The organism is Pseudaestuariivita sp. (assembly GCF_052825805.1).
In genome coordinates, this window is the sequence record NZ_JBRBVB010000009.1 from 1 (window position 1) to 55874 (window position 55874).

General features: G+C 65.4%; 52 protein-coding genes and 2 tRNA genes (1 of these 54 running past the window's edge). 22 read left to right on the plus strand and 32 right to left on the minus strand.

Features of this window, described 5'->3' with window-relative positions; all coding sequences use genetic code 11:
• Positions 1-96 precede the first annotated feature (96 nt).
• Positions 97-699, plus strand: coding sequence for a hypothetical protein (locus tag ACU0B3_RS10530; RefSeq protein WP_446260815.1), 603 nt, complete (start codon positions 97-99; stop codon positions 697-699).
• A 173-nt stretch (positions 700-872) separates the two neighbouring features.
• On the opposite strand, the gene ACU0B3_RS10535 is transcribed toward ACU0B3_RS10530, so the two are convergent.
• The 4 genes from ACU0B3_RS10535 to ACU0B3_RS10550 form a co-directional block, all read right to left on the minus strand.
• A tRNA-Ser gene (locus tag ACU0B3_RS10535) sits at positions 873-962 on the minus strand.
• 51 nt (positions 963-1013) lie between these two features.
• Positions 1014-2306 (minus strand): cytochrome P450, encoded by a 1293-nt coding sequence (locus ACU0B3_RS10540; RefSeq protein WP_446260990.1) that lies wholly within the window; start codon positions 2304-2306, stop codon positions 1014-1016.
• A gap of 59 nt (positions 2307-2365) precedes the next feature.
• Positions 2366-3574, minus strand: coding sequence for a hypothetical protein (locus ACU0B3_RS10545; RefSeq protein WP_446260816.1), 1209 nt, complete (start codon positions 3572-3574; stop codon positions 2366-2368).
• Between the two features lie 101 nt (positions 3575-3675).
• Complete coding sequence (locus tag ACU0B3_RS10550) at positions 3676-4428, minus strand: cytochrome c biogenesis CcdA family protein (RefSeq protein WP_446260817.1); 753 nt, start codon at positions 4426-4428, stop codon at positions 3676-3678.
• 93 nt (positions 4429-4521) lie between these two features.
• Between ACU0B3_RS10550 and ACU0B3_RS10555 the strand changes: the two genes are divergently transcribed.
• Complete coding sequence (locus ACU0B3_RS10555; protein WP_446260818.1) at positions 4522-4743, plus strand: sulfurtransferase TusA family protein; 222 nt, start codon at positions 4522-4524, stop codon at positions 4741-4743.
• A gap of 244 nt (positions 4744-4987) precedes the next feature.
• Here the strand turns inward: ACU0B3_RS10555 and ACU0B3_RS10560 are convergent, their stop codons facing one another.
• The 4 genes from ACU0B3_RS10560 to ACU0B3_RS10575 are packed head-to-tail and all read right to left on the minus strand — an operon-like array spanning position 4988 to position 8949.
• The gene (locus ACU0B3_RS10560; protein ID WP_446260819.1) at positions 4988-5749 is read right to left on the minus strand and encodes a peptidase; all 762 of its coding nucleotides are present in this window, start codon (positions 5747-5749) and stop codon (positions 4988-4990) included.
• A 21-nt stretch (positions 5750-5770) separates the two neighbouring features.
• Positions 5771-6574, minus strand: coding sequence for a transglutaminase family protein (locus ACU0B3_RS10565; RefSeq protein WP_446260820.1), 804 nt, complete (start codon positions 6572-6574; stop codon positions 5771-5773).
• Positions 6575-6578: 4 nt separating this feature from the next.
• Positions 6579-7520 (minus strand): alpha-E domain-containing protein, encoded by a 942-nt coding sequence (locus tag ACU0B3_RS10570; RefSeq protein ID WP_446260821.1) that lies wholly within the window; start codon positions 7518-7520, stop codon positions 6579-6581.
• Between the two features lie 4 nt (positions 7521-7524).
• A complete protein-coding gene (locus ACU0B3_RS10575; protein WP_446260822.1) occupies positions 7525-8949 on the minus strand; it encodes a circularly permuted type 2 ATP-grasp protein in 1425 nt (474 codons plus the stop codon).
• Positions 8950-9454: 505 nt separating this feature from the next.
• Here ACU0B3_RS10575 and ACU0B3_RS10580 point away from each other — a divergent pair.
• Entirely contained in the window at positions 9455-10855 is a 1401-nt protein-coding gene (locus ACU0B3_RS10580) for a cytochrome ubiquinol oxidase subunit I (protein ID WP_446260823.1), read from the plus strand.
• Positions 10856-10932: 77 nt separating this feature from the next.
• A complete protein-coding gene (locus ACU0B3_RS10585) occupies positions 10933-11943 on the plus strand; it encodes a cytochrome d ubiquinol oxidase subunit II (RefSeq protein ID WP_446260824.1) in 1011 nt (336 codons plus the stop codon).
• 87 nt (positions 11944-12030) lie between these two features.
• Here ACU0B3_RS10585 and ACU0B3_RS10590 read toward each other — a convergent pair.
• Positions 12031-12117, minus strand: a tRNA-Leu gene (locus ACU0B3_RS10590).
• Between the two features lie 54 nt (positions 12118-12171).
• The gene (locus ACU0B3_RS10595) at positions 12172-13530 is read right to left on the minus strand and encodes an MBL fold metallo-hydrolase (RefSeq protein WP_446260825.1); all 1359 of its coding nucleotides are present in this window, start codon (positions 13528-13530) and stop codon (positions 12172-12174) included.
• An 89-nt stretch (positions 13531-13619) separates the two neighbouring features.
• Between ACU0B3_RS10595 and lipB the strand changes: the two genes are divergently transcribed.
• Complete coding sequence (gene lipB / locus ACU0B3_RS10600) at positions 13620-14273, plus strand: lipoyl(octanoyl) transferase LipB (protein ID WP_446260826.1); 654 nt, start codon at positions 13620-13622, stop codon at positions 14271-14273.
• On the opposite strand, the gene ACU0B3_RS10605 is transcribed toward lipB, so the two are convergent.
• Positions 14274-14510 carry a hypothetical protein gene (locus ACU0B3_RS10605; protein WP_446260827.1) on the minus strand — a complete coding sequence of 79 codons (237 nt, stop codon included), beginning with the start codon at positions 14508-14510 and terminating at the stop codon, positions 14274-14276.
• A 353-nt stretch (positions 14511-14863) separates the two neighbouring features.
• On the opposite strand from ACU0B3_RS10605, the gene ctaD reads away from it, so the two are divergent.
• From ctaD to ACU0B3_RS10620, 3 genes are all read left to right on the plus strand, one after another.
• Complete coding sequence (ctaD, locus tag ACU0B3_RS10610; RefSeq protein ID WP_446260828.1) at positions 14864-16534, plus strand: cytochrome c oxidase subunit I; 1671 nt, start codon at positions 14864-14866, stop codon at positions 16532-16534.
• 137 nt (positions 16535-16671) lie between these two features.
• Positions 16672-17169, plus strand: a complete 498-nt coding sequence (locus ACU0B3_RS10615; protein WP_446260829.1) for a DUF2244 domain-containing protein — start codon at positions 16672-16674, stop codon at positions 17167-17169.
• A 1-nt stretch (position 17170) separates the two neighbouring features.
• A complete protein-coding gene (locus ACU0B3_RS10620; protein ID WP_446260830.1) occupies positions 17171-18082 on the plus strand; it encodes a hypothetical protein in 912 nt (303 codons plus the stop codon).
• Positions 18083-18691: 609 nt separating this feature from the next.
• Here the strand turns inward: ACU0B3_RS10620 and ACU0B3_RS10625 are convergent.
• On the minus strand, positions 18692-19156 hold the full coding sequence (locus ACU0B3_RS10625) for a GatB/YqeY domain-containing protein (RefSeq protein WP_446260831.1): 465 nt from the start codon (positions 19154-19156) through the stop codon (positions 18692-18694).
• Between the two features lie 151 nt (positions 19157-19307).
• Between ACU0B3_RS10625 and carA the strand changes: the two genes are divergently transcribed.
• Both carA and ACU0B3_RS10635 read left to right on the plus strand, forming a co-directional pair.
• Positions 19308-20456 (plus strand): glutamine-hydrolyzing carbamoyl-phosphate synthase small subunit, encoded by a 1149-nt coding sequence (gene carA / locus ACU0B3_RS10630; RefSeq protein ID WP_446260832.1) that lies wholly within the window; start codon positions 19308-19310, stop codon positions 20454-20456.
• Between the two features lie 97 nt (positions 20457-20553).
• Entirely contained in the window at positions 20554-22413 is a 1860-nt protein-coding gene (locus ACU0B3_RS10635; RefSeq protein WP_446260833.1) for a glycosyltransferase family 2 protein, read from the plus strand.
• Between the two features lie 226 nt (positions 22414-22639).
• Here the strand turns inward: ACU0B3_RS10635 and ACU0B3_RS10640 are convergent, their stop codons facing one another.
• On the minus strand, positions 22640-23263 hold the full coding sequence (locus ACU0B3_RS10640; RefSeq protein ID WP_446260834.1) for a GntR family transcriptional regulator: 624 nt from the start codon (positions 23261-23263) through the stop codon (positions 22640-22642).
• A gap of 124 nt (positions 23264-23387) precedes the next feature.
• Here ACU0B3_RS10640 and ACU0B3_RS10645 point away from each other — a divergent pair, with 124 nt between their 5' ends.
• Both ACU0B3_RS10645 and ACU0B3_RS10650 read left to right on the plus strand, forming a co-directional pair.
• Positions 23388-24062, plus strand: a complete 675-nt coding sequence (locus ACU0B3_RS10645; RefSeq protein WP_446260835.1) for a pyrimidine 5'-nucleotidase — start codon at positions 23388-23390, stop codon at positions 24060-24062.
• 35 nt (positions 24063-24097) lie between these two features.
• Entirely contained in the window at positions 24098-25294 is a 1197-nt protein-coding gene (locus tag ACU0B3_RS10650) for an FAD-dependent monooxygenase (RefSeq protein WP_446260836.1), read from the plus strand.
• Positions 25295-25475: 181 nt separating this feature from the next.
• Here ACU0B3_RS10650 and ACU0B3_RS10655 read toward each other — a convergent pair whose 3' ends face one another.
• Positions 25476-26600, minus strand: a complete 1125-nt coding sequence (locus tag ACU0B3_RS10655) for an aminotransferase class V-fold PLP-dependent enzyme (protein WP_446260837.1) — start codon at positions 26598-26600, stop codon at positions 25476-25478.
• 152 nt (positions 26601-26752) lie between these two features.
• Here ACU0B3_RS10655 and ACU0B3_RS10660 point away from each other — a divergent pair, with 152 nt between their 5' ends.
• Positions 26753-27868 carry a hypothetical protein gene (locus tag ACU0B3_RS10660; protein ID WP_446260838.1) on the plus strand — a complete coding sequence of 372 codons (1116 nt, stop codon included), beginning with the start codon at positions 26753-26755 and terminating at the stop codon, positions 27866-27868.
• Here ACU0B3_RS10660 and ACU0B3_RS10665 read toward each other — a convergent pair whose 3' ends face one another.
• Entirely contained in the window at positions 27869-28327 is a 459-nt protein-coding gene (locus ACU0B3_RS10665) for an Lrp/AsnC family transcriptional regulator (protein ID WP_446260839.1), read from the minus strand. It abuts the gene before it with no gap.
• The gene (locus ACU0B3_RS10670) at positions 28324-28779 is read right to left on the minus strand and encodes an Lrp/AsnC family transcriptional regulator (RefSeq protein WP_446260991.1); all 456 of its coding nucleotides are present in this window, start codon (positions 28777-28779) and stop codon (positions 28324-28326) included. The genes ACU0B3_RS10665 and ACU0B3_RS10670 overlap by 4 nt, the downstream gene beginning before the upstream one ends.
• A 128-nt stretch (positions 28780-28907) precedes the next feature.
• On the opposite strand from ACU0B3_RS10670, the gene ilvC reads away from it, so the two are divergent.
• The gene (gene ilvC / locus ACU0B3_RS10675; protein ID WP_446260840.1) at positions 28908-29930 is read left to right on the plus strand and encodes a ketol-acid reductoisomerase; all 1023 of its coding nucleotides are present in this window, start codon (positions 28908-28910) and stop codon (positions 29928-29930) included.
• 45 nt (positions 29931-29975) lie between these two features.
• On the opposite strand, the gene ACU0B3_RS10680 is transcribed toward ilvC, so the two are convergent.
• On the minus strand, positions 29976-30146 hold the full coding sequence (locus tag ACU0B3_RS10680; protein ID WP_446260841.1) for a hypothetical protein: 171 nt from the start codon (positions 30144-30146) through the stop codon (positions 29976-29978).
• 72 nt (positions 30147-30218) lie between these two features.
• Between ACU0B3_RS10680 and ACU0B3_RS10685 the strand changes: the two genes are divergently transcribed.
• Positions 30219-31148 carry a DMT family transporter gene (locus ACU0B3_RS10685; RefSeq protein ID WP_446260842.1) on the plus strand — a complete coding sequence of 310 codons (930 nt, stop codon included), beginning with the start codon at positions 30219-30221 and terminating at the stop codon, positions 31146-31148.
• A gap of 169 nt (positions 31149-31317) precedes the next feature.
• Here ACU0B3_RS10685 and glmM read toward each other — a convergent pair whose 3' ends face one another.
• The 9 genes from glmM to ACU0B3_RS10730 form a co-directional block, all read right to left on the minus strand.
• Positions 31318-32661 (minus strand): phosphoglucosamine mutase, encoded by a 1344-nt coding sequence (gene glmM, locus ACU0B3_RS10690; protein ID WP_446260843.1) that lies wholly within the window; start codon positions 32659-32661, stop codon positions 31318-31320.
• On the minus strand, positions 32651-33694 hold the full coding sequence (folP, locus tag ACU0B3_RS10695; RefSeq protein ID WP_446260844.1) for a dihydropteroate synthase: 1044 nt from the start codon (positions 33692-33694) through the stop codon (positions 32651-32653). Before folP ends, glmM begins: the two co-directional genes overlap by 11 nt.
• Before the next feature lie 5 nt (positions 33695-33699).
• A complete protein-coding gene (locus tag ACU0B3_RS10700; protein ID WP_446260845.1) occupies positions 33700-34623 on the minus strand; it encodes a dihydroneopterin aldolase in 924 nt (307 codons plus the stop codon).
• Positions 34624-34724: 101 nt separating this feature from the next.
• The gene (locus ACU0B3_RS10705) at positions 34725-35363 is read right to left on the minus strand and encodes a cell wall hydrolase (protein WP_446260846.1); all 639 of its coding nucleotides are present in this window, start codon (positions 35361-35363) and stop codon (positions 34725-34727) included.
• Between the two features lie 147 nt (positions 35364-35510).
• The gene (locus ACU0B3_RS10710) at positions 35511-38045 is read right to left on the minus strand and encodes a putative PEP-binding protein (protein ID WP_446260847.1); all 2535 of its coding nucleotides are present in this window, start codon (positions 38043-38045) and stop codon (positions 35511-35513) included.
• Between the two features lie 62 nt (positions 38046-38107).
• On the minus strand, positions 38108-40162 hold the full coding sequence (glyS, locus tag ACU0B3_RS10715) for a glycine--tRNA ligase subunit beta (protein ID WP_446260848.1): 2055 nt from the start codon (positions 40160-40162) through the stop codon (positions 38108-38110).
• Positions 40162-40683 (minus strand): DUF6446 family protein, encoded by a 522-nt coding sequence (locus ACU0B3_RS10720; RefSeq protein ID WP_446260849.1) that lies wholly within the window; start codon positions 40681-40683, stop codon positions 40162-40164. Before ACU0B3_RS10720 ends, glyS begins: the two co-directional genes overlap by 1 nt.
• On the minus strand, positions 40680-41570 hold the full coding sequence (locus tag ACU0B3_RS10725; protein ID WP_446260850.1) for an FkbM family methyltransferase: 891 nt from the start codon (positions 41568-41570) through the stop codon (positions 40680-40682). Before ACU0B3_RS10725 ends, ACU0B3_RS10720 begins: the two co-directional genes overlap by 4 nt.
• A gap of 4 nt (positions 41571-41574) precedes the next feature.
• A complete protein-coding gene (locus ACU0B3_RS10730; protein WP_446260851.1) occupies positions 41575-42522 on the minus strand; it encodes a glycine--tRNA ligase subunit alpha in 948 nt (315 codons plus the stop codon).
• A gap of 224 nt (positions 42523-42746) precedes the next feature.
• Here ACU0B3_RS10730 and ACU0B3_RS10735 point away from each other — a divergent pair, with 224 nt between their 5' ends.
• Complete coding sequence (locus ACU0B3_RS10735) at positions 42747-44513, plus strand: serine protease (RefSeq protein WP_446260852.1); 1767 nt, start codon at positions 42747-42749, stop codon at positions 44511-44513.
• Between the two features lie 6 nt (positions 44514-44519).
• On the opposite strand, the gene ACU0B3_RS10740 is transcribed toward ACU0B3_RS10735, so the two are convergent.
• Positions 44520-45581 carry an ornithine cyclodeaminase gene (locus ACU0B3_RS10740; protein ID WP_446260853.1) on the minus strand — a complete coding sequence of 354 codons (1062 nt, stop codon included), beginning with the start codon at positions 45579-45581 and terminating at the stop codon, positions 44520-44522.
• Positions 45578-46516 carry an arginase gene (gene rocF, locus ACU0B3_RS10745; RefSeq protein WP_446260854.1) on the minus strand — a complete coding sequence of 313 codons (939 nt, stop codon included), beginning with the start codon at positions 46514-46516 and terminating at the stop codon, positions 45578-45580. The genes ACU0B3_RS10740 and rocF overlap by 4 nt, the downstream gene beginning before the upstream one ends.
• Before the next feature lie 116 nt (positions 46517-46632).
• Here rocF and ACU0B3_RS10750 point away from each other — a divergent pair, with 116 nt between their 5' ends.
• Entirely contained in the window at positions 46633-47046 is a 414-nt protein-coding gene (locus ACU0B3_RS10750) for an Lrp/AsnC family transcriptional regulator (protein ID WP_446260855.1), read from the plus strand.
• The gene (locus tag ACU0B3_RS10755; protein ID WP_446260856.1) at positions 47043-47936 is read left to right on the plus strand and encodes a fatty acid desaturase; all 894 of its coding nucleotides are present in this window, start codon (positions 47043-47045) and stop codon (positions 47934-47936) included. The genes ACU0B3_RS10750 and ACU0B3_RS10755 overlap by 4 nt, the downstream gene beginning before the upstream one ends.
• Here ACU0B3_RS10755 and ACU0B3_RS10760 read toward each other — a convergent pair.
• Positions 47929-48996 (minus strand): anhydro-N-acetylmuramic acid kinase, encoded by a 1068-nt coding sequence (locus ACU0B3_RS10760; RefSeq protein WP_446260992.1) that lies wholly within the window; start codon positions 48994-48996, stop codon positions 47929-47931. The two genes, ACU0B3_RS10755 and ACU0B3_RS10760, sit on opposite strands and share 8 nt — an antisense overlap.
• Before the next feature lie 94 nt (positions 48997-49090).
• On the opposite strand from ACU0B3_RS10760, the gene tyrS reads away from it, so the two are divergent.
• On the plus strand, positions 49091-50332 hold the full coding sequence (tyrS, locus tag ACU0B3_RS10765; protein WP_446260857.1) for a tyrosine--tRNA ligase: 1242 nt from the start codon (positions 49091-49093) through the stop codon (positions 50330-50332).
• A gap of 194 nt (positions 50333-50526) precedes the next feature.
• Positions 50527-51234, plus strand: coding sequence for a GNAT family N-acetyltransferase (locus ACU0B3_RS10770; RefSeq protein WP_446260858.1), 708 nt, complete (start codon positions 50527-50529; stop codon positions 51232-51234).
• Positions 51235-51265: 31 nt separating this feature from the next.
• Here ACU0B3_RS10770 and ACU0B3_RS10775 read toward each other — a convergent pair whose 3' ends face one another.
• The 3 genes from ACU0B3_RS10775 to ACU0B3_RS10785 form a co-directional block, all read right to left on the minus strand.
• A complete protein-coding gene (locus ACU0B3_RS10775) occupies positions 51266-52231 on the minus strand; it encodes a DUF3179 domain-containing protein (RefSeq protein WP_446260859.1) in 966 nt (321 codons plus the stop codon).
• A 418-nt stretch (positions 52232-52649) separates the two neighbouring features.
• Positions 52650-53210 (minus strand): peptidylprolyl isomerase, encoded by a 561-nt coding sequence (locus ACU0B3_RS10780; protein WP_446260860.1) that lies wholly within the window; start codon positions 53208-53210, stop codon positions 52650-52652.
• Positions 53200-53709, minus strand: coding sequence for a peptidylprolyl isomerase (locus ACU0B3_RS10785; RefSeq protein WP_446260861.1), 510 nt, complete (start codon positions 53707-53709; stop codon positions 53200-53202). The genes ACU0B3_RS10780 and ACU0B3_RS10785 overlap by 11 nt, the downstream gene beginning before the upstream one ends.
• 133 nt (positions 53710-53842) lie before the next feature.
• Here ACU0B3_RS10785 and ACU0B3_RS10790 point away from each other — a divergent pair, with 133 nt between their 5' ends.
• Positions 53843-55030 (plus strand): phosphoglycerate kinase, encoded by a 1188-nt coding sequence (locus ACU0B3_RS10790; RefSeq protein WP_446260862.1) that lies wholly within the window; start codon positions 53843-53845, stop codon positions 55028-55030.
• Positions 55031-55100: 70 nt separating this feature from the next.
• Positions 55101-55874 carry the 5' portion of a hypothetical protein gene (locus ACU0B3_RS10795; protein ID WP_446260863.1) on the plus strand. 777 nt of this gene lie beyond the right edge of the window, so only the first 774 of its 1551 coding nucleotides appear in the window; its start codon is at positions 55101-55103; its stop codon lies off the right edge, out of view.

Consider the following 55874-nt stretch of genomic DNA (forward strand, 5'->3'; position numbering starts at 1 on the left):
CAACAAAGAGCGCCTGCCTGAGCCGCTCGGCTACATCACACCAATCGAAGCAGAGGAGAAATACGAACAAGCCTTGCAGTCAGATAAAATCGTAGCTTGAAAAACGAACTCAACAGTCTCCGGCAAAACCGGGGCGGTTCAACTGCGGCGAAGCTGCCCAGCTCTCCAAGCACCGCAAAGATCGCGTCGATCACTCCGAAGCTAGTTCGCCTGGCAGGCTCGATCGAAGTGCAACTGCTTGGTCTTGTTGATCGCGTGCAGATAAGCCCTGGCTCAATGAAGGTTTGCCTAAGTGGCGCAGAGCTGGCCTCGCAGCTGAACATCGAAGCGACTGAAATCGATCCCGAAGCGCTCAGCTTCTCCCGCCCATTCCAGCTCCGCAAACGCGGGGTGGAAACCAAACTGACCTTGGAAGAAGCAACAAATGCAATCGATCAGACACTGATCCAGAACATCGCCAAAGCACAGAACTGGTACGCTCAACTAAAAGATGGAACAGCTCTGGCCGAGATCGCGAGGGCCGAGAAGACATCGCCCTCGCGCATCGCGACGCTCCTGCCATTAGCGTTCCTCGCGCCAGACCTTTTGAGAACAGTCATCGAAGGCGCGGGGCCTATCGCCTTCACCAGCGAATGGCTCAAAACACATTCCCTCCCCACCGATTGGACCGACCAGCGCGAACTCGTCGCCGCGCTCTAGAGCCGTCCAAAGGGGAAACCCACCCGCCTAAATCAAGACTTGAGACTCACGCCTTCTCCCGGCGCTATTCACTAGGCAAAGACGCGTCTCAACGGAAGCTTCGTGCAGCAACGCTTTACGAACATTGAGTTTTATGCGACCAATCGAAAACCGCAAACCGCCCTAAGACTGGGTGGCGGAGCGGAAGGGATTCGAACCCTCGAGACGGTTTCCCGCCTACACACTTTCCAGGCGTGCGCCTTCGACCACTCGGCCACCGCTCCGCCGCAGGGTCTAGCGCAAGGCGGCGCAGAAGAGCAAGCGGGAAACGGCGGCTAGCGCGGGGTCAGCATAAGGTGGATGCCGGAGCGCGAGCGCACCGTCAGGTGGGCGACGGGGACGGGCTCGGCGCCGACGGCAGTGACTTTGAAATCACGCAGGATGCGCGAGAGAAGGAGGACGCCCTCGACCATGGCAAAGCCTGCGCCGGTGCAGACGCGGGCGCCAGTTGAGAACGGGATGTAGGCGTCGCGCATGCAGGCTTTGCCGTTCTCGGTGGCGAAGCGTGCGGGGTCAAAGCTGTCAGGATCGTCCCAGAGACGGTTGTGGCGGTGGAGGTGCCACGGGCTCAGCACCATCTGCGCGCCTTTGGGGATTTTGCGGTCGCGGAAGGCTTCGGGACAGGTCGCCTCGCGCACCATCATCGGCACGGGCGGGTAGAGGCGCAGGGTCTCGCGGAAGACGTCGCGGCTGATCTTGAGCTTGGAGACCTTGGCAAAGTCCGGGCTGTCGAGGGCTTGCGCCTCTTCGGCGACCTTGTCCTGCCAGTCGGGATAACGGGCCATGAGGTAGAGCGCCCAAGCGAGGGCCGAGGCGCTCGTCTCGTGGCCTGCGAGAAAAAAGATCGCAACCTGGTCGACCATCTCGGAGGTCGTGAAAAGCTCGCCCGTCTGCGGGTCGCGGGTCGTCATGATCTTGGTCGCCAGATCGTCGGGCGCCGTGCCGGCAGCGATCTCCGCCTGACGCTGGTCGCAAAGCTGGGTGATGAGATCGCGGATGATCCGGGCCGAGGCGCGCGTGTCCTTGCCGAAAAAGCGCGGCATCCAGCGCGGCAGCGGCACGAAGGCGGCGAGGTTCAGGATCGGTTGCGACCGCTGGTAGGTGCGGAACTCGGTAAAGACGGCGCGGGCGATCTCGTGCTCGATGGGGATCGAGAAGAGCGTGCGAAAGATGACGTCGGCGGCGGCGTGGCTGGTCTCCGCTTCGATCTCGATCGGGGTGCCGGTCTGTGTGGCAAGGCGCTCGACGGCGGCATCGGCGGCCTGCCACATGGCGGGATAGGTGTCGCGCAGACGTCCACCCTCGAAGGCCGGATCGATAATGCGGCGCTGACGCTTCCACGTCTCGCCATTGGTCAGAAAAACCGAGTTGCCGAGGAGCGGGCGCAGCCCCTCTCCAATGCGATCCGACTTGGGAAAATCATCGGGCCGTTTCTTGAGCACTTCGGCCACGAGTTGCGGCTGGTTCAAAAGGTACGAGCGAAAGAACGGCGTTTTGAATTCCGCCATCCACGCGCGATAAAGCCGCGCAGGCTGGGCGCTGAGGATGTCCTGACGGAACAGCTTCATGTACCGCCAGAGCGAGACCCGGTCGGGGCGCGCGGGCGGTTTAGGCGGCAGGTCGGCGTTCACGCGGCGAGGCTCGTGTATTTCGAGACGGAGTTGTCGATGCGCGACTTGGAGGGTTTCTTGCCGCCATACCGCTCCCAAAGGCGCAGAGGGCCGGCGGTGATCTGGAAATAATCGTAGGATTTCGGGCGGTCGAAGGCGCAAAGGTACTGAAAGTGCCGCCGGAAGAAGGCCCATTTGAGGTCCGCCTGCCTTTCGGGGCTGAGGGTGTGGCTGTAGGCGGCCGAGACCACCAGCGGCCATTTCTTGTCCGGGGTGGCGGCGCCGGAGACGGCGACGGGATCACACAGCGCAAAGGCCGCGCCGTCGCCGGGGGCGGTGACGTCGACCCACGGGATGAGGCCCTGCGCGCCCATGATGGCAAGATCGCTGCGCAGCCGGTCCGCCTTGCGCAGGAAGGACACCATTGGCACCACCTGGCCGAGACTGAGGAAGGACACGCGGCCTTCGTCGATTCGGCCCGCGCGCACCAGATCGGCCAGCACCGTCACGCCCATATGCGCGCCCGACGAATGGCCGACGACCAGCACCTCGTCCACGTCCGTTTCGGCAGCGGCGGCGATGCGGTTCCCGAATTCCGCGAGGCGTTCCTCGAGCTCGGGGGCGTAGGCGCCCTCGGTTTTGGCCGAATAGGCGTAGTCGTGCATGAGGTAGTAGGCAAAGAACTTGGCGTCCTTCTTCTTGAACCAGGCCAGCACCGGCCAGACGACGGCAAGGCCCAAAGGCGCCGCCCAAGGGTGGGCAAAGGAGAGACCCCAGCCGACGAGGGCCGCCAGCGCGAGCGCCAGCATGAGCTGCACCAAGAGAAAGACGATGGGGTAAAGGGCTGCGATCACCGGACCGCGGCGCAGCTTCATCAAGCGCCAAAGCACGCCGGGCACGATGTAGGTCCAGGCAGTGCGGACAAGCTGGCCATAGGTCTGCAGGATGCCCTGCTCCATCGAGCCCTTCACGATGTCGGACCAGACGAGGACCTCGAACTCGGTCTCGGTCTCGGCGCCGTCGATGACCGAGTGGGCGCGCCAGCCGTAGCCGCCCTTGATCGACTTGGGTTTGAGCGTGACTTCGTAGCCGGAAATCTCGGCCTGCGCGGCGCTCTCCTTGCGGAATAGCTCCCGGTACCGACGCGGATGGATCGGATCATAGCCGGGGATGTAGAACACCCGGCGCGTGCGCACGGTTTGGTTAGACGCGGCCTGCTCTGCCATATCGTCACCTATAGCCTGTTTTTCATGAGGCTAGCGGGGAGATTTGGCAAAAGTGAGGCAGGTGTTTCGCGATCAGGGTTAACCGATCACCCGATCAGGTCTCAGCCGATCAAACCTAGCGCCGGGAACCGCTCGAGCAGCCAAAAGGAAAACGCCGAGAAGGCGCCCGTCAGCAGCATCACTCCGACAAAGACCAGCAGCGCCCCCATGATCTTTTCAATGAGCGGCAGGTGCGGCTTGATCCGGTTCATCAGGCCCATGGCGCGGGTGAGGAACATCGCCGCCAAGAGGAACGGCACGCCAAGGCCGAGGGCGTAGATGCCGAGGAGGACAGTGCCGCGGGTGACGGAGGCCTCTGACGCGGCAAGCGACAGGATCGCGCCCAGCTGCGGTCCGATGCAGGGTGTCCAGCCGAAGGCGAAGGCGAGGCCAAGCACGTAGGCGCCAAACGCGTTCCCGCCGGTGTCTCCGGCGTCGATGCGCGCCTCGCGGTTCAGGAAGGGGATGGTAAAGACGCCGAGGAAATGCAGGCCAAAGGCGATCACCACAACGCCGGAGGCTTGCGCGAAAAGCGTCTGATTTTGCAGGAAAAACGCGCCAAAGGCAGAGGCGGTGAAGCCAAGGATCAGGAACACCGTCGACAGGCCCAGCACAAAGCTGAGCGCGGCGCCTATGGCCTTGCGGCGCGCGGCGCGGTCGCCCTCGATCTCGGAAATGCCCACCCCGGACATGTAGGCCAGATAGGGCGGCACGATCGGCAGCACGCAGGGGCTGAGGAACGACACGATGCCTGCCGCCAAAGCGACCAGCATGGCGGGCAGCAAACCTGCGTCGATGATGTCGATCCCGAACATGCCCCTGCCCTACGCCAGATGCGGCGCCGCGTCACCCCAACGTGTTGTCACATCCTTGTGGACAGCCTGTAACAGAGCGGTAGTCTGCGCGGCATGGATCACCTCGACGCGACTGGCCTGCTTTGCCCCCTGCCCGTGCTCAAGCTGCGCAAGCGCATGCAGCCGATGGCGGCGGGCGGTCTGATCGAAGTGCTGGCCGATGACCCGGCAGCGCGGATCGACGTGCCGCACTTTTGCAACGAAGCCGGGCATGCGCTGGTCGAGAGCGGCGAGGACGGGGACGTCTTGCGGTTCGTGGTGCGCAAGGGTGGTTGAACGAGCGTTGGGGTTCAACGACGTCAGTTTTCATGCGCTGACCCAGATACTGTGAGAGAACGGCGGTAGTTCACGCGCCGTCCCGCGGGGTGGCGCAAACGCGCCGCCCGTTTTGCCGAAAGCAAACCTACGGTTTGACGGGGGCGGGTCGGCGCGGCCTGACAGTGCCTGTCAGGCGGGCGCTTTGATTTAGGCACGGCGTTCAAGAGGTCCCGGGTCAGGCCCGGGACGGGAGCGCAAGCTTTCAGATTTTCGGCGCGGGCGTTTCCGCGACGTTGTCGATGTCGAAATCGGGGAGCGCGGCGAAGGCTTGCTTGAGCGCCTCCCCCCATCCATCTGAAATCAAACGGAAATACGGGTCGTCCGCTGCCACACGCCAGGACTTGCCGAGCCGGAGCGTGTCGTTTGCGAGGATCTGAACGTCTAGCGGCGCGTCGACCGACAGGTTTGCCTTGATCGTCGAATCAAAGCTGACGAGCATCAGCTTGACCGCGTCGGCGAAGCTCATGTCCGGCTCGAGCGCGCGCACCAATATGGGGCGGCCGTACTTGGTCTCCCCGATCTGGAAAAACGGCGTATCCTCGCCGGCCTCGATGAAATTGCCCTCGGGGTAGACCATGAAAAGCCGCATCGGCCCGCCGGCGATCTGACCGGCGAGGATCAGCGTCGCGCCAAAGGCGTCGGCGTCCGGGCCGGCGGGGCTTTGCGAGGCGATGACCTCCTTGAGCGTGTTGCCGATGATGGTCGCGACCTGGAACATCGAGGGCGCCTTGAGGATCGAGGGGTCGCGGTCCTCGGGCGCCTTCATCCGTTCTTCGAGCAGCGACACGACGGCCTGCGTCGTGGCGAGATTGCCGGCGGTCATCAGCACCAGCGCACGCTCGCCGGGGACCTCCCAGGTGTGCATCTTGCGGTAGGTCGAGATGTTGTCGACGCCCGCGTTCGTGCGCGTGTCGGACATGGCGACAATTCCAGCATCCAGTGCCAAGGCCACGCAATACGTCATAGGGTGTTTGCTTCCGTGAAATTATTGCTGTTCGACTTGCAGCTGCACATCGAGCGTTTCCGCGCCTGTGCCATACCGCAGGCCGGACACCGGCGCGGCGTCGGAATAGTCGAATCCCGTCGCGACCCTGACATAGCGTGCATCTGGCGAAATACCATTGGAGACATCGAATCCGACCCAGCCAAGCCCTTCGGTCCAGGCTTCGGCCCAGGCGTGGGACGCCTCCTGGTCGACGCGGTCGTCCATCATCAGATAGCCCGAGACGTAGCGGGCGGGATGGCCCATGGCGCGGGCGGCGGAGACAAAGACATGCGCGTGGTCCTGGCAGACGCCCTCCCCCGCGGCGAGCACGTCCTCGGCGGTCATCGACACTTCGGTGGTGCCCTTGGCATACGTCACGGCCTCGGCCACGGCGGACGACAGCGCGTGCAGGCGCGGCAGCTCGTCGAGCGCGCCATCGACCTCCTTGACCAGCGCGCGCACCCCCGCGCCCGGGCGCGTGAGCGGCGTTGTCCGTCGAAAGAGCCACATGGGCAGGTAGCCGCCGTGCTTGCCGATCACGCCGTTTGTCTCGGTCGTCTCGACATGGCCCTCGCAGGTGATGGTGACCTCGGTCGTGTCCTGCTCGAACGAGATCAATTGCACGGTGTTCATATGCGCGTCCTGATAGGACAGCTCCTCGCGCGCGCCGCTGAGGCGGATGGACCAGTCCTGCACGTCCTGCTGTTGGCTGTGCGTCTTGGGCGACTTGCGCAGCTGCTGCAGGCCATAGGCCATGGGCGTGTCGAAACGGTAGGTGGTCTGGTGGGAGATTTTCAGGCGCATGGCATCACGTGATAAAGCGGTAGTCGTTTTCGATCTGGCGCCCGAGCGCAGAGAGGTCGCGCAAAAAGCAAGCGACCTCTTCGTGCAGGCCGGATTCGAAGACCTCCTGGATCGACTGCGCGGCCAGCTTGGCGGTCATCGCGTCCGCGGCGGACTGGCTTTGCGTCGCCTGGCCATAGGTCGATGCGATGTGGCCAAGGTTCTCGCTGAGCTTGCGCACGCAGAACGTGAGCGAGCGCGGCATCCGCCCATCAAAGATCAAAAAGTCGGCGATGTCTCGGGGCTGCGTGTCGCCGCCGTAGGCCATGCGGAAGGCGCCTTCGGCCGAGACCGAGCGCAAGATCGTCTCCCACTGAACGTTGTCGATTGTGCTGCCGACATGGCTCGCCGAGGGCAGGAGCACGTAGTATTTGACGTCGAGGAGCCGCGCGGTGTTGTCGGCCCGCTCGATAAAGGTGCCGATCCGCGCAAAGTTGTAGATGTCGTTGCGCATCATCGTGCCGTGCAGCGCGCCGCGCACAAAGGCGGAGCGCTGACGGATGGTGCCGAGCACTTCGGGCAGGTCCCGCTCGGGCACGCGGCGCGCCAGCACGTCCTTGAGCGTCAGGTAGCACTCGTTGGTGGCCTCCCAGACCTCGCGCGTGAGCGCGGTGCGCACGGTGCGGGCGTTGTCGCGCGCCATGTTGATCATCGCGCGGACCGAGCTGGGATTGTCGTGATCGCGCAAAAGGTAATCGACAACCGATTGCGCGTCGGGCCTGTCGTACTTGGCGTCGAACCCCTGCTTGCAGCCGAGCGCGGCGAGGATGGAGGCCCATTCCGCCGCCGCCGAGGAGGAGCGCGTCAGCGCGATGCGCTGCCCGGCTTCGATCATGCGCGCGGTGTTCTCCGAGCGTTCGAGGTAGCGGAACATCCAGTAGAGGCCGCCGGCGGTTTTCCCTAGCATCGGCTCAGTCCTCCAGCACCCAAGTGTCTTTCGTGCCACCGCCCTGGGACGAGTTCACCACCAGCGAGCCTTTCTTGAGCGCCACGCGCGTCAGGCCGCCGGGCGTGATGGTGATCTTGTCGGGCGAGACCAGCACGAAAGGCCGCAGGTCGACGTGGCGCGGGGCGAGCCCGGCGCGCGAAAAGATCGGCACCGTCGAGAGCGACAGCGTCGGCTGCGCGATGTAGTTGCCCGGCTTGGACATCAGCTTGGCACGGAAGGCAGCAAGCTCTTTTTTCGAGGCGGCAGGCCCGACAAGCATGCCGTAGCCGCCCGAGCCGTGCACCTCCTTGACCACCAGATCGGCAAGGTTGTCGAGCACGTAGGCCAGCGAGTCAGCATCCGAACAGCGCCATGTCGGCACGTTCTCGAGGATCGCCTTCTCGCCGGTATAGAACTCGACGATGTCGGGCATGTAGCTGTAGATCGCCTTGTCGTCCGCGATGCCTGTGCCAGGCGCGTTGGCAATCGTGATGCCGCCCGCGCGGTAGACGTCCATGATCCCCGGCACTCCGAGCATCGAGTCGGGGTTGAAGTTGAGCGGGTCGAGAAAATCGTCGTCCACGCGCCGGTAAAGCACGTCGATGGGCGTGAAACCCTGCGTGGTGCGCATCACGATGCGCCCGCCCACGACGCGCAGGTCGTGGCCCTCGACCAGCTCGACCCCCATCTGGTCGGCGAGGAACGAGTGCTCGTAGTACGCCGAGTTGTGGATGCCGGGCGTGAGCACCGCGACCGTCGGCTTGCCGGAGCAGGCAGCAGGCGCGCAGGCGGCGAGCGACTTGCGCAGCGATTGGGGGTAGTTCGAGACGGGCCGCACGTTGTTCTTGGAGAAGAGCTCGGGGAACATGCGCAGCATCGTCTCCCGGTTCTCCAGCATGTAGCTGACGCCCGACGGCGTGCGCGCGTTGTCCTCGAGCACGTAGAACTGGTCCTCGCCCGTGCGCACCAGGTCCACACCCACGATATGCGTCCAGACGTTGCCCGGCGGCGTGGTGCCGACCATCTGCGGCAGGAACGCCTCGTTCTGCGCGATCATCTCGACCGGCACGCGCCCCGCTTTGAGGATCTCCTGACGGTGGTAGATGTCGTGCAGAAAGGCGTTGATCGCGCGCACGCGCTGCTCGATCCCCTTTTCGAGCCGCGTCCACTCGCGCGCCGAGATGATGCGCGGGACGATGTCAAAGGGGATGAGCCGCTCCGCCGCCTCTTCCCGTCCGTAGACGTTGAAGGTGATGCCGGTGAGGCGGAACACCTCTTCGGCATCGCGCGCCTTCTTGCGGAGGCGGGCCATGTCCTGATCGGAAAACCAGCCCTGATACGCCTCATAGGGTGCGCGCACGGCCTCGCCGGCGGTCTGCATCTCGTCAAAGTGCGGTGTGTCAGTCATGTCGCCAGAGTAGCGAGCCCACGCGCAGGTTCAACCGGATGATGCGTCCTCACGGGTGCGACGGCGCTTTGTGCGTGGTATTGTGGCAGGTGGTCCTGGCTTCGATATGCCCACTCGCCTCATAAAAAGCACCCGCCTGACAGGCACTGTCAGGCCGCGCCGACCCGCCCCACTGGGGCGGCGCGATTGCGCCCCCCCTCGGGTCGGCGCGTGAATTTCTGTTTGACCGAATCCAAGACATCGCCTGCTTTCGTCGACGACATGGACTGCCTCTATGATGTGCAGGCAACATGTTTGCGCAGTGCACGCCCAATATGCCGAACACTTCGAAAAATCTTGTTACGACACAATGTGTTGCGCCGCCTCCTCTACGTCACGCTGCGCCGCAGAAAACCTGCCGCGCCAAGGCGTCGCAGCGCATTGCCTGGGCAGGGCTCGCACCTACCTATGAAGCAACCGCGGGAGAGCTACGTCTTCCGACATTTGAGCTGAGGAGACAGGCACCATGGACACGTTGCTGCTTTCGCGCATCCAGTTCGGGGCAAACATCTCGTTTCACATCCTCTTCCCGACGATCACGATCGCACTGGGATGGGTCCTTTTGTTCTTCAAACTGCGCTTCAACGCCACCGGCGACATGAAGTGGATGGAAGCCTACCGGTTCTGGGTCAAGGTCTTTGCCCTCTCGTTCGCGCTGGGGGTCGTGTCGGGCATCACCATGTCCTTCCAGTTCGGCACCAACTGGCCGGGCTTCATGGAGAGCGTGGGCAACATCGCCGGACCGCTCCTCGCCTATGAGGTGCTGACGGCCTTCTTCCTCGAGGCGGCGTTCCTCGGCATCATGCTCTTTGGCTTCAGCCGGGTGCCGGGCTGGCTGCACACGCTCGCGACCTTCCTCGTCGCCTTCGGCACGACGCTCTCGGCGTTCTGGATCCTCGTGCTCAACAGCTGGATGCACACGCCGGCGGGCTATGAAATCCGCGACGGGGTGATCTTTGCCTCCAACTGGTGGGACGTGATCTTCAACCCCTCGATGCCGTACCGCCTGATCCACGTGCTGTTGTCGTCGGGCCTGACGGTGGCCTTCCTGATCGCCGGTCTCTGCGCGTTCCGCTGGCTCATGGGCGAGCGCGGCGAGGCGGTGCGCGCGCAGCTCAAGACGGGCCTCGTGCTCGGCGCGCTCCTGATCCCGGCGCAGATCGTGGCGGGCGACTTCCACGGGCTCAACACGCTCGAGCATCAGCCCGCGAAGGTGGCGGCGATGGAGGGCAACTGGGAGACCAAGAGCAACGTGCCGCTGATCCTCTTTGCCGTGCCGGACGAGGAGCAGCGCACGAACCACTACGAGGTGAGCATTCCGAACCTCGCCTCGCTCATCCTGACGCACAAGGTGGATGGCGTGGTGCCGGGGCTCAACGACTTTGTCGCCGAGGACGGGACCGAGCTGCACCCGCCGGTCACGCCTGTCTTTTGGAGTTTTCGCGTGATGGTCGGTACAGGCATGGCGATGCTGCTGCTCAGCTGGACCGCGGTTGCGATGATGGCGTGGAAGCGCCGGGGCGTGGACGCCCTGCCGAAGCCGCTCTTGTGGGTGCTGGTGCCGATGGCGGGCTCGGGCTGGCTTGCGACACTGGCGGGCTGGTACACCACCGAGATCGGGCGGCAGCCGTGGCTGGTGACGGGCCTTCTGAGCACCGAGCAGGCCGTGGCCGACGTGCCAGCGCCGATGGTGCTGACGACGCTGATCGCGTACCTGTCGATCTACGCGGTGCTGCTGGCGGCCTACATCGGCGTACTTTTTTACCTCAGCCTGCGGTCGGTGCGCGGCCAGCTCGGCACCCGCCCCGAGCCGCGGGACCCGGTGCCCGCAACGCGCGGCGGGCCACGGGAAATCCCGGCGGAGTGAGCGGCCGCGTCGTAATGTAAAGACCCGGGCCCGCCCCAACACTGGCGGGCCCGTTCAAGAAGACTGGAGACGACCCGATGGACCTCTTTGGCGATCCCGCCGTCTGGCTGCCGCTGACTTTTGCCGGGCTGATGGGCCTGTCGATCCTGATCTACGTGGTTCTGGACGGGTTCGACCTCGGCGTGGGGCTGCTCTTCCCCTTTGCCGATGAGGCCGAGAAGGACCGCATGATCGCCTCCATCGGGCCATTCTGGGATGCCAACGAGACGTGGCTCGTGATGGCAGTGGGACTGCTCTTGGTCGCCTTTCCGGTGGCACACGGGATGATCCTGACGGCGCTTTACCTGCCGGTGGCGGTGATGCTGGTCGGGCTGATCCTGCGGGGCGTGGCGTTCGAATTCCGGGCCAAGGCGCCTCCGGCACACAAATCGGCGTGGAACTGGACCTTTTTCACCGGCTCGCTCATGGCCTCGCTGGCACAGGGCTGGATGCTGGGCGTCTACATCATGGGGCTCGACGCGTCGTGGATCACTGCGGGCTTTGCGCTGGTGTGCGCCGTCTTCCTGACGGTCGGCTACAGCTTTATCGGCGCGGCCTGGGTCGTGCTCAAGACGGACGGAGAGCTGCAGGCCAAGGCTGTGCACTGGGCGCGGGGCGGCATCTATGGCGTTCTGTTGGGGATTGGAGCGATCTCGATCGCGTCGCCTTTTGCGAGCCCGCGCATCTTTGACAAGTGGTTCTCGTTTCCCGAGGCTCTCTTTCTCGCGCCGCTGCCGATCATGTCGGCGCTGGTGCTGGGTGCGCTCTGGTTCGCGCTGCAGCGCCTGCCGGCGCGCGACGACAGCTTTGCCTGGGTGCCGTTTGTGGCCGGGGTGATCCTCTTTTCGCTGGCGTTTGCCGGGCTGGCCTACAGCTTTTATCCTTACGTGGTGCCCGATCAGATCACGATCTACGAGGCGGCGGCGGCGCCCGAGGCGCTCTTCATCATCTTTGTGGGGGTCTGCATCGTGCTGCCGGTGATCATCCTCTACTCTGCGCTCGCCTACACCGTGTTCCGCGGCAAGGCGACCGAGCTGCGCTACGATTGAGGGGAACGTAAAATCCTCGTACGAAGATTTTGGCTCAAGCAGAAACAGAAAAGGCCCGGCAAATGCCGGGCCTTTTCTGTTTCTGCATGGTGCGGTCGAGAAGACTCGAACTTCCACGGGAGTTACCCCACAGCGACCTCAACGCTGCGCGTCTACCAATTCCGCCACGACCGCACTGTCTGGCAGTGGCGTGCATTTAGCTCAGCGGGCCTGCGTTGAAAAGCGGTTTTAGGCGGCCTTTGCCAACTTTTTGCTGGCCGCAAAAAGGCGCGAAAGGGTGACGGCGATGAGGCGCGGCTCGAAAACGAGGCCGGGGCCGAAGCGAAACCCGAGGTTGTTGAGCGTCTCGATGCCAAGCGCCTTGGCCGCGCGAGAAAACCCGCCGGGTTGCGCCTCCTCGAGGCAGCCGTTCACGGTGAGCGTGTCGAACCCGAACGAGTTTTGGAAGAGGAACCAGAGCGATTCGGAGTGCATCGTCAGGTGCGGTGCCTCGTGCGACGGGGTGAGCGTGCCTTGCGCCATGTCGATGCGGAACCGAGCGTCCAGATCGTCGCACTCCACGACGACGGGCTGGAAGAGGCGGACGGGCGAGACCTTTTGCGCCAGCTTCATCGCCCAGACGCTGTTGGCGCCGCGCACGCGGGCCATGCAGGCGTCGAAGGCGGCTCGGATCTCGTCTGGCGTCTTGGTGTCGAAGGTCATGGGCGGCGCTTCGGCGGCGGTGGTGGCGGCGGCGCGCCAGTAGGCCAGCGCGGCCTCGGTGCGCGCGGCATCGGCGGTGCCGTTCCAGATGTCGCCGGGCTGCATGACCGCAATGTCGAAAGGCGCGTCCGGGAAACGGTCCAGCACGTCCTGCGGCGTGTTGGCGGCGTCGTTGAGGTAGGCGTTACGCGCGTTGGCAAAGCGCACGTAGCTGGCAAAGGGGATGACCGTCTTCGGCTGCAAAAGCTCGGCCTGCACGGCCATGTTGCCCAGCTTGGCGGCGGCGGCCTCTTCGCGCCACGCCTTGTTCTCCGGCCCGCCTTTCCACGCGGCATAGGAGAACTGCGTCAGGAGGACGTCGCAGGGCCCGGCGCGCGTCAGGATCTCCTTGGCGCGCGCCTCCGTGTCCACGTGGCAGTCGTTGAGGTTGAGGATGTGCATGTCCGCGGACTTGATCGACACGAGGCTGTCGTACCAGTCGTCCTTGTAGCAGGTCAGCTCGAGCGCGCCGACGGGGACCTTTTGGCCAAACGGCATCTCGATGAGCGTGATGCCCTCGCCGCGCAGGAAGGCGGCGACGCGCTGGTCCTTGATCTGCTGAAAAAGGACGGGAATGCCGTGGGCGATGAGTTTGGGGCCGAAGGTCTTAAAGAACTTGATCGAGAAGTGATCGGGGTGCTCGTGGCTGAGCCAGATGTGCGTGACACGGTCGAGGAGCGCGTCGACCTCGGCGTCGGGGGTTTCGACGAGGAGCCGCCAGCCCTTGTGAAAGGCGGGGCCGGAATACCAGGGGTCGGTGAGGATCGCGGTTGTGCCGTCGCCGATCAGCACGGAGGCGTGGTTGATGAACTCGATCTGCATGGGCGTCTCCGGCGGTTTGATCACAAGATGCGCGCTGCCAATGCGGTGTCAATCACGCCCGCTTGCAGCGCGCGGCGCAAAACGCCACATCTGAGCCACGACGTGGAGGCACTATGCCGGAGTGGAAGATTTCAGACGGGCTGACCCCCTACCCCGCGGCGCTTGCCGAGATGGAGGCGCGCGCGGATGCAATTGCAGCCGGCACGGCGGACGAACTGATCTGGCTGGTCGAGCATCCGCCGCTTTATACCGCCGGGACGTCGGCCAAGCGCGCGGACCTTGTAGACCCGGACCGCTTTGACGTGTTCGAGGCGCGGCGGGGCGGGCAGTACACATACCATGGGCCGGGGCAGCGGGTGGTCTACGTGATGCTCGACGTGGGCAAACGCGGACGCGACGTGCGGGCGTTTGTGCAGCAGCTGGAGACTTGGGTCATCGCGACGCTCGCCACGTTCAATGTCACGGGTGAGCTTCGCGAAGGGCGGGTCGGCGTCTGGGTGACACGACCGGAGAAGGCGCCGAATGCGGACGGGTCAATGCGTGAAGACAAGATCGCCGCGATAGGCATTCGTCTGCGCAAGTGGGTGAGCTTTCACGGGTTCTCGATCAATGTCGAGCCGGACTTGAGCCATTTTGACGGGATCGTGCCGTGCGGGATCACCCAGCATGGCGTGACCTCTTTGGTGGACCTTGGCTTTCCGGTCACGATGGAAGATGTCGACGCGGCGCTGGCGCGCACCTACGGCGACATCTTTGGAGAGACTTGATCAGGCGCGGCCTTCGAACACGGCAGCGGTGATCTCGCTGCGGCGCAGGCCGCGGGCGGCGAGAGCCGCGTCGTCGAGCAGGCGCAGGGTTTCGATGCGGCGCACGCGTTTCTCCAGGCGGCGCTTGCTCGGCGTCTGCAGCAGGCGTTCGAGCAGGGTCAACACCTTGTGCGCAGGGCCAAAACGGAACGTGCGGCGCGGCGCGGCAGCGCCAAAGTTGGTGGTGATCATGGTCATGGCAGCGTCTTCCAGGGGATGTTGCAGTCTGAGATGTAACTTAGGTGATGGCATCGAGGTTCCCTAGGTCTGGAAATCCCGACGTCCCTCACGGTCCATCAAGCCCCGGTGAAGACGCTCGTGCGGCGATTTCGCGGTATCTCGCGCGGGTTGCACGCAGCGCGTGTAGTGCAAGGCCCGCCAACTCGCATTGGCTGTATCGTGCGACACGCAGGCGGCTGTGGTTTCCGGCGCATTTTCCGGCACCTGCGTCAAAGTCGTGCATTGCCGCGCACAATTGCACACAGTAGACAGCCGTTATCGCCACATAGGTGAGTCTTCTTCACCTGTCGCCAAAAACGAGGGAGCTCCAAATGGCAGACGCCGCCATTCAAGGACACGGGCACGAGGACGAGCGCGGATTTTTCACCCGCTGGTTCATGTCCACCAACCACAAAGACATCGGGATCCTGTACCTGATCGTCTCCGCCCTGATGGGCTTTATCGCGGTGGCCTTCACCGTCTACATGCGCCTCGAGCTGATGGAGCCGGGCGTCCAGTACATGTGCATGGAGGGCTTTGCCGCCGATCCCTGCTCGCCCAACGGGCACCTTTGGAACGTGATGGTGACCGGCCACGGTATCCTGATGATGTTCTTCGTGGTGATCCCGGCACTCTTCGGCGGATTTGGCAACTATTTCATGCCGTTGCAGATCGGCGCGCCTGATATGGCGTTCCCGCGGATGAACAACCTGTCGTTCTGGCTCTACGTCGCCGGCTCGACGCTGGCGGTCTGTTCGGTCTTTGCGCCGGGTACGACGAGCGGTCAGCTTGGCGTCGGCGCTGGCTGGGTGCTGTACCCGCCGTTGTCGACAAACAGTGCGGACACGGGCGGCATGGCGATGGACCTTGCGATCTTCGCGGTGCACGTCTCGGGTGCCTCGTCGATCCTGGGTGCGATCAACATGATCACGACGTTCCTGAACATGCGCGCGCCGGGCATGACGCTCTTCAAGGTGCCGCTGTTCTCGTGGTCGATCTTTGTCACCGCGTGGCTGATCCTGCTGGCGCTGCCGGTTCTGGCGGGCGCGATCACCATGCTGCTGACGGACCGCAACTTTGGCACGACCTTCTTTGACCCCGCAGGTGGCGGTGACCCGGTGCTTTACCAGCACATCCTGTGGTTCTTCGGTCACCCCGAGGTCTACATCATCATCCTGCCGGGCTTTGGCATCATCAGCCACGTGATCGCCACGTTCAGCCGCAAGCCGGTGTTTGGCTACCTGCCGATGGTCTGGGCGATCATCGCGATCGGCGCGCTGGGCTTTGTCGTGTGGGCGCACCACATGTACACGGTCGGCATGTCTTTGACCCAGCAGAGCTACTTCATGCTGGCGACGATGGTCATCGCGGTGCCGACGGGTGTGAAGGTGTTCAGCTGGATCGCCACGATGTGGGGCGGCTCGGTCGAGTTCAAGACGCCAATGCTCTGGGCGCTGGGCTTTCTCTTCCTCTTCACGCTTGGCGGTGTGACGGGGATCGTGCTCAGCCAGGCGGGCATCGACCGCGTCTATCATGACACCTACTACGTGGTGGCGCACTTCCACTACGTGATGTCGCTCGGTGCCGTGTTCGCCATCTTTGCGGGGATCTACTTCTATTTCCCCAAGATGACGGGCCGCATGTACTCGGAGTTCTGGGGTAAGATCCACTTCTGGATGATGTTCATTGGCGCCAACCTGACGTTCTTCCCGCAGCACTTCCTAGGCCGTCAGGGCATGCCGCGCCGCTACATCGACTATCCCGAGCAGTTCGCTCTGTGGAACTACGTGTCGAGCTGGGGTGCGTTCATCTCCTTTGCCTCGTTCCTGCTGTTCTTCGGCATCATGGCGGCGGCAATGCTGCGCGGCCCGCGTGTGACCGAAGCGAACCCGTGGAACGAGTACGCGGACACGCTGGAGTGGACGCTGCCCTCGCCCCCGCCCGAACACACCTTCGAGCAGCTGCCGAAGCGTGAGGATTGGGACAAGGGCCACGCGCACTGACGCGCGCCTTCTGAACAGCGGACGGCCACCTTGCGGGGTGGCCGTTTGCGTTTGTGCCGCTGCCCCCCGCCTTGGGTGGCTCTGCCTGCGGCAGTCCGGCCCTTTTCCGATGCCACGTAACCGCATAAGCTGCTGATATGCCCTATCAATGGACCGATCCGACGACACCTGACGCGCCCTGGCAGCTGACGCTGTGGCCGCACCGTTCCCTGCCGCGCGCGGGCTTTGCCGCGGTGATCCTGGGGTGCTTTACTGCGATCACGTTGCCGCTCTATGGCCTTCTCGGGACGGCGGTCCTGTGGGGCATGCTGCCGTTTGTACTGATCGCCGTGGCGGCGCTCTGGTGGGGGCTGCAGGCGAGCTACAAGTCGGGCGAGATCGAGGAGCGGCTGACGCTCGCCGCAGACGCCACACACTTGACGCGCCGCAATCCCAACGGCGACACGCAGGAGTGGGCCTGCAACACCTACTGGGCGCGTGCGACGCTGCACACGGCGGGCGGGCCGGTGCCGAACTATGTGACGCTGTCCGGCAATGGTCGTGAGGTGGAGATCGGCGCTTTCCTGTCGGAGGACGAGCGCAAGGCGCTTTATGACGACCTCGAGCGCCGCCTCTCCGACGCCGCGCCGCGCTAGGATGACGCGCACCGCCCAGGCGCCAGCGCCGCCCAAATGGCACCGCCGCATGATGCAGCTGGCGCCGGGTTTGGCGTCGCGCGTGCTCACTCCCGTGCCTTCTGAGCAGGCCGCGTTGGCTCTGCGCCGCGCGCGCAATGCACCACGCCCCGCCGAAGAGGTGCTGTTCCTGATCCCGCTCGTCGGCCGGCATCACGTGACCGACTGGGAGGGTGTCTGCGCCCGGCTGCGGGCGACGTTGGACCAGTTCATGGCACAGACCGACGGTCGCTGGCGCGCAGTGATCTGCGGCCAGGACCGCCCTGCCCTGCCGGACGATCCGCGCATCACCTTCCTGCCGTTCACCGCGGCGGTGGAGGGCAACGACAAATGGGCCAAGCTGGCCGCACTGACCGCGCCTGAGGCCGCGCATTTCGCCCGTCCGGCCTACGTGATGACCTTTGACGCCGATGACCTCGCCACGCCGGACCTCGTGGCCGAGATGCTCGCGCGCCAGGCGCCCGGCGGCTACCTCGTCACCCACGGATACGTCTGGAATGCCGGCACGGGCGCGCTCGGCGCCGCCCGCCCGCAAAGCCTGACCCAGCCTGGCGCCAAGGCGTTCTGGAAGCTCTGCGGCTCCTGCGCCGCCTTGCACGTCGACCCTTCCTCCGGCCCTGAGACGCACGCCCTGCTGCACGCGATGAGCGCGCATGAGCACCGGATGTTTCCCTACCTCGCCACGCTCGCCGGCACGCGGCTCGCTGCACTCGAGACGGCGCGCGTCGTCTACGTGTTGAACCACGGAGAGAATTTCGGCGCCCGGCGCGGACGCGTGTCCTTCAAGGCGCGGTATGTCGAGCGGTTCCCGGCGACGCAGGAGCAGCGGGCCACGCTGGCGTCTCAAATCCCGGCTCTTGGCGCAGAGGATTGAGGAGCCTCACCGTTTTCGGCGGTGCCCACCTTACTGGTAAGGTGGGCACTGCCGTTTGGTAGTTGAGAAAAGGCAGCGCTTGTTGGTTGAATAGACGCTTGTGTGGAGACTCTGCGCGGAGCGGGCTTTTCCTTTGCAAGAGGTGGTGTTTCTCAAGCAGCCAATGGATTGCGGCATTCGCTTCAAACGCGCCGAAAGTGAAACGGCACGACTTGTTTCACCCGCCCAACTGGAAACGTCCTTGCGACATCTTCGGCACTGCCCACCATACTGCAGGGTGGGCAGTGCCGTTTACTGGCGAAAAAACGCTAGGGTTTTGGCATCCGTAAGTGGGGGTGTGAAGAAAGCTGAGAGCCGCGCCGACCAATGGAGAGGTTTCACATTGCTTGAGTATCCAACCGGTCGTGAGCACACTCTTCACACGAACTAAAGCAATGTAGCATCCCACACTTCGCGCGCCATACGAAGCGAACCGCAGCTTGGCTTTCGGCAGTGCCTACCTTCCCAGTAAGGTGGGCACTGCCGATTGTGGTTAACGGAAAACCTGTCTTAACTCAGAGCATGCAGCAATGACGGCTCGACAACAGCCCAAACGTCACCCGCCCGCACTCACGCCGAAAGCCGCGTCTTCACCATCGGGCCAACCACGCCAAAGTCCATTTGGCCGGTGTACTTGCCCTTGAGCACGCCCATCACGCGGCCCATGTCACGGATCGAGCTGGCCTCGACCTCGGCAATCGCCGCCGAGACCGCCGTTTCGACCTCTGCGTCCGAGAGCTTGCGCGGCAGGAACTCCTCGACCACCGTGATCTCGCTCAGCTCCTGCTCGGCCAGATCGAGCCGGCCGCCCTCCTCGTAGGCGCGCGCGCTTTCCTGGCGTTGCTTGACCATCTTGCCGAGGATCGCGAGGATTTCGTCATCGGCGATGCCCGCCTCGCGCCCCTCGCCGCGCGCGGCGATCTCGCGGTCCTTGATGGCCGCCATGATCAGACGCAGCGTGCCGAGCCGGCCCGCGTCCTTGTCCTTCATCGCCTGTTTCAGCGCCTTGCTCAGCCGCGTCCTCAAATCGCTCATGTCGCGTCCCCACGCTTGGATCAGGCGCCCGTTCTACTGGCGCGATGCCGGGGGATCAAGCGAGCCGCGCGCCCTTGACCCCGCCCCGCGCGCGGCCTATCCCGCACCCGTTTGCCCCGCCCAGCCCGCGCCCAGCCAGAGGAGCCTGCCCATGGCCTTGCACCGCCCGACCCGCCCGACCGCGTGCCTGGCGCTCGCCGATGGACAGCTGTTCTACGGCCAGGGGTTCGGGGCGACCGGGCTGCGCACGGCAGAGCTCTGTTTTAACACCGCGATGACCGGCTATCAGGAGATCATGACCGATCCGTCCTACGCCGGGCAGATCGTGACGTTTACCTTTCCGCATATCGGCAACGTGGGCGTGAACCCCGAGGATGACGAGACCGCCGACCCGGTCGCCGAGGGCATGGTCGTCAAGTGGTCCCCGACCGAGCCGTCGAACTGGCGCGCCGCCGAAGAGCTCTCCGCCTGGCTCGCCCGCCGGAACCGGGTCGCCATCGGCGGCGTCGACACCCGCCGGCTCACGCGCGCGATCCGCCAGCAGGGGGCGCCGCATGTCGCGCTCGAGCACAATCCCGAAGGCACGTTCGACGTCGAGGCGCTGATCGCCAAGGCCCGCGCCTTTGCCGGGCTCGAAGGGATGGATCTCGCGAAGGACGTCACCTGCGCACAGAGCTACCGCTGGAACGAGACCCGCTGGGCCTGGCCGGACGGGTTCGGCACGCAGGAGGCTCCCAAGCACAAGGTCGTCGCCATCGACTACGGCGCAAAACGCAACATCCTGCGCTGCCTCTCCTCGGCGGGCTGCGACGTGACCGTGCTGCCCGCAAGCGCGACGGCCGAGGACGTTCTGAGCCACAAGCCCGACGGCGTCTTTTTGTCGAACGGACCCGGCGATCCGGCCGCCACAGGTGCCTACGCCGTGCCGATGATCCAGGGCGTTCTGGACGCGGACCTGCCGGTCTTTGGCATCTGCCTTGGACACCAGATGCTCGCGCTCGCGCTTGGCGCGCAGACGGTCAAGATGAACCACGGCCACCACGGCGCCAACCACCCGGTCAAGGACCTGGAGACCGGCAAGGTCGAGATCACCTCGATGAACCATGGCTTCGCGGTCGATGCGCAGAGCCTGCCAAAGGGGGTCGAGGAGACACACCGCTCGCTCTTTGACGGCTCGAACTGCGGGATTCGCGTCGCCGGCAAGCCGGTCTTTTCCGTGCAGCATCACCCCGAGGCCAGCCCCGGCCCGCAGGACAGTTTTTACCTTTTCGAAAGGTTTGCGGCCTCGATGGCCGATTAAACCGGTAAATTTGTGCTTTTTTAACGGCGCTCTTTACCTCACATTAAGCCCTGCGGCGCGAAAAAGACCTTAACCCTTTGTTGGAAGGTCTTTGAAAATGAGCACGGCCCAGCTGACGCTGGCCAAGGCGCAGGCAGTGCGCGCCGGTCAGCATGTTGATCAACCAGTCGGACGTATCCTGATGGATGTTGCCGCGCTCGATGCGGCGGACCTCAGCGCGGCGTTGATCGAGCATGCGTCGCACGGCGCGCCGGTTGCGGATACACTCACCGCGAGTGGCGTCATTTCCCGCCCCCAGGTCGTGCATGCGCTCGCCCGGCGCCATGCCGCGCTGCACCTCGACAGCACGGCGACGCCGCCCGATCCGGCGCTGGCCTGCGCCCTGCCCGTCGACTTTTGCCTCGCACATGGCGCGATGCCCTGGGCAAAGATCGGTGACGCGACCCTGATCGCCACCGCCTATCCCGAAAAGTTCGCCGAGCTGCGCGCAGAGCTGCCGGATCACCTGCACCCGGTCATCATGGGGGTCGCGTCAGAGGAGGACATCCAGACGACGCTTGCGACCTGGCACCGCGATGTGCTTGTGGCCGCGGCCGAGACCGAGATGCCCGAGGCGCTGAGCTGCCGCACGCTGGGGCAAGGCTACGGCCTTCGGCTGGCGCCGCTGCTGTTTTGTGCGGCCTTCGTCGCGACTTTGCTTTACGACGCACGACTCCTCTTTGGGGCTCTGGCGATCTGGGCGGTCGGCTCACTGATGCTGGCAGCGTTTCTTAAGATCTCGGCCTTTACCGCGCATTTCTTTGCGCGCCGCGCCGAGGGGCTGCCGGTCTTCTTCCACCGCCCCAAGGTCTCCATGCTGGTGCCGCTCTTTCGTGAGACCGGCATTGCGCTGGACCTCATCGAACGGCTGAAGCGGCTGGCTTACCCCAAGGCGCTGCTCGATGTCGTGCTGGTGCTCGAGGAGGAGGACACGCAGACCCATGACCTGATCGCGGGCGAGGAGTTGCCGCCCTGGATGCGCGTGATCACCGTGCCGAAGGGTGAGGTCACCACCAAGCCGCGCGCGCTGAACTACGCGCTCAAGTTCTGCCGGGGCAAAATCGTCGGCATCTGGGACGCCGAGGATGCGCCCGAGCCGCACCAGATCGACAAGGTCGTCGCCCGCTTTGCCGGAGCGCCGCGCGAGGTCGCCTGCCTGCAGGGCATCCTCGATTTCTACAACCCGCACGCCAACTGGCTCTCGCGCTGCTTTGCCATCGAATACGCCACGTGGTTCCGGGTGATCCTGCCCGGCCTCGAGCGGCTGGGCTTTGCCATACCGCTGGGCGGGACAACCGTGTTCTTTCGCCGCGACGCGCTGGAGGAGGTGCATGGCTGGGACGCGCACAACGTGACCGAAGACGCCGACCTCGGCATGCGGCTCGCGCGCTACGGCTACCGGACCGAGATGATCGCAACCCACACCGACGAGGAGGCATGCAACCACTTCTGGCCCTGGATCAAGCAGCGCTCGCGCTGGCTCAAAGGGTACATGGTCACCTATCTCGTGCACATGCGCGCGCCCGTGCGGCTGCTGCGCGAGCTCGGCGCTTGGAAGTTCCTTGGCTTCCAGGTCTTTTTCCTGACGTCGCTGTCGCAGTTCCTGCTGGCGCCGGTGCTGTGGTCGTTCTGGCTGGTGCTGCTGGGTTTCGCGCACCCGCTCGAGCACTGGATCAGCACCCAGACGATCTGGCACATCGGACTTGCGTTCCTTTTGTCCGAGATCACCTCGATCCTGATCGGGATGTTCGCGGTCTCGCGCACGCGGCATACGGGGCTGGCGCCGTGGGTGCCGACGCTCATGTTCTATTTCCCGCTGGGCTGCGCCGCGGCCTACAAGGGCCTGTTCGAGCTGATCCAGAAGCCGTTTTACTGGGATAAGACCACGCATGGCACGCATGTGACGCCTGCGGAGTAACCTCGCACACGAGCTAACAATTTCGATAACGGAAGTTTACGCGCCGACCCGAGGGGTGGCGCAATCGCGCCGCCCGTTTTGCCAAAGGCAAACCTTCGGTTTGATGGGGGCGGGTCATGCCGGAGGCATGCCTTGGGCATGACGCGGCCTGACGGTACCCGTAATGCGGGCGCTTCGGATCAAAGCGGGTAATAAATCGGCGAAAGTGTCTGCGACCCTAAGCCCGTCAACCGCTTTCCTGCTCTTGCCGCAGGCGCGTCGTAAACGCGATGGAGATATGATCACGCAGCGCCCGGTACGCGGCCGCCTCGTCCTTCTCCGCAATCGCCGCCACAATCGCTTCGTGCTCGGCCAGCGCAGCCGGCCCCCGCCCCTCAGCCGCAAGCGACGTCGTGGCAATCAACGCCATCGAGCGGTGCACGAGGTCGAGCTGCCGCACCAGAAACCGGTTGTGCGACGCCAGGTGGATCTGCTTGTGAAACCGCCGGTTCGAGCGCGAGAGCGCTTCGGGGTCATCGACCAGCGCGCGGTCCTCGGCCACCATGTCCTGCAGGAGGCGCACCTCCTCGTCGGTTGCGTGTTTGGCCGCTAATCGCGCCGCCAGCCCCTCGAGCTCGGAACGCACGACATAAAGCTCGGAGAGCTGGTTGTGGTCAAGCGAGGCGACGATCAGGCTGCGCCCGTCCCGCGACAAAAGCGATTGCGTTTCAAGCCGTTGCAGCGCCTCGCGGATGGGCGTGCGCGACACGCCGAACCTGTCGGCCAGATCGCTCTCCACCAGACGGTCGCCGGGACGATACTCCCCATCATCGATCGCCTTGAGAATCAGTTCATAAGCATCACGCGGCATGGGCCTGGACCTGGCACTGTTGGAGGGCTTGGCAAATGTGTCAACTAAACCTGACATCTTGCGACACTAGCCGAGCAATGCAATGTCAATCAAGCGCGCAATTGAGCGGGAGACGCGATTAACTATGACATACCAGCTTAAACCGCCCTTTGATCGTGTGACAACCTGGGTGTTCGACCTCGACAACACGCTTTACCCGCCCCGGATGCGCCTCTTTGACCAGATCGAGCGGCGCATGACGGACTTCATCATGCGCGAGCTGGGGATCGCGGAGGCGGCGGCCTCCGAGTTGCGGCAGATGTACTGGGACAAGCACGGCACGACGCTGGCGGGGCTGATGGCCGAGCATGGCACCGATGCGATGACCTTTCTGCACGACGTGCACGACATCGACTTTTCCGTGCTTGAGCCTGACCCGCTCCTCACTGCGCAGATCACCGCGCTGCCCGGGCGCAAGATCGTCTACACGAACGGCGATGCAAAATATGCAGACCGCGTTCTTGCCGCGCGCGGGCTGGAGGGTGTGATGAACGCCGTTTACGGCGTGGAGCATGCGGGCTTTATCCCCAAACCCGCCCGCGCGGCGTTCGACACGGTCTTTGGCCTCGATGGTTTCGATCCAAGCGCAGCGGTGATGTTCGAGGACGAGGCGCGCAACCTCAAGGCGCCGCACGAGATGGGGCTGGTGACGGTGCACATCGCGCCCGCGCCGGTGGAAGCGTCCTACATCGACCTGCACGCCGCCGACCTTTCCGAATGTCTCACCAGCCTCAAAGCTGCGACACCGGGTCCCGCGTGATGGTCAACGTCGCCCCCGCGCCATAGGTAAGGGCCATGAGACAGACCACCGACATCCTCGTATCCGGCGGCGGGATCGCCGGGCTCGCGGCCGCCATCACCCTGGCCAAGGCCGGGTTCGACGTCCTCTGCGTCGACCCCGTGGCCCCGATCACCAACGCAGACGAGACCGGCGCCGACATGCGCTCCACCGCGTTCCTGCAACCGGCGCGCGCGCTCCTCGAGGACGCCGGCATCTGGGCGCATGTGGACGCCGAGGCGACGCCGCTCGAGGTGATGCGCCTGATGGATGCAGGCTCCGAGCCTGCCAAGACGCGCGACTTCGTGGCCTCCGACGTCTCGGAGGCGCCTTTTGGCTGGAACGTGCCGAATTGGCTGATGCGCAAGGCTTTGGTGGCGGAGGTGGAGAACACGCCCCGCCTCACCTTCGAGCCGGGTGTCGGGGTCGCCTCGATGCTCGCCCGCTCCGCCGAGGCCCTAGTGCAGCTGACGGATGGACGGCAAGTCCTGGCCAAGCTGGTGGTCGGCGCCGACGGGCGCAACTCTCCAGTGCGGAACGCCGTGGGCATCGGCGCCAAGACGCACCGCTTCGGTCAAAAGGCGCTCGCGTTTGCCGTCACCCACCCGATCCCGCACGAGAATGTCTCGACCGAGATCCACCAGGCGGGCGGTCCCTTCACGCTGGTCCCCCTGCCCGACCGCGACGGACGGCCTGCCTCCGCAATTGTCTGGATGGACCATGGGCCCGCCGCGCAAGAGCATTATGCGCTGGACCTCGAGGCGTTCGAGGCGCGGATGTCCGCGCGGTCTCATTACGTGCAGGGCCCTTTGAAGCTGGCCTCGCAGCGCTCGATCTGGCCGATCATCGCGCAGCTGGCTGACCGCCTAGACGGTCCCCGCACCGCGCTTGTGGCCGAAGCCGCGCATGTGGTCCCGCCGATCGGGGCGCAGGGCCTCAACATGTCGCTGACGGATATTGCGATGCTGCGCGACCTGGCGGGCGAGGCAGCGGACCTGGGCGGCGCCGACATGCTCACGCGCTACCACAAGGCGCGCTACACGGACATTGCGGCGCGTGTGGCCGGGATCATCGCGCTCAACCGCGCGTCGATGGCCGGTCAGCCCACGGTCCAGCAGCTTCGCGCCGGCGCCATGACCGCGCTGCACGACGTCGCGCCGGTGCGTAAGACGGTCATGCAGCTGGGTTTGGGGACGAAGAAGCTGAGTGCTTAGAGCGGGCGCCCACCACTTTATGGTGTAAAAACAGCTGTTCACGCGCCGTACCGCGGGGTGGCGCAATCGCGCCGCCCGTTTTGCCGGAGGCAAACCTACGGTTTGACGGGGGCGGGTCGGCGCGGCCTGACAGTAGCCTGTCAGGCGGGCGCTCTGTTTTGAGCGGTGGTTCTCATTTCCCTTAGAGCACCTTATCGAGCACCCGCGTCAGCCGCGCGAGCGTGACATCGGTGTCATAAAGCTTGTCGAGGCCAAAGAGCCCCAAGCGGAACGTCTTGAAGTCCTCCGGCTCACCACACTGCAACGGCACACCCGCGGCGATCTGCATCCCCTCGGCGGCAAAAGCCCGCCCCGACTGGATCTCCGCATCCGCCGTGTAGCTCACCACCACGCCAGGCGCGCCAAAGCCATCGGCGGCAACCGACCGCACGCCGTGTTCCTTGAGCCAGGCGCGCACCGCGTCGCCCAGCCGCCACTGCGCCTCGCGCAGCCGCTCGAACCCGTATTCGCGCGTCTCCAGCATCGTGTCGCGGAAGGCGCGCAGCGCGTCCGTCGGCATCGTCGCATGGTAGGCGTGGCCGCCCTTCTCGTAAGTCTTCATGATGTCGTGCCACTTGCGCAGATCGACGGCAAAGCTGTCCGATTGCGTCGTCTCGAGCACGTCCACAGCGCGCTGCGACATCATCACCAGACCCGCCGACGGCGAGGCCGACCACCCCTTTTGCGGGGCGGAGATGAGCACGTCGACGCCGGTCGCCTTCATGTCGACCCAGGCGCAGCCCGACGCGATACAGTCGAGCACCATCAGCGCGCCGACCTCATGCGCCGCCTCGGCGAGTGCCGTCACATAGGCGTCCGGCAGGATCACCCCCGCAGAGGTCTCCACATGCGGGGCAAAGACGACGTCCGGCTTCTCGGCACGGATGCGCGCGACCACTGCGTCGATGTCCGCAGGCGCAAAGGGCGCACGCGTGTCGTTGCCGGTCTGGCGCGCCTTCATCACAATCGCCTCGGCGGTCAAACCGCCGGTCTCGATGATCTGCGACCAGCGGTAGGAGAACCAGCCGTTGCGCACCACGAGCACGCGCTTGCCGCGCGCAAACTGCCGCGCGACCGCCTCCATCCCGTAGGTCCCGCCACCCGGCACCAGTGCGACGGCATCGGCGGCATAGACCTCCTTCAACATCGACGAGATGTCGTTCATCACGCCCTGAAAGACCTGCGACATGTGGTTGAGCGAGCGGTCGGTGAACACCACCGAGAACTCCTCCAGCCCCTCGGGGTCGACCGAAACGATATCCTTCATGTTTTGTCCTCCATCTGCCGGGCGCATCTGCCCGCTCCCATCAAGGTCCAAGGGCGTACCCGCCACGCGCCCGCCTCGCAAGTGCAACGGCGCTTGCACCGCGCGCCCCGCTCGGCCAAAACGTCGCAAAGAGATCGCGCGCGAGCAGCATGATGAAAAAAGTTTACTCCATCGGCCTTCACAAGACCGGATCGACCTCGCTCCAGTGGTTCTTGATGCACAACCAGTGGGCGCTCGCCGAGGCCGGGATCCTCTACCCGCCGGTCGAGCCGAAAGGCGTTGCGCGCATGCTCGCCGCCGGCACAGGCCGTCTCGCGGACCCGTCCAAGGCCGAGCTGAACGAGTACATGGCGCACAACGCGCTCGCCTACCGGATCCTCTCGGAATCCCGTCAGGACTTTGAATTTCCATCCGTACACGGCCCGATGCCCGCCGGGTTTGTCGCGCTCGAGCTGGTCACGCAGATGATCCGCACGCTCTCGCCCGACGCACTGGTCTTCGCCTCCGAAGACCTCGCGCGGCTGTCGCTTTTTGCGCCCAACTCGCTCGAGCGGTTCCGCACGCGGTTCGGTCCCAAGAACACCACCGTCCTCTGCACGATCCGCCGGCCCGACCAGGCGATCACCGCCTGGCAAACGCAGATGTTGCGGTTCGGGATCGAGGTCCCGCGCCTCTGGGACACCGATATGGAGGATTACGTCCACTCGGTGCATTTCAACTACGCCGCGGCGCTCGCGCCCTGGATCGAGACCTTTCCCGAACTGACGCTAGATGTGCGCCCCTATTCCGAGGTCGTCGCCATGGGCGGCGCGATCGAGTACTTCGGCTGGGCCTCCGGTCTCGACTTTCCAGACACGCTCGAGCCGACCGAGAACCGCAACATCGGCCTTCATCCGGCGGTGTTCGAGATCGCCCGGCTCGCCAACAACAGCCTGAAGAAAAGCGACGGCGCGCAACTGCGCAATTGGCTCGAGCAGGCGCAAAGCCGCATCAACCTGCCCGATGCCGCCTCGGTGGAAATGCTGGGAGACGTCGCGCGCCAACACCTCGCCGCGCAGTTCCACGAGATCCACAACTACCTGTCGTTCGTCTCCGGGCGCGAGGCGTTTTTCGAGGACCTCGACGAGATGCTTGAGACCGCTCCGCTGTCGTTCGTCGAGGCCGCGCAAGAGGCGCTGCCGGACCTCATAGCAGACGCGCAGGAGACCCTGCACGAAGGCGCGCCGCGTGACTTCCTGATGTCGCTGCAGACCGCCGATTGGGGCTGATCAGCCCAGCGGCCCCGGCCGCCGCTCCTCGCTGAGCAAGACATTCGCCTCCACCGAACCGACCCCCGGCAGCGTCATGATCCGCCGGCGCAGCACCCGCTCGAAATCGCTCAGGTCTCGCGCCACCACGCGCAGCCGGTAGTCGTACAGCCCTAGAACGTGCTCGACCGTCTGCACTTCGGGGATCGCCGTCACGGCGCGCTCGAAATCCTCAAGGCTCACGCGGCCCTTGGTGCCCAGCTTGACGCCCAGAAAAACGGTCACGCCGAACCCCAACCGCTCGGCATCGAGCTCCAACCGCCGCCCCGCGATCACGCCGGCCTCCTCGAGCCGCCGGATCCGCTTCCACATCGCCGGCTGGCTCAGGCCGAACCTGCGGCCCAGCGCGCTGGCCGACTGCGTCGCATCCTCGCTCAGCGCGCGCAGCACCTTGCGATCCAGATCATCGAGCGCGATCACAGCGGCAACGCCTCCTCGTGGTAAAGCCGCTTGACTAGCATCAACGCCTCGATGTCCGCGATATGCGGCAGCGCGAGGATCCGGTCGCGGTAAATCGCCTCGTAATGCGCCATGTCCCGCGCCAGCACCGAGAGCCGCACGTCGACGCGCCCCAGGAACGTCTGCAGTTCGATGACCTCAGGGATGCCGCGGGCGGCGGCCAGGAAGGCGTCGAATGCCCGCACCTCGCCCTTGTCGAGCGTGATCCTGAGGCTGACCTCGACCGCATAGCCCAGCGCGGCCCAGTCGATGACCGCGCGCACGCCGCGCACGACACCCGCCTCCCGCATCCGCTCGAGCCTGCGCCAGCCCGCAGCGCCCGACAGGCCCGCGCGCTCCGCCAGCTCCGCCGCTGACGCCGCCGGGTCCGACTGGTAATAGCGCAAGAGCCGCCGATCCATGTCGTCAAGAATGATTTCCTCAGCCATTCCGAAAACCACGAATAACTCTTCTTCGGTTTCCCAAATACCTAAAATCCCTGCAAAGACAATCCACGCCGCGCCGACGATAAAGCGCCCAGCATTCAGTAGGAGAGACAGAGATGCGCGTTTACTACGACCGCGATTGCGACGTGAACCTGATCAAGGACATGAAGGTCGCGATCCTCGGCTACGGCTCCCAAGGCCACGCCCACGCCCTCAACCTGCGCGACAGCGGCGCCAAGAACGTCGTCGTCGCCCTGCGCGAAGGTTCGGCCTCCATCGCGAAAGCCGAGGGCGAAGGGCTCAAGACGATGGGCATCGCGGAAGCGGCTGCCTGGGCCGACCTGATCATGTTCACCATGCCCGACGAGCTGCAGGCCGAGACGTACAAGAAATACGTGCACGACAACCTCAGGGACGGCGCGGCCATCGCCTTTGCCCACGGCCTCAACGTGCACTTCGGCCTCATTGAGCCCAAACCCGGCGTCGACGTCATCATGATGGCCCCCAAAGGCCCCGGCCACACCGTGCGCGGCGAATACACCAAAGGCGGCGGCGTGCCCTGCCTTGTGGCGGTCAACAACAACGCCTCAGGCCGCGCGCTCGAGATCGGCCTCAGCTACTGCTCGGCCATCGGTGGCGGCCGCTCCGGCATCATCGAGACGAACTTCCGCGAAGAGTGCGAAACCGACCTCTTTGGCGAGCAGGCTGTGCTCTGCGGCGGCCTCGTCGAGTTGATCCGCATGGGCTTTGAAACGCTGGTCGAGGCAGGCTACGCGCCCGAGATGGCCTATTTCGAGTGCCTGCACGAGGTGAAGCTGATCGTGGACCTGATCTACGAGGGCGGCATCGCCAACATGAACTACTCGATCTCGAACACGGCCGAGTATGGCGAATACGTCTCCGGCCCGCGGGTCCTGCCCTACGACCAGACCAAGGCCGAGATGAAGGCGATCCTGCGCGACATCCAGACCGGCAAGTTCGTGCGTGACTTCATGGCCGAAAATCAGGTGGGTCAGCCGTCCTTCAAAGGCACGCGCCGCATGAACGACGCCCACCAGATCGAAGAGGTCGGCGAAAAGCTCCGTGCCATGATGCCGTGGATCTCCGACGGCAAGATGGTCGACAAGGCCCGCAACTAAGCGCGGGATGCGTAGGGTGGGCAACTTGCCCACCCTACCTCAAACTCAGACGTCTGCCGGGGTCCCGGAGGACGATTTGTCCTTGGCCAGCGTCGATTTGGGCGCGCTTGCATCGTCTTTGCGCGCGGCGACGTCGGACTTGCCCTTGAGGGCAAAGATCAGAAAGCCGAGAATGGTGATGAGCGCCAGGATTGGCACAATGAATGGAACATCCATGGGTCGTCTCCTTATGCGTGAACTTGGCCGCCCAACGGCTCCGGCCTGCGTTCCGTTCCGACGCCATCCCGCATGAGACCCTCCGCCGCAGTGCAAGCCCCGCAGATCACCGCGACCTCCTTTGCCCTCATCGGCGTGCTCAGCCTCACTTGGGGCGGCGCTTTTCTGGCGATGGAGATGGGGCTCGAGGGTGTGCCGCCCTTTTGGCTGGCCGCGAGCCGCATCCTCCTGGGCTCGCTCGTGATGGGGCTGATCATCCTCTGGCGCCGCGCGCCGCTCTTTCTCGATGACAGCCCCCGTCCATGGGGGGCGCTCTGGACCGTCGGTCTGCTCAGCTCGGCGATCCCCTTTGGCCTTCTTTGCTGGGGGCAACAATACACGACCTCCGGTTTTGCCGGCGTGAGCATGGCCGCCGTCGCGCTCTTTGTGCTGCCGCTTGCGCATGTGCTGGTCGCGTCCGAGCGGATGACGGCGGGCAAGACGCTGGGCTTCGTGATCGGCTTTGTCGGGGTCTGCATCCTGATCGGCGCGCAGGCGTTCGACACCACCGGTGCCGCGCTCGAGCCCTATGGCCGCCTCGCCTGTCTCGGTGCTGCGGGTTGTTATGCGCTCAGCTCGGTGCTGATGCGCCGCCTGCCGCCCGTGGACCCGGTGGTTCTGGCGGGCGTTTTGTTGATGATCGGAGCCACGGTCTCGGTCCCGCTCGCCTATATGATGGAGGGCACCCCGCCGATGCCGCAGGGCGCCTCGCTCTGGTGGGTGCTCTACCTCGGCCTCGTGCCGACGGCCTTTGCCAACGTGTTGCGCGTGGTGCTGGTGCGCAGCGCCGGGCCGGTCTTCATGTCGCTGGTCAATTACCTCGTGCCGCTCTGGTCGGTGCTGCTCGGCTGGGCGGTGCTGAGCGAGCCTTTGCCCTCATCGTTGCTGCTGGCGCTGCTGTTGATCCTTGCGGGCATGGCGCTGAGCCAGCGGGAGACGTTGGCGAAGTTGGTGGGGCGGTAGGGCCAGCACCTTCAGCTAAGTCGCAATCGCTTAAATCAAAGCACCCGCCTGACGGGAACCGTCAGGCCGCGCCGACCCGCCCCCGTCAAACCGAAGGTTTGCCTTCGGCAAAACGGGCGGCGCGATTGCGCCACCCCCGTGACGGCGCGTGCACATCCGTTTCGTTTACCTAAACCGCCGCCTCTACCGCATCCACCACACGGTCAACAGCCTCTTCAAGCGTCTGGCTGTTCTCGCACTCCGCCATCACGCGGATCAAAGGCTCGGTCCCCGACTTGCGGATCAAAAGACGCCCCTGCCCTGCCAGCTGCGCCTCCGAGGCGGCGATGGCGTTCTGCACGCCAGATGTCTCGAGCGGCGTCTGACCCACGCCGTAGCGCACGTTCTTCAAAAGCTGCGGCACCGCCTCGAACTGCTGCACCAGCTCCGAGGCCGGTTTGCCCGTGCGCCCCATCTCCGCCAGCACCTGCAGCCCGGCCATCAGCCCATCACCGGTCGTGGCGTGGTCGGTCATCACGATATGGCCCGACTGCTCGCCGCCGAGGTTGAAGCCGTGCTCCCGCATCGCCGCGACGACATACCTGTCGCCGACGCCGGTGCGATGCAAGGCCAACCCGCGCGCGGCCATGAACCGCTCGAGCCCGAGGTTCGACATCACCGTGGCAACCAGAGTGCCGTGACGCAGCCGATCTTCCTCCGCCCAGCGGGCGGCAAGCAGCGCCATGATCTGATCGCCATCGGCTACCTGCCCCTGCGCGTCGAGGATCAGCACCCGGTCCGCGTCGCCGTCGAGGCAAATCCCGACATCCGCGCCATGAGCGACCACGGCCTCGGCAGCGCGCTGAGGCTTGGTCGAGCCGCAATTGGCGTTGATGTTGACGCCATCTGGAGACACCCCCACCGGGATGACCTCCGCGCCCAGCTCCCACAGCACTTCGGGCGCCGCCTTGTAGGCCGCGCCGTTGGCGCAGTCGATCACCACCTTGATCCCGTCGAGGCGCTGGCCGTAGGGGAACGTGCCCTTGACCCGCTCGATGTAACGGAAAAGCCCGTCGTCGATCCGCCGTGCGCGGCCGATCGCGCCGGCGTCCACGGGCGAGACGCCTTCGGCGATCAGCGCCTCGATCTCGGCCTCGGCTTCGTCCGAGAGCTTGAACCCGTCGGGGCCAAAGAACTTGATGCCATTGTCTTCGGCGGGGTTGTGGCTGGCAGAGATCATGATCCCCAGATCAGCCCGCATCGAGGTCGTCAAAAGCCCCACCGCCGGGGTCGGCACGGGCCCCAGCAGCAGCACGTTCATGCCGGTCGAGGTCAGGCCCGCGGTCAGCGCGTTCTCGAACATGTAGCCCGACAGGCGTGTGTCCTTGCCGATCACCACCCGGTGCGCGACGCTGGTGTCGCGGCGAAAGTAGCGCCCGACCGCCGCGCCGATGCGCAGCGCCATCTCGGCGGTCATCGGGTGCTGGTTGGCGGTGCCGCGCACGCCGTCGGTGCCAAAAAGTTCACGCGCCATGGTCTGCCTCGCCTGTCTTGTTGGTGTCGCCTTCCGCGCCCATCGTCACCGCTTGCCACAACTTGAGCGCCTGGGCGGTGTCCTTGACGTCGTGTACACGCAGCAGCTGCGCGCCCTGCGCCGCCGCGGCAAGCGCCACCGCGACCGAGCCTCCCAGCCGCTGGGACGCCTCTGGCGTGCCGCTGATCCGCCCGATGAACCCCTTGCGCGAGGCGCCGACCAGAACGCAGCACCCCAGCGCGTGAAAGAGCGCGAGCCCCTCGAGCAGCGCGAGGTTGTGCGCCTGCGTCTTGCCGAATCCGATGCCGGGATCGACGACGATGTCGCCGCGCGTCAGGCCAAGCCCTTCGAGGTATGCGATCTGCACTTCGAGGAAGTCGTAGACGTCGAGCAGAACATCGTCATAGCGCGGGTTCTCTTGCATGGTCTGCGGATCGCCTTGCGCGTGCATCACGCAGACCTGCACGCCGCGCGCGACCGCAAGCGGCGCGAGGGCTGCATCGAAGGTAAAGCCCGACACGTCGTTGATCATGCCCGCGCCAAGGGTGGTGGCCACTTCGGCCACGCTGGCCTTGCGCGTGTCGATGGAGACGGGGATGTCGCTGCGGTGCCGGAGGGCGCGCAGGACCGGCTCGATCCGGGCGATCTCCGCCTCGAACGGCACGGGCGCGGCGCCGGGACGCGTGGATTCGCCGCCGATGTCCAGAAGGTCAGCGCCTTCGGTTGCCATCTTGACCGCCGCGGCAGCCGCGCGGGCGGGGGCGGAGTGCAGACCGCCGTCGGAAAAGCTGTCCGGCGTGACGTTGAGGATACCCATGACGTTTGGTCGGGACATGTCGAGCCCCATGATCGGCACCCGCGCCGTCGTCAGGCGCGCCCGCTGCGGTTGGGGTATATTCTCGGCGGCGATGCGCCGGGGCGGCTCCGTCCGGCTCAGCACCAGCGCCTCGGTAAACCACTGACGTCCGCCGGCAAGCGTCAGGGCCTCCGGGGGCCGGTGCGGGCCCGATTGCACAAGAGGGCGGACGTACATCGCCGTCAGCCCAGGTCCGCGAGCCGGGAGACATACGCCGGCTTGCCCGCGGGCTGCGCCTCGGCAGGCAGCGCGCCGTCTGTCGCCACAAAGCTGACCCGCGCATCGCCAAGCGTTTCGGCAAGCCAAAGCGCGAGGACTTCGGGCGCGTGGCTGACCGGGCCGTCCACGGCGTCGAGCACCATCTTGGAGGGCGCCCAGACGCAGATCTGGCCGTTCTTCATCGCCCAGTCGAGCTCGGTCCGGGTCCCGACCACAACGCAGCGGTCGTCATGGGCGGCGAGCATCCAGGCATTCTGCTCGATCGCGAGGAGGTTGATCCGCCGCTGAACCATCTTGTGATCCGTGGTGGGCGGCGGCGCTTCGGGCGCCCCAACACAAAGCACCAGCGGCGTCACTTCGGGATCGACCGTGTCGAGCCAGTCCACCACCCCGGACCCGAACCCGGTATTGCCGAGGAAGACGACATGGGGCGCAACCGGGTCTGGCTCCACCGCGACGGGGGTGACTTGCGCCGCAGCGCGCACGATCTCGACCCCGAGCGCGCCGGGACCCCGGTCGAGCTTTTCGATCCGCACAAAGACGCGCAGCGCCTGCGGCTCGATCAGGATGCGCTCGGCCACACGCTCGGCCAGGGTTTCGAGGAGGTTCAGCCGCTCGGCGGCCAGCTCGGCGGCAATCGCCTCGGTCACGCGGTCATAGCTGAGGATGGTGTCCACATCGTCCGTCTCGGTCACGTCGCGCGCGGCGACCTCGACGACGACGTTGAAGCAGATGCGCTGGGTGGTGCCACGCTCGGCCTGAAAGGCGCCGATCTCGACCTCGACAGTGTGATCGCGCAGCGAGATGCGGTCCGGCATCGCCGCGCCCGTCGTCGCCCGCGCCCGCGCCACCGGATGATCGAAGGCGTGCGTGATGTCCTGGCTCATGCCGCTATGCCCCTATCCCACTTGCACTTGGCTCACGGGTTAGGCCGAACGGAGGCGAAACGCACGCAAAAACCGCCGGCGCGCGGAAAGGTCAGCGGGGATCAGCCGCGGCGGTAAAAGACGTGCACGCCGATCCGGGTGGTCCGGTCAAAGACGCGCGACCAGCTGGGGCGCACGGCGGTGGTGTGGTAGAACGTGGCACCCTCGGTGAGCGGGCGCCTCGCGCCGTCGAGGATCGCGCGCGCCACCTTGCCGACGCGTTGGTAGGCGCGCGGCTCGGCGATCGTCTCGGGCAGGCCGTCGCAGGTGTAGGTGAACTGGCAGGCGTACTTGCGCCCGGTGCCCTGGTTGATCACGCCGCAAAAGCTGTCGGGGAACCGGCCGCTGTCGACGCGGTTGGCGATCACTTCGGCCACGGCGAACTGCCCCTTGAGCGTCTCGCCACGCGCCTCGAAGTAGAGCGCTTCCGTCAGGCACTTCCACTCGGCGCCGCCCGTGGCGCGCGGCTGCGCGGCCAGCCAGTCGGCCGTGTAGCGCACCGATGTGCGTCCGGTGTCGGCCAAAAGGCCCTCGGGCCGCTTGCGCGGCTTGATCAACGCCTTGAGCACCCGGTCGGGCTGAGCGGCCAGAGCGGCAGCCTCCAGCGAGACAAGCGCCTCGATCTGGCGCAGCGCGTCCTGCGCCATGGCCCCGGTGGCCAGCAAAGACCCGACGATCAACCCAAATATCTGACGGCGCATGACAGCACGCTCCCTCAACGTTCAGCAGTTCCGGCGCTGGCCTTACCTCAAATGACAAGCCTGAGTCCACGCAGGCGGTGGGCGCATATCCGCCACCTTAGCGCAAGCGCGAAAAAACGCAAAATGTCGCGGCGGAGCTGTGGATAACTACCGAATGTTGGGGGTAACAGCCAACTGCGCCGCGGCCAGTCGCGCGACCGGCACCCGGAAGGGCGAACAGGAGACGTAGTGGAACCCCGCGTCCCGCGCGAAGGCAATCGATTCGGGCGAGCCGCCGTGCTCTCCGCAGATCGAGAGCGTGATGTCCGGCGCCGCCCGGCGCCCGCGCTCGGCGGCCATCGTCAAGAGCTCTCCGACCCCGTCGCGGTCGAGCGTGTGGAAGGGATCCTCCGGGAACACACCCTGCTGCACGTAGGCTGACATGAACCGCCCCGCGTCGTCGCGGCTGAGCCCGTAGGTCATCTGCGTCAGGTCATTCGTGCCGAAGGACAGGAACGCGCAGTGCTGCGCGATCTCCTCGGCGCGGAGCGCGGCGCGGGGCGTTTCGACCATCACGCCGAGGCTGTAGTCGAAATCGACGCCCATCCGCGTGCGCACCTCCGCGGCCACCGCGTCGATGCGCGTCTTGACGAGCTCCACCTCGCGCTTGGCCGTCACGAGTGGGATCATGATCTCAGGCACAACCGCCGCGCCCACGTTGGCCGCCGCCGTCGCCTCGAAAATGGCGCGCGCCTGCATCTCGTAGATCTCGGGCACCGCGATCCCGAGCCGCACACCCCGCATCCCCAACATCGGGTTGTACTCGGTGAGCGCCTCCACGCGCCGGGTGATGTCCGACAGCGGCAGATCCAGCGCCTCGGCCAGCGCCTGGTGCCCGGCGCGGTCGCTCGGCAGGAACTCGTGCAGCGGCGGGTCGAGCAGACGGATGCAGACCGGCTTGCCCGCCATGATTTTGAAAAGGCGCGTAAAATCCTCACGCTGCATCGGCAGCAGCCGCTCGAGCGAGGCACGCCGGTCCTCGGAGGACCCGGCAAAGATCATCTCGCGCATGACCGTCAGACGGTCGTCCTCAAAGAACATATGCTCGGTCCGGCAGAGGCCAATCCCGTCCGCCTTGAAGGCGCGGGCCGTCTTGGCGTCCTCCGGCGTGTCGGCGTTGGCGCGCACCGCCACGTCGCGAACGTCGTCCGCCCAGCCGAGCAGCGTCTGGAACGCGTCATCGAGCGCCGGCTCGATCAGCCTAGGCGCGCCTGCCAGCACGTCCCCGGTCGAGCCGTCGAGCGTCACCGTGTCGCCCTCGCGGATCACCCGCCCGTCGGGCGCAATCAGCTGCCGGCGCCGGGTCTGGAACCGGATGCTCGAGGCGCCCACCACGCACGGCAACCCAAGCCCGCGCCCGATGACGGCGGCGTGTGAGGACATCCCGCCCCGCTCGGTCAACACCGCGCTCGCCGCGTGCATGCCGCGGATGTCCTCGGGCGACGTCTCCCGCCGCACCAGGATACAGGGCTCGCCCTGCGCCGCACGCGCCTGCGCCGCCGCCGCGGTAAAGACGATGACGCCAGAGGCCGCGCCCGGGCTTGCCGCGACCCCGCGCCCCAGCACATCACGCGGCGCATTCGGCGCAACCTGCCGGTGCAACAGCTCGCTCAGCGCGCGCGGCTCGACGCGGCAGATCGCCTCCTCGCGCGCGATCACGCCATCCTCGGCCAACTGCACCGCGATGCGCACCGCTGCCCGGTTCGACCGCTGCACCCGCACGCCATCGAGGATCGCGACCCGCCCGTTTTCGATGGCGAACTCGCACTGCATCTCCTCGCGCAGGCGCTGGCGCATCAGCACCGAATAGCGCTTGAGCGCGTCAAAGGCGTCCGGCAGCTGCTCTGCGAGCGAGGGACCGCGCGGGTCCTTCTCGAGATAGAGCACGTCCGCCCCCGCATTGAGCGCCTCGCGCCCCTGCGCCCGGCCCGCATAGCGCCCGGTGATCTGCGGCAGGCCGGTGTCGGAATTCACGAGCTGCATCACCCCCGCGCCGCTGTCGCCCGGCCCGGCCGACTGCGCCATGTGCTGCACGATCAGGCCCAGCCCCGCGTCCGCCGGCGCGCCCTTGGCCTGCCGCAAAAGCCGCGCCGTCGTGCCCTGCCAGGCCCGCGCCATCGACCGCAACACGCCGATCAGCTGCGTGCCGGGGTCCTGCGGAAAAGGCTCCTCGTACTCGTCCTCGTATGCGCGGAGCGCATCATAGAGCGCCTCGGCCGGCGGGCTTTCGGCGTCCTCGAACATGTCCGGGTCGAGCCGCGCGACGTGCACCGCGTAGGTTTGCACAAATCGCAGGTACATGCGCGCCGCGGTCTCGGCGCCAAACGTCTCTGCCAGCTGCGCGTGCTTTTCCTCGGTCATACCGACGTTGAGGATCGCGCCCGGACCGCCCCAATCGGGATCTTCGGACGACGGACGCACGCACAAAAGCGCGCCCGGCTCAAACTGCGACAGGATCACCGAAGGGTCCGGCATCACCCCGTTTGCGATCCCAAGCACCGTGTCAAAGCTGAGCGCAACCGTCGTCGGCACCGGCAACTCGAGCCGCACCAGCCGCTGCAGACACTTGGCCCGCCCGCCATGCGTCGCCGTCGCAATCGGGGCGGTCGGGGTCACCAGCGTGATAGACGGGGCCTGAGGCATCAGCGCATCCTTTCGCAGCCGCAGCATAGACAGGTGGACTTGTCAGGCAAGCCTTTCAGATGTCAGCCTTCGATGCGCGTGAGATCGACCACACCGGAACAGAGTTTGCGTATGTCGCCCAAGAGGTTGAGGCGGTTTCTTCGCGTAATGTCCGCCTCTGCGTTGACCTGCACCGCCTCGAAAAACGCGTCAATCGGCCCGCGCAGCGCGGCCATCTCGGCCATGGCCATGGTAAAGTCCTGCGCCTGCATCGCCGCCGCGACCTTTGGCCCCTGCGCATCGAGAGCGGCAAACAGCGCCTTCTCCTCAGCCGCTTCGGCGTATTTCACATCCGCACCGTATTCGTAAGCCACGCCGTCCTTGGCCTCGGCTTGGCTCAGGATGTTATTGGCCCGCTTGAAACCCTGCACGAGGTTCTCACCATCGTCGGTCTTGAGCGTCTCGGCCAGCGCCTCCGCCCGCTTCACGAGCAGCGCCAGATCGTCCGAACCGGGCATCGCAATGCAGGCGTCGATCACATCGTGCCGCAGCCCCTGATCGCGGAGGTAGACCTTGAGCCGATCGTGGAAGAACGACACAAGATCAGCAACATCCGCGTTTGTCTTCATGTTCTGGATGAAGGTGGCAACCGGCAGTGTTGCCCCCGTCTCGAGCACAATCCGAATGACCCCAAGCGCCGCGCGGCGAAGGGCAAATGGGTCGCCCGAGCCGGTCGGCTTTTCGCCAATCGCCCACATCGAGGTCAGCAGGTCCAGCTTGTCCGCGAGCGCCACCGCCTGGCTGACCGGCCCCGTCGGGACCGCGTCCGAAGGGCCAAGGGGTTGGTAATGCGCAGCGCACGCCTCGGCCACCGCGGCATCTTCACCTGCGGCGGCACAGTAATATCCACCCATAACCCCTTGAAGTTCCGGGAATTCATAGACCATCTCGGAGCTGAGGTCGGCCTTGGCCAGCTCCGCCGCGCGCGCGGCGAGGTCGGGATCAGCGCCCACGACAGGCGCAAGTTCGCGCGCGAGAGCCGTGATCCGGGCGATACGCTCGGCTTGGCTGCCGATCCTGCGATGGAACGTCACGTTTTCAAGGGATTGCAGCCAGACGTTCATGTCGTCTTTGGCCACACGCAGGTCGTTCTCCCAAAAGAACTTGGCATCCGCGAGCCGGGCCGAGAGGACCTTTTGATTGCCGGCGAGGATCGTCGCACCGTCGTCCGCCGTTTCGCGGTTGGCGACGGTCACAAAACGCACGATCTTCCCCGCCTTGTCCCGCACGGAGAAGAACTTTTGGTGCTCCTTCATCGAGGTTTGTAGCACTTCTGCCGGCAGCTCGAGAAAGGCGTCGTCGATCGCGCCCTTCAGCACGACCGGCCACTCGACCAGACCCGCGACCTCGCGCAAGAGGCCGGAATCCTCGACAACGTCCAGACCCAGCGCGAAGGCTTGGTTGGCGGCGTCGGCGCGGATCGTCTCCATCCGTTCCTCGGCGGACAGGACCACTTTAAAGCGCTTTAGCTTTGCGCTGTAATCCTCGAAGGACGTTACAGAAAACGCGCTCGGTGCCATGAAGCGGTGGCCTTCGGTGACGTCGCTTGAGCGAATGCCCTCCACCTCGAGCGGGACGACGGATGCGCCTGCCTCGTCCGTCAGGACGCAGAGGATGCGCTGCAGTGGCCGGACCCAGCGGAGGCTCCCCGATCCCCAGCGCATGGACTTGGGCCAGGGGAAGGTGCGGATGGCGTTTTCAAGGACTTCTGCAACGATGTCGGCGGCGGGGCGGCCCGGCTTTTCGATGGTGGCAAAGAAGAAGGTGCCCTTCTTTTCTTCCCGTTCCGCGAGGGCATCGCGGCTGACGCCGGCGCCGCGCAGGAACCCCTCAATTGCTTTTTCCGGCGCGTCAACACGCGGGCCGCGGCGCTCCTCGCGCACGGTGGGCGAGGCATCGAGCAACCCCTCGACGGTCAGGCACAGACGGCGCGGCGTGGAAAAACTCGCGGCGCTCGCGTAAGTCAAGCCGGCCTCGACCAAACCGTTTGTGATCAAACGCTTGAGGTCCTCCGCCGCCTTGCCCTGCATGCGCGCAGGAATTTCCTCGGAGAAGAGTTCGATCAGCAGATCGGGCATCAGTTCGTCTCTCTTTCAGGGCAATCGTCGCCGAGCGGCGTGCCGTCATACGCCTTGTCGCCGCAGTCGTTGATGTCGTGCCAGATGTAGCCGCGTCCGTCCTCGGTCACGGCGACGATGCGGTCGATACCGAACTCGAGGTTCTGCACACCCATGAAGGCTTGCGCCGTGCCAGCGCTCAGCGCGGCGCCCAGCGCCTCGGCGTCAAAGCACTCGAACCACGGCGGCGCGGTGCGGGGAAAGGTGCGCGGGAGGGTCTCAAAGGTCTCAGCAAGTGCACCCGGGCGCGCGTCGGTGGTAAAACAAGCGCGGTAGCGGATAGGTGAACTTTCCGCGTCAATCGCCTGGAATTGTGTGACATTCAGCGTTTGCGTCTCACCCGAAAGCGTCGTCAGCAGCACCGGGTCACGGTCCGCGGAGTCGATCTCCTCGTAGAACCCGTAGACCTGCAGATAGTACATCGCGGCGCCCGCGACCAAGGCGATCAGCACCATGCCGACCACGATCACACGTCCCATCATGGCGTCCATCCCGGGTTTTCAAAGAGCAGCACGTGGCGCCCTTTGCCAAAGACGCGCGCCTGCCAGCCGCGCGCGATCAGGTGGTTGGCGACCTCTGGCAGGGTGCTCTCCTGGCGCATGCCGCGTTCGAACCCGACGTCGGCGGTGATGTACTGAAAGCAATCGAGCACGCCATCGGCACCTTCGAGGATTTCGGGCTCGGCGCCTTCGGCCTCGAGTTTCAAGAGGCGGTATGGCCGGCGTTCGAGGACGCTGTCGAGCCGGGCGGAGGGCACGGTGACCGTGTCATCATACGCCTCCATCGGCAGGAGCGAGCTGTCGGCGGTGCCCGACTTGAGGTAGAACGTCATGCCCTCGCTGTCCGAATGCCAGAGCGCCATCTGGTGCGCGCGGGCGGCGGCGAGGTCAGAGGCCGCGGCGAGGTTCCGGCTGAGGGCGGCGAACTCGCGCGGAGCGGGCTCAAAGCAGGTGAGGTTGACCTTGCAGCCTTTGACCTGGAGCGTCAGTGCCACGTCGCCGACATTTGCGCCAACCTCGACCACGTGATCGCCGGCAGCAAACGGGATGTGTTGCAAAAGGTAGGCGTTCCAAAGCTTTGCGGCGCGCTCTTCAAGTCCTGCGGAGAGCGTGCGGAGCCATGTCATCTCGGAAAAGACGTGGGTGCGTCCGGCGTCCTCGCAGCGGTAGAGGCCGGTGTCCGGCTCGTAGACATAGCGTTGCTGCGTGCGGCCGCGGGCGTGAAGGGTGCGGTTGACCTCGGCCACAGCCTCCGCCGGGGGCAAGTCCCGAAAGACGTCCATGTAGTTGCGCGTGATGATCCCGGACGGGCGTTTCAGCCGGTCCTGCGTGCGGCGTACCGCAAGGGCCAGGGATCGGCGCAGCGCCATGGGGTCAGGCCGCCGTCTCGGCATTGTCTTGGGCCGTGTCTTGCGCGGCATCCGTTTGCACGAAGGCGTCCGCGCACATCTTGGCCAGCGCGCGCACACGGCCAATGTAGGCCTGCCGCTCGGTCACCGAGATCACGCCGCGCGCGTCGAGCAGGTTAAAGATGTGGGACGCCTTGATGCACTGGTCGTAGGCCGGGTGCGCCATGATGATGCGCTTGCCGGTCTTGGGGTCGTCTACCGGCTGGGCGAGGATGTGGGCACAGTGCGCCTCGGCCTCCTCGAAATGGCGCAGCAGCACGGAGGTGTCGGCGGTGTCGAAATTCCAGCGGCTGTACTCCTGCTCCGTCTGGCGAAAGACGTCGCCGTATGTCAGCGGGATCGGCGCGGAGGGATCGTTAAACGGCATGTCCATGACGTGATCGACGCCGAGCACGTACATCGCCAGCCGCTCGAGCCCGTAGGTCAGCTCGCCCGAGACGGGTTTGCAATCGTGACCACCGACCTGTTGGAAATAGGTGAATTGCGAGACCTCCATCCCGTCGCACCAGACCTCCCAACCCAGCCCCCAGGCGCCGAGCGTCGGGCTCTCCCAATCGTCCTCGACGAACCGGATGTCGTGCAGGTCAAAGTCGATCCCGATCGCCCTCAGGGAGCCCAGGTAGAGGTCCTGCAGGTCCGGCGGCGAGGGTTTGATCAGCACCTGGTACTGGTAATAATGCTGCAGCCGGTTCGGGTTTTCGCCATAGCGCCCATCCGTGGGACGGCGCGAGGGTTGCACGTAGGCGGCAGCCCACGCCTTCCCCCCCAGCGAGCGCAGGGTCGTGGCCGGGTGAAAGGTGCCCGCGCCGACCTCCATGTCGTAGGGTTGCAGCACCGCGCAGCCCTTGGCGGCCCAGTAGGTCTGCAGGCGCAGGATGATCTCCTGAAAGCTGCGCGGGGCGGTCACGTCCATCAGCGGGGCATCCTTGTGCGGTGGCGGCTGGCTCGGCGGGTGAATACGGCCCTCCCTCAGCAGGGTCAACGGGGCGCTTTGCCTCAAATCCAGCGGGGTTTTGCACAGAAAATGCGTGCGCACGGGCTGACGTTTGGTAGACTGCCGGGCATAAGGACGCAGCAGACGTAATGATAGACAAGGCCCGGGCGTATTGCGGGTCCAGCAGGCATAGGATGACAGGCATGTTCAAGCGGGTGATCGCGGCGCTGGTGGCGCTGTGCGTGATGGCGCAGATGGCGGCGGCGCAGTCGCGCGACGGGCGCGCGTGGATCCAGATCGAAGCGCAGCCGAGCCTCTCCCTCGCGCAGGACCGCCTGCAAGTCTATGCGCAGAACCTGCCGGATGTGAACGGCTTTGCGCTGGGGGGCGGCTGGTACGGCATCGCGCTGGGGCCTTACGAGCGGGATGCCGCGGACCAGCTGCTGCGCCAGTATCGCGTGCAGGGACAAATCCCGCGCGACAGCTTCATCGCGTTTTCGAGCGCCTTCCGCCTGCAGTTCTGGCCGGAAGGCGTGAACCAGCTGGCCAGCACCGGCGTTGTCGCACCCGGCGGCACGCCAACGCCTGCGCCCGAAACACCCGCGCAAGCGCCTGCCCCGGAACCTGAACCCACCGAGGTGCCAGACGAGACCGTGCGCGAGGCGCGCGCCTCGGAAAGCCGTTTGACCCGGGCCGAGCGCGAAGAGTTGCAAATCGCGCTGAGATGGGCGGGCTTTTACACCGCCGCGATCGACGGCGCCTTTGGACGCGGCACACGCGGCGCAATGCAAGCCTTTCAGGTGGACAACAATTTCGAGCCGACCGGCGTGCTGACGACCCGCCAGCGGGCCGAGCTGCTGCGCCAGTACAACGCCGTGCTCGACGGCATGGGCCTGCAAGTGGTCACGGACACCCGCGCGGGCATCGAGATGCAGCTGCCGACCGGCGTGGTCGACTTCGCGCAATACGAGTTCCCGTTCGCGCAATACGCCCCAACCAGCGAGCTGCCCGCGCGCGTGCTGCTGATCTCTCAGCCGGGCGATCAGGCGACGCTGCACGGGCTTTACGATATCATGGAAACGCTCGAGATCGTGCCGCTCGACGGCACCCGCGAAAAGCGGCGGTCGAGCTTTACCCTGACCGGCACAAACGCCCGCATCGCGACCCACGTTGAGGCGCGGCTCGAGCGCGGTGAGGTCAAGGGCTTTGCCCTGATCTGGCCCGCCGGCGACGAGGAGCGCCGCACCCGCGTGCTGGGCGAGATGCAAGCCTCCTTCCGCGCCCTGCCCGGCGCCACCCTGCGCCGCAGCGACAGCAGCACCGAAGAGCAAGCGCTCGACCTCGTCTCTGGCCTCAAGCTGCGCATGCCGAAACTGTCGCGCTCGGGCTTCTGGGTCGGGCGGAACGGCACCGTCCTGACGTCCGCCGACGGGGTCGCATCCTGCACACGCATCACGCTGAACACCGAATTCGAGGCCGACGTGATCGCCTCCGACGCCGCCTCCGGCGTGGCCGTCCTGCGCGCCCAGGGCGCCGTGGTGCCCCCCGTCAGCGCGGCCTTCCGCGGTGACGCGCCGCGCCTGCGCTCGGAAATCGCGGTGGCCGGCTACTCCTTCGAAGGCCGCCTCGGCGCGCCCACGCTGACCTTTGGCGAGCTCTCCGAGCTGCGCGGCCTTGACGGCAGCGACGCCGTGCGCCGCCTCACGGTGACCCCGCAAACGGGAGACATCGGCGGCCCGGTGCTCGACGGTGGCGGCGCGGTGGTCGGCATGCTCACCCCGCAACCGGCGCAAAGCGGCCGCGTCCTGCCCCCCGGCACCCAGTTCGCGGCCAGCGCCGAAAGCCTGCGCGCCGTGCTGGATCAGGCCGGCGTCGATCCGGGCTTTACCGTGGCCGAGCAGTCCATGGACCCGGTCGACATGACCGCTCTCGCCCGCGATATGGTGGTGCTGGTCAGCTGCTGGGACTGATCCCTCTTACGCCTTGGCGCGCATGAGCATCCCGAACAGGTCTCGCGGATCGTCCGGGTCCGCGAGCATGTCCAGCGGCAGCCCGAGCCCCGTGCCCTCCAGCTGATCCCGCACGTAGCGCAGCGCCGAGAAGTCCTCGACCGCGAACCCGACCCCGTCAAAGATCGTGATCTGCCGCGCCGAGGTCCGCCCAGGACGCGCGCCTGCCAGCACTTCCCACATCTCGGTCACCGGAAAATCGTCCGCCTTCTGCTGGATCTCCCCCTCGATCCGCGTCTGGGGCGTGTATTCCACGAACACATCGCCGCGCTCGAGAATATCCGGGTGCAGCTCGGTCTTGCCCGGGCAATCCCCGCCGATCGCGTTCACATGCACGCCCGCGCCGACCATGTTGTCCGTCAGGATCGTCGCGTATTGCTTGTCCGCCGTGCAGGTCGTCAGGATGCCCGCCCCCTCGACCGCCTCCTCCGGCGCGGCGCAGATCGTGACCTCGAGCCCTGTCTCCGACAGATTGCGCGCCAGCTTCTCCGACGCCGCCCGGTCAATATCGTAGAGCCTCAGCTTCTTGATCCCACAAAGCTCCGCCATCGCCAGCGACTGAAACTCCGATTGCGCGCCATTGCCGATCACCGCCATCGTGTCCGTCTCGGGCGCAAGCGCCCTGGCGACCATCGCCGAGGTCGCCGCCGTGCGCAAAGCCGTCAGCAGCGTCATCTCGGACAAGAGCGCCGGGTACCCCGTCGCCACGTTCGACAAAAGCCCGAAGGCCGTAACCGTCTGCAACCCACCTTTGGTGTTCGCCGGATGCCCGTTCACGTATTTGAAGCCATAGACCTCCCCATCCGAGGTCGGCATCAACTCGATCACACCGGCCTGCGAATGCGAGGCCACGCGCGGCACCTTGTCGAAGAGCGCCCAGCGTTTGAAGTCTTCTTCGATGTACTCCGCCAACCCGCGCAGCATCGGGCGCACCCCAATCCGGTGCACCAGCTGCATCATGTGATCGACGCTCACAAATGGCACAAAGGCCATCGGCGATGGGGCGATTTTGGTTGTGTGCAAGCTCATGCGGAAAGCCTCCCGGCAAAGGTCCGGTTCGGGCGGTCAAGAACGGTGCGGCCAAAGAGACTCGCCACCAGATCGGTCATCAAGAGCGCCGTACGCCCGCGGTCATCGAGAAACGGGTTCAGCTCGACGAGATCGAGCGAGATCAGACGGCCCGAATCGTGCACCATCTCCATGATCAGATGCGCCTCGCGAAAGGTCGCCCCGCCCGGGACCGTTGTGCCCACGGCTGGCGCAATCGTCGGATCGAGAAAGTCCACATCAAAGCTCACGTGCAGATGCCCGTCCGCAGCCTCCACCCGGTCGAGAAAAGCGCGCAGGGGCGCCGCGATCCCGTGCTCGTCGATCGCCCGCATATCATGCGCGTCAATGCCCGCCACCCGGATCGCCTCGGCCTCAGGCGGATCGACCGAGCGCAGGCCGAGCATCGTGACCTGATCACCTTTCACGGCATGCGGCACGCCCGGAAAGATCGGAAATTGCGCAAGCTTGAGCGCGTAAGCCATTGGCGTGCCGTGCAGATTGCCACTCACCGTGCTTTCGAGCGTGTTGATGTCCGGGTGCGCGTCGAGCCACAGCACGAAGAGCGGCTTACCCGCCTCCGCCGCGCGTGTCGCCGCCGCCGGCAAAGTCGCCGCCGCCAGCGAATGATCGCCCCCGATAAAGATCGGCACGCCTTCATCCTTCATCACGCGGTCCGCCTCCGCCCGGATCGTCCCGATCCAGTCCGCCGTATGCTGGAGGTTCTTGAGCGCGGCATTTGCGTGCATCACCTCTGCACCCGGTTTTACCGTCAAATTGCCCCGATCGGTGACCTGCACGCCCTGCCCTTCGAGCGCAGCCACAAGCCCCGCCGTGCGCAGCGCGTCCGGCCCCATGAGGCACCCAAGCTGTCCCGCCCCGGATTGCACCGGAGCCCCGATAATCGTCGCCTGCATGTCTTACCTTTCCGTTGGTTTCCGAACGACATGGCAGGACAAACCGCACAGCAGAACTTGCCGAAATGGCGCAAAAGGGAAAGACTGACCGCAAAACGCACACCAATCAGATCATAATGCTCAGCGATATCGACCGTCACCTCCTGACCTTGCTCAAACGCGACGCCCGCCTCTCCCTGACCGAGCTGGCCGCGGAAACAGGCGCGTCGCGCAACACCGTGCGTCAGCGCCTCACGCGCCTGCAGGAGACGGGCACGATCCAGCGCTTTACCATCGACACCGCCGTGACCGAGGAGCAGGTGCGCGCCATCGTGACCATCGCGCTCAACGGCGCTTTGTCGCGCTCGGTGATCCGCGCGCTCAAGGCGATCGGCGACATCGAAGAGCTGCATTCGACCAATGGCGCCTGGGATCTCGTGGCGCAGATCGCCTCCCCCGACCTCGCGACCATCGACGCCGTCCTCCGCCGCATCCGGGAAATCCCGGGCGTGACCAATTCCGAAACCAGCCTGCTGCTGGCGCGGGTATGAGCGTGACCCACACAGAGGTCCTCAAGGCTTTGCCTGCCGAGCTGCGCGCGCGCCTTCAGACCCGCTCAGATGCGCGCGGCCTCTGGCATCTGGCGGGCCATTTGGGCGCACTCCTGCTGACCGGAAGGTGGATTGCACTTGGATTAGCTTTGTGGCCCATCGCACTGATCTTACACGGGATCCTGCTCGTCTTCCTCTTCACGCTGCAGCACGAATGCACGCACGAGACCCCCTTTGCCACGCCATGGCTCAACCGCTGGGCAGGGCACGCGGCAGGCTTTATGATCTTTCAGCCGTTCACGTGGTTCCGCTACTTCCATCTCGCCCACCACCGTCACACCAACGACCCGGCACATGATCCCGAGCTCACCGAAGGCGCCGAGCCGGAGACCTGGCGCACCTACCTCTGGCACGTCTCGGGCCTTCCGACGTGGTGGGCGGCGTTGCGCGGTCTTGTTCAAATGGCCATTGCACCGCGGCCGGCGCCTTACCTGCCGGAGCGTGTTTTGCCCCGGATCAAGCGCGAAGCGAGAATCAACATCGCGCTTTATCTCGTTCTCTTCGCGAGCTTTTTCTGGACGAGCGCCCTCTTTTGGCTGTGGCTGATCCCGCTGATGCTGGGGCAACCCTTCCTGCGTCTTTATCTGCTGGCTGAACACGGGCGCTGCCCTCCGGTCGCCAACATGCTGGAGAACACGCGGACGACCTTCACGACCAGGGTCGTGCTGTGGGTGGCCTGGAACATGCCGTATCACATCGAGCATCACTCGGCGCCCTCCGTGCCATTCCATCACCTGCCCGAACTGCACCGCCACATGGCGCCACCCCTGGTGACCACGTCTAACGGATACAGTGTCTTTACAAAGGATTACACGGCCAAGCTCATGTGATGGGTGAAGATGGCTGGCTGAGCGTCCCGCCCCCAACCGCCGCCGGCACGCCGGTCGTGGAAGGACAGGACGTCGGCAGTCTCCGCGCCACACGTACGGCGAGATAGGCAAACGCCTGCGCCTCCAGCATATCACCGTCGAGGCCCACGTCTTCGACCGGCTGGACAGGGCAATCGAGCGCGGCGGAGATCATCTCCATCATCACGGGATTGCGCCGCCCACCGCCCGTGACCAGCACGCGGGACGGCGGCGACGGACAGTGCTGCACCCCCTGCATGACCGAGGCCGCGACCATGCCGGTCATCGTGGCAGCGGCGTCGGCATCGCCCAGCTCGCGCACGAGGCCGAGCATCGTGGCAAAGCTGTCCCGGTCGAGCGATTTGGGCGGACGTTTGGGAAAGAAGGGATCGTCGAGAAAGAGCTCGAGCGCCCCCTCCTCGACCCTCCCTTTGGCCGCGAGCACACCGTCCTTGTCGTAGGCAAGCCCCTTCCGCGCCATCATCAGATCGTTGATTGGAGCATTGGCGGGTCCGGTATCGAAGGCGAGGAGTGCGCCCTCGGCCTCAGGCGCGTCTTTGGAGGGATCGATCCAGGTGAGGTTGCCAACCCCGCCCAGGTTCAGAAATGCGAGCGGCTCCATTGCACCGATCCACTTGGCGCAGGCGAAGTGGAAGAAGGGCGCAAGGGGCGCGCCCTGCCCGCCCAACCCCACGTCCGCGCTGCGAAAATCCCAGACCACCGGCACGCCCAGAGCATCGGCCAAGGCCTGCCCGTCACCCATCTGGTGCGTGCCGCGTCCGCCCGGCTCGTGCGCGAGGGTCTGGCCATGAAAGCCGATGAGTTCTGCGTCAAAGCCCTGCAAAACCTCCAGGTGCGCGCGCTCCAGAACGCGCGGCGCGCCGCCCAGCTCGTCGTCCTGCCACTTGCCCAGGGCGGCGCGCAGGCTGGCCTGCTCGTCCAATGTGTAGGCGCGGTAGCGGGACGGACCAAAGGCGTGGATGCGGTGGCCGTCGGTCTCCACCACGGCAGCGTCGACCCCGTCGAGCGACGTGCCCGACATGGCGCCCAGCGCGCGGATCACACCTGACTTTTTCACGGCTTTTCCTCCGTCCCGGCCCCCCTTATAGACTGAACGCCTCAGCCAGGGGCAAGCCATGACGTACCACCCGAAATCCGACTTTCTGACCGTGATGATGGAGCGCGGCTTTCTTGCCGATTGCACCGATTATCAGGCGCTGGACGAGGCCGCGCTGAAGGGCGGGTTGACCGGGTATATCGGGTTCGACGCGACGGCGAAATCGCTGCACGTGGGCTCCCTCATCCAGATCATGATGCTGCGCTGGCTGCAAAAGACCGGCGGGCGTCCGATCACGCTGATGGGTGGCGGGACGACCAAGGTAGGGGACCCGTCGTTCCGCGCCGATGAGCGTCCTCTGCTGACGCCCGAGATGATCGACGCCAACATCGCCGGGATCAAAAAGGTGTTCGCCGCCTACGTGGATTACGAGGGCGAGAACGCTGCGCTGATGATCAACAACGCCGAATGGCTGGACGGTCTCAACTACCTCGAGTTCCTGCGCGACATCGGGCGGCACTTCTCGGTGAACCGCATGCTGTCGTTCGAGAGCGTCAAGTCGCGGCTGGACCGGGAGCAAAGCCTCAGCTTTCTCGAGTTCAACTACATGATCCTGCAGGCCTACGACTTCCTCGAGCTGAACCGGCGGTACGGGTGTCTCCTCCAGATGGGCGGCTCGGACCAGTGGGGGAACATCGTGAACGGGATCGACCTGACGCGGCGCGTCTGTGATGCCGAGATTTACGGGCTGACCTCGCCTCTTTTGACCACCTCAGATGGGAAGAAGATGGGCAAGTCGCAATCGGGCGCGGTTTGGCTCAACGCGGATATGCTCTCGCCTTATGAGTTCTGGCAGTTCTGGCGCAACACGACGGACGCCGATGTGGGGCGCTTCCTCAAGCTCTATACCGAGCTGGCGGTGGACGAGTGCGTTCGGCTCGGCGCTTTGGGCGGGGCGGAGATCAACGGGGCCAAGATCGTGCTCGCGAACGAAGTCACCGCGCTTCTGCATGGCCGGGCGGCGGCAGAGGCGGCGGAGGCGACGGCGCGCGAGGTCTTCGAGAAAGGCGGCACCGGGGACGATCTTCCGACGCTCGAGGTGACGCTCGACGAGCTGCCACTTTCGATCGTGCAGGCGCTGGTGAAATCCGGCCTCGCCAAGTCCGGGAAGGAGGCCAAGCGCCTCATCGCCGAGAACGGCGCGCGGCTCGATGATGCGCCTTTGACCGATGCGGGGCTGATGCTGGACGCGGGCGCTTTGTCGTCGCCGATCAAGCTCAGCGCGGGCAAAAAGAGGCACGCGCTGGTGAGGCTCACCTGAGGTGCTGACCCTAAGGTTGTGCGAAACAGAGTGTTTCCCGCGAGAGGCGGAAAATCGCGGCAGCATGTCGCAGTTTTCCGTTGTCTGCGGCAACTTGGCCACGACTTTATGCTAGATACGGCAGCATTAAGCCTTAATCTATGACGCAGCCGACGTAGAGCGGCGGGTTTGATTGGCAGTGGTGGAGGTCTCAGGTGACCAAGTTCGAACGTGCGGAAACGGCCTTTTACGCAGGTGCCACGGAGGCGGAGGTGAACCCGCATCTGGACGCCTTGCGGCAATTGCCGCGCAGTTCCGGTCTTCTGCGTCCGAACGAGATCGCGTTTTGCCGCGAACAGAACCTGCCACTGGCGTTCGACCCGATGCAGATCGGCTGGGTGCTGGCCGAGTGCGCGGACGATTTTGCGCTGAGCCACGCCTTTCAACGCTCCACCGCGCAGGTGACCTTGCGCGACTGGACCGACGATGACGCGGAAGTCTATGCGCGCGCGCTGAGTGATGCGGCGCTCTGGACGTATATGCCGGACCCTTTCCCCGGACCGATCGACCTTGCCAGCGCGCATGCCCTGATCGCGCTCGCCAATTCGGCGGCGCATCACCATGTGCAGGCGATCGAGGCGGACGGTGCGGCGGTTGGACAGGTTCGCGCAGAGTTCTCGGACGGCGCAGGCAGCGCCGAGGTGTCCTACTGGATCGCGCCAGAGGCATGGGGCAAGGGCTACGCGTCGAGCGGGGTGCGGCAGTATTGCGAAGCGCTGCGTGCGCGGGGGCTGAGCCAGCTCACGGCCAAGGTGCATAACGGCAACCCGGCCTCGCAAGGCGTGCTGCTCAAGGCCGGCTTTGCACCGACCGGCGTGGACACGTTGCGCCCGGACTGGCGCTGGTTTGCACGCAGTCTCTAGCGGTCAGTTTCTACAGCACAGTCTCTAGCGATCAATCCAGCATCCATGTGCCGTTCGGCCAAAAGGCGTGGAAGGCAAAGGCGAACATCACGTCATGCGGCAGATCGCGTCCCGCGCCATCGCGCACGCGGATGGTGCCGACGTCGCGTCCCTCGTTGATCCTGCCCGTGTCGAGCGCCGACGCCTGCCCCGGCGCCCAGCTGAGCGTTATGCCGGCCTCGGTGATCTCGGTCACGTCTCCGAACCGGGTGAGCGGCCAGGCCCTGTCGCCGACCCGCACCACCCGCTCGAGCGCGGGAATGTCGTGGGGTGGCAGTTCGCCGGAATAGAGGAACGGGCGGTGCGAGCTGTCGTAGCCCCTATAGGGATTGCGCCCGTAGTCGCGATTGTAGTTTGGCGCGTCCATGATCAGCCCTTGCGGATTGCGCGCGGAGAACTCGGCAAAACTCTCCATCCAGGTCGGCAGCGCCGTCAGCTCCTGCCCCGTCATCTCGCCCACAATCCCGGTGCCGAGCGCCTGCTGCCACCAGCTTTGCGTCTCGCGGTCGTACATCACCATGTCCGAGTTGCGCAGCTTGCCCGAGACGCCAAAGGTCAGCACTTGCCCCGCCACGCGCCGGTCAAAGGTGATGCCGGAATTGCACAGCGGGCAGAACGTGACCGCCACCGGCACGCCGCCCACCGTGTCATTCACGATCTCATGCCACGTGAGATACCGCACCGGGTAGGCCCGCGGCGTGGCGCCCTCGATCTCGACCGTGATGACCGGCTCGCGGGCACCGATGCGCGTCTCCTCCGCGACTTTGATAAAGGCCGGGTCCGAAAGCGCCGGGATGCCGTCCTTGGGAGGTCCGCCCGAAAGGATCTCGACCCAGTTTTCGACGCTGGTCTGAGAGAAGTCCGTGTCCGGCCACTCGTGCTTCCAGAAATTCGGATCGGTGGCGGCGGGGCTGGCAAGGGCCAAGGTAATCGCTGCAGCGGTCAAGAGCTTGCGCATCGGTTTTCCTCCAGATTTGCGCAGAGCATGGCAGGTCTTTGACCGCCGATCATCCCCTGCCACGGGAAAGTGAAAGCGCGTCAGCCGCGCATGGGCGAAAGAAAAAGCGAGGGCCAAAAGTCTAGCGCCACTCAAGTATGGAGAACGTCAGCCGCACATCGTCGGGCCGCGGTGCGGCGATCCAACAGGCGTTCTAAGCACCTTTATGGTTGCCAGATCCGAGAGGGCTTTGAGCGACGCGCTTACTTCAACATATCGCCGTGCCGTCACGCCGTAGGCGTGCCATCTACAAATGGCGCACCTTTGGTGCGACGGGCGGCCCGGCGATGTGCGGCGGCCTTTGGCCTTGATTCCGCACTTGGAAAAAGAAAAACGCGGGCTTTGGCGGCCCGCGTTTCTCAGACTTCAACGGAAAGAACTACTCCGTCACCGTCACCGACAGCATCTGATCGGGCGCGCCGACCACGGCCCCGTTCGGGCCCGTGCCGCGCTTGATGGCGTCGACGACGTCCATGCCTTCGGTCACCCGGCCAACCACGGTGTATTGACCGTTGAGGAAATACCCCTCGTCGAACATGATGAAGAACTGCGAGTTCGCGCTGTTCGGCGATTGCGCGCGGGCCATGCCGACGATGCCGCGGTCATAGGGGACATCCGAGAATTCGGCCGGAAGGTCCGGCATGTCCGAGCCGCCCCGGCCCGCCATGCGGGTGTTGCCGCCGGCCTCTCCGAACTCCACGTCGCCGGTCTGCGCCATGAACCCGTCGATCACGCGGTGAAAGACGACGTTGTCGTATTCACCGGCCGCCGCCAAGGAGCTGATGCGTTCGGCGTGCTGGGGCGCGACGTCCTCGAGCAGATCGATCTGGATAACGCCTTTCTCAGCGCCCTCGCCGTCCGCCACGGTGATCGAAATACCACCAGCCAAGGCAGGGCCTGCCGCCAGCGTGCAGAGAGCCGTCAATACGTTACGCAACATCAGCAGCCACCTTCACCGAGATCATGCGGTCGGGCTGCGCGGGCGGCTCGCCACGGGTGATCGCGTCCACATGCTCCATCCCAGAAATCACTTGGCCGTAGACCGTGTATTGCCCGTTCAGGAAATCGTTGTCCTTGAAGTTGATGAAGAACTGCGAGTTCGCGCTGTCAGGGTTTTGCGAGCGTGCCGCGCCGAGCGATCCGCGCGCGTGCGGGACCTTGGAGAATTCCTGCTTGAGGTTCGGCTTGTCAGAGCCGCCAGTGCCTGCCATGCGGATGTTGAACCCGTCTTCCATGTCACCGTGCTGCACGTCGCCGGTCTGCGCCATGAACCCGTCGATCACCCGGTGAAACGCGACGTTGTCGTACTGCCCCTCGCGTGCCAGCTCCTTCATCCGGTCGCAGTGACCGGGCGCCACGTCGGGCAAGAGCTTGATGACCACGGTGCCGCCTTTCAGCTCCATCAGGATGGTGTTCTCGGGATCGTCATAATCGGCCATCGGGCCCTCCTCGTTTGTCTGGGTTGCGAGGTAGCGCGTCTGGCCCCGGATCAAAAGGGGAGAAGCGTGCGGCTTGGTTGACCTTTTGGCGGGGATCGGGTGCAACGCAAGGCAACGGACAAGGAGACGCGACATGGCCTGGACCCCTCTGACTGACCTCGAGCTTGGCGGCAAACGGGTGCTCACCCGCGTCGATATCAACGTGCCGGTCGAGGATGGCCGGGTCACCGACATCACGCGCATCGACCGGATCGTGCCAACGGTAAAGCACATCCTCGCGGCAGGCGGCACGCCGATTCTCCTCGCCCACTTTGGCCGTCCCAAGGGGAAGGTGGTGCCGGAGATGTCCTTGCAGCCCCTGGTGCCCGCGCTTGAGGACGCCTTCGGCACAGGCGTCGTCTTTGTCGCCGATTGCCGCGGCCCTTCCGCCGAAGCCGCCGTGGGCGCGCTCTCCTCCGGCCAGGTGCTCCTCTGCGAAAACACGCGCTTTCACGCCGGCGAGGAAAAGAACGACGCAGACCTTGCCGCCGAGATGGCCAAGCTGGGCGACATCTACTGCAACGACGCCTTCTCCGCCGCGCACCGCGCCCATGCCTCGACCGAGGCGCTCGCGCGTCTTTTGCCAAACTGCGCGGGCAAGTTGATGGAGGCGGAGTTGACCGCGCTCGAAGCGGCACTCGGCACGCCGAAACGCCCGGTGATGGCGGTGGTAGGCGGCGCCAAAGTCTCGACCAAGCTCGACCTCCTCGGCAACCTCGTCGAAAAGGTCGACGCGCTGGTGATCGGGGGCGGGATGGCCAACACCTTCCTCGCGGCCCAGGGCCTCGATGTGGGCAAATCGCTCGCCGAGCACGACATGACGGACACCGCCAAGGAGATCGCCGCCAAGGCCGCCTCCACCGGGTGCGAGCTGCTGCTGCCGCGTGACGTGGTGGTGGCGCGCGAATTTGCGGCAAACGCCCCGCACGAGGTCGTCACGGCCGAGGATTGCCCGGCGGATGCGATGATCCTCGACGCTGGCCCGGACGCCGTGGCGCATATCAAACAGGTGATCGACCGCTCCGCGACGCTGATCTGGAACGGACCGCTGGGGGCCTTCGAACTCACGCCGTTCGATGCGGCCACCAACGCCGCCGCCGCCTACGCCGCCGAGAAAACCGCCGCCGGGGACCTCATCTCCGTCGCGGGCGGAGGGGACACCGTGGCCGCCCTCAACCAGGCGGGCGCGGCGGAGCACTTCACCTACATCTCGACCGCCGGGGGCGCGTTCCTCGAATGGATGGAGGGCAAGACCCTGCCCGGCGTCGCCGCCCTCGGATAAGGCGTTAACGCTTGCGGCATACGGGGAGCACGGCCTAGGCTCATGGCATTGACCAACACAGGATTTCGCCATGCCCCGTTTGCCCGTCCTCGCCCTTTGCACGACCGCGCTGGTCCCCTCGCTGGCCGCCGCTCAGGCGCCGACCTGGAGCGAGCTTCTCTCGCCGGACGCGCTGATCCACCGGCTGATTCAGTCCGGGATCGTGGCCCTCAGGTCCGAGATCGACATCACCTTTGACGCGATCTCCTCGCGCGACTTTGGCCGCGCGATCTCGCTCACCGGGATCGAAGGGTTCGCCTTCCCCGACCACGGGCAGGACTGCGATTTTGCGGTCGACCAGGTCTCGGTCACCACCGCGCCCTGGACCGACCTCGCGACCCTCAGCCTCAACGTCAACGCGCTCGGCGTGTCGATGCTGGGCACCTGCCTGCCACCCGACATCAGCGACACGCTGACCGAGCTTGGCTTCGAAACGCTGGATTTCCAGCACGCGCTCATCACGCTCGACTACGACATTCCCAGCGCCGGCCTGCAGATGTCTGCAACCCTCACCAATGACGCGCTGGCCCAGGTCGACATGAACGCGACCTTTGACTACGCCGCGCTCGAGGGGCTCGACGATGATCCGAACCCGGTGCTCTTTCTGACCAAGGCGGACCTGCGCGTGACGGATTTCGGCGCCTGGGAGATCGCCAAGGGCTTCCTGCCGCCGATGTTCACAACCCCCGCCGCAGTGCCTGCGATCGTGGGCGAGGCGCGCAACGCGCTCACCAATGCCGGGCCCGAGCCGCTGACCGAGGCGGAGACCGCCGCGCTCGCCTCGATGGAGACCGCGCTCACCGCG

Coding starts and splice junctions, on each gene's coding strand:
- ACU0B3_RS10540 (WP_446260990.1), bottom strand. CDS start 2,306: ATGAAGCTGTTCCGTCAGGACATCCTCAGCGCCCAGCCTGCGCGGCTT.
- ACU0B3_RS10545 (WP_446260816.1), bottom strand. CDS start 3,574: ATGGCAGAGCAGGCCGCGTCTAACCAAACCGTGCGCACGCGCCGGGTG.
- ACU0B3_RS10550 (WP_446260817.1), bottom strand. CDS start 4,428: ATGTTCGGGATCGACATCATCGACGCAGGTTTGCTGCCCGCCATGCTG.
- ACU0B3_RS10555 (WP_446260818.1), top strand. CDS start 4,522: ATGGATCACCTCGACGCGACTGGCCTGCTTTGCCCCCTGCCCGTGCTC.
- ACU0B3_RS10560 (WP_446260819.1), bottom strand. CDS start 5,749: ATGACGTATTGCGTGGCCTTGGCACTGGATGCTGGAATTGTCGCCATG.
- ACU0B3_RS10565 (WP_446260820.1), bottom strand. CDS start 6,574: ATGCGCCTGAAAATCTCCCACCAGACCACCTACCGTTTCGACACGCCC.
- ACU0B3_RS10570 (WP_446260821.1), bottom strand. CDS start 7,520: ATGCTAGGGAAAACCGCCGGCGGCCTCTACTGGATGTTCCGCTACCTC.
- ACU0B3_RS10575 (WP_446260822.1), bottom strand. CDS start 8,949: ATGACTGACACACCGCACTTTGACGAGATGCAGACCGCCGGCGAGGCC.
- ACU0B3_RS10580 (WP_446260823.1), top strand. CDS start 9,455: ATGGACACGTTGCTGCTTTCGCGCATCCAGTTCGGGGCAAACATCTCG.
- ACU0B3_RS10585 (WP_446260824.1), top strand. CDS start 10,933: ATGGACCTCTTTGGCGATCCCGCCGTCTGGCTGCCGCTGACTTTTGCC.
- lipB (WP_446260826.1), top strand. CDS start 13,620: ATGCCGGAGTGGAAGATTTCAGACGGGCTGACCCCCTACCCCGCGGCG.
- ACU0B3_RS10605 (WP_446260827.1), bottom strand. CDS start 14,510: ATGACCATGATCACCACCAACTTTGGCGCTGCCGCGCCGCGCCGCACG.
- ctaD (WP_446260828.1), top strand. CDS start 14,864: ATGGCAGACGCCGCCATTCAAGGACACGGGCACGAGGACGAGCGCGGA.
- ACU0B3_RS10615 (WP_446260829.1), top strand. CDS start 16,672: ATGCCCTATCAATGGACCGATCCGACGACACCTGACGCGCCCTGGCAG.
- ACU0B3_RS10620 (WP_446260830.1), top strand. CDS start 17,171: ATGACGCGCACCGCCCAGGCGCCAGCGCCGCCCAAATGGCACCGCCGC.
- ACU0B3_RS10625 (WP_446260831.1), bottom strand. CDS start 19,156: ATGAGCGATTTGAGGACGCGGCTGAGCAAGGCGCTGAAACAGGCGATG.
- carA (WP_446260832.1), top strand. CDS start 19,308: ATGGCCTTGCACCGCCCGACCCGCCCGACCGCGTGCCTGGCGCTCGCC.
- ACU0B3_RS10635 (WP_446260833.1), top strand. CDS start 20,554: ATGAGCACGGCCCAGCTGACGCTGGCCAAGGCGCAGGCAGTGCGCGCC.
- ACU0B3_RS10640 (WP_446260834.1), bottom strand. CDS start 23,263: ATGCCGCGTGATGCTTATGAACTGATTCTCAAGGCGATCGATGATGGG.
- ACU0B3_RS10645 (WP_446260835.1), top strand. CDS start 23,388: ATGACATACCAGCTTAAACCGCCCTTTGATCGTGTGACAACCTGGGTG.
- ACU0B3_RS10650 (WP_446260836.1), top strand. CDS start 24,098: ATGAGACAGACCACCGACATCCTCGTATCCGGCGGCGGGATCGCCGGG.
- ACU0B3_RS10655 (WP_446260837.1), bottom strand. CDS start 26,600: ATGAAGGATATCGTTTCGGTCGACCCCGAGGGGCTGGAGGAGTTCTCG.
- ACU0B3_RS10660 (WP_446260838.1), top strand. CDS start 26,753: ATGAAAAAAGTTTACTCCATCGGCCTTCACAAGACCGGATCGACCTCG.
- ilvC (WP_446260840.1), top strand. CDS start 28,908: ATGCGCGTTTACTACGACCGCGATTGCGACGTGAACCTGATCAAGGAC.
- ACU0B3_RS10680 (WP_446260841.1), bottom strand. CDS start 30,146: ATGGATGTTCCATTCATTGTGCCAATCCTGGCGCTCATCACCATTCTC.
- ACU0B3_RS10685 (WP_446260842.1), top strand. CDS start 30,219: ATGAGACCCTCCGCCGCAGTGCAAGCCCCGCAGATCACCGCGACCTCC.
- glmM (WP_446260843.1), bottom strand. CDS start 32,661: ATGGCGCGTGAACTTTTTGGCACCGACGGCGTGCGCGGCACCGCCAAC.
- folP (WP_446260844.1), bottom strand. CDS start 33,694: ATGTACGTCCGCCCTCTTGTGCAATCGGGCCCGCACCGGCCCCCGGAG.
- ACU0B3_RS10700 (WP_446260845.1), bottom strand. CDS start 34,623: ATGAGCCAGGACATCACGCACGCCTTCGATCATCCGGTGGCGCGGGCG.
- ACU0B3_RS10705 (WP_446260846.1), bottom strand. CDS start 35,363: ATGCGCCGTCAGATATTTGGGTTGATCGTCGGGTCTTTGCTGGCCACC.
- ACU0B3_RS10710 (WP_446260847.1), bottom strand. CDS start 38,045: ATGCCTCAGGCCCCGTCTATCACGCTGGTGACCCCGACCGCCCCGATT.
- glyS (WP_446260848.1), bottom strand. CDS start 40,162: ATGCCCGATCTGCTGATCGAACTCTTCTCCGAGGAAATTCCTGCGCGC.
- ACU0B3_RS10720 (WP_446260849.1), bottom strand. CDS start 40,683: ATGATGGGACGTGTGATCGTGGTCGGCATGGTGCTGATCGCCTTGGTC.
- ACU0B3_RS10725 (WP_446260850.1), bottom strand. CDS start 41,570: ATGGCGCTGCGCCGATCCCTGGCCCTTGCGGTACGCCGCACGCAGGAC.
- ACU0B3_RS10730 (WP_446260851.1), bottom strand. CDS start 42,522: ATGGACGTGACCGCCCCGCGCAGCTTTCAGGAGATCATCCTGCGCCTG.
- ACU0B3_RS10735 (WP_446260852.1), top strand. CDS start 42,747: ATGTTCAAGCGGGTGATCGCGGCGCTGGTGGCGCTGTGCGTGATGGCG.
- ACU0B3_RS10740 (WP_446260853.1), bottom strand. CDS start 45,581: ATGAGCTTGCACACAACCAAAATCGCCCCATCGCCGATGGCCTTTGTG.
- rocF (WP_446260854.1), bottom strand. CDS start 46,516: ATGCAGGCGACGATTATCGGGGCTCCGGTGCAATCCGGGGCGGGACAG.
- ACU0B3_RS10750 (WP_446260855.1), top strand. CDS start 46,633: ATGCTCAGCGATATCGACCGTCACCTCCTGACCTTGCTCAAACGCGAC.
- ACU0B3_RS10755 (WP_446260856.1), top strand. CDS start 47,043: ATGAGCGTGACCCACACAGAGGTCCTCAAGGCTTTGCCTGCCGAGCTG.
- ACU0B3_RS10760 (WP_446260992.1), bottom strand. CDS start 48,996: ATGTCGGGCACGTCGCTCGACGGGGTCGACGCTGCCGTGGTGGAGACC.
- tyrS (WP_446260857.1), top strand. CDS start 49,091: ATGACGTACCACCCGAAATCCGACTTTCTGACCGTGATGATGGAGCGC.
- ACU0B3_RS10775 (WP_446260859.1), bottom strand. CDS start 52,231: ATGCGCAAGCTCTTGACCGCTGCAGCGATTACCTTGGCCCTTGCCAGC.
- ACU0B3_RS10780 (WP_446260860.1), bottom strand. CDS start 53,210: ATGTTGCGTAACGTATTGACGGCTCTCTGCACGCTGGCGGCAGGCCCT.
- ACU0B3_RS10785 (WP_446260861.1), bottom strand. CDS start 53,709: ATGGCCGATTATGACGATCCCGAGAACACCATCCTGATGGAGCTGAAA.
- ACU0B3_RS10790 (WP_446260862.1), top strand. CDS start 53,843: ATGGCCTGGACCCCTCTGACTGACCTCGAGCTTGGCGGCAAACGGGTG.